Genomic DNA, 57,671 nt, shown 5'->3' with positions numbered 1-57,671 from the left:
TGTGCAACGGCGTCCTGCTCTTCGAGGACACCGGTGAGCTGCTGCCGGACGGCCAGATCATCGCCCCGCACCGACCGCTGGGCACCGATCGGATCATGACGGCCGCCTGACCGCCGGCACGTCCGCACGACGGCACCAAACCGCCGCACGGCACCTGAGCACCACGGAACGACGAGGGGCCGGCCCGGAGAGAACTCTCCGAACCGGCCCCGACGCATGCCCGCTCGATGCGGGCGCCCGCATCAGTCCTCGTACGCATCCAGCGGCGGGCAGGAGCAGACCAGGTTCCGGTCGCCGTACGCCTGGTCGATGCGGCGCACCGGCGGCCAGTACTTGTCCGCGGCGACGACTCCGGCCGGGAAGACGGCCTCCTCGCGGCTGTAGCCGTGCTCCCACTCACCGCTCAGCGCGGCGGCGGTGTGCGGGGCGTTGCGCAGCGGGTTGTCGTCGGCGCCCCATTCGCCCGAGCCGACCTTCTCGATCTCCCGGCGGATGGCGATCATCGCCTCGCAGAACCGGTCGATCTCGTTCAGGTCCTCGCTCTCCGTCGGCTCGATCATCAGGGTGCCGGCGACGGGGAACGACATGGTCGGCGCGTGGAAGCCGTAGTCGATGAGGCGCTTGGCGATGTCGTCGACGCTGACGCCGGTCGCCTTGCTCAGCGGCCGCAGGTCCACGATGCACTCGTGCGCGACGAGGCCCGCGGGACCGGTGTAGAGCACCGGGTAGTGCGGCTCGAGGCGCTTGGCGATGTAGTTGGCGGAGAGCACCGCGACCTGGGTGGCGCGCTTGAGGCCCTCGCCGCCCATGAGGCGGACGTACGACCAGGAGATCGGGAGGATTCCGGCGGAGCCCCACGGCGCCGCGGAGATCGGACCGACGCCGGTCTCGGGGCCCGCGGCGGGCTGCAGCGGGTGGTTGGGCAGGTACGGCGCGAGGTGCTCGCGGACACCGACCGGGCCGACGCCGGGACCGCCGCCGCCGTGCGGGATGCAGAACGTCTTGTGCAGGTTGAGGTGCGAGACGTCGCCGCCGAAGTGGCCCGGCTTGGCGAGGCCCACCAGGGCGTTGAGGTTGGCGCCGTCGACGTACACCTGGCCGCCGGCCTCGTGCACCGACGCGCAGATGTCGGCGACGTGCTCCTCGAAGACGCCGTGCGTCGAGGGGTAGGTGATCATCAGCACGGACAGCTCGTCGCGGTGCTTCTCGATCTTGGCGCGCAGGTCCTCGACGTCGATCTCGCCGTCGTCGGCGGTCTTCACGACGACGACCTTCATGCCCGCCATGACGGCGCTCGCGGCGTTGGTGCCGTGCGCGGAGGACGGGATGAGGCAGACGGTGCGCTGCTCGTCGCCGTTGGCGCGGTGGTACCCGCGTACGGCGAGGAGTCCGGCCAGCTCGCCCTGCGAGCCCGCGTTGGGCTGGAGGGAGACCTTGTCGTACCCGGTGACCTCGGCGAGGCGCTCCTCCAGCTCACGGATGAGTGTGAGGTAGCCCTGGGCCTGCTGGGCGGGGGCGAAGGGGTGCAGCTGGCCGAATTCGGGCCAGGTGACCGGCTCCATCTCCGTGGTCGCGTTGAGCTTCATGGTGCAGGAGCCCAGCGGGATCATGCCGCGGTCGAGCGCGTAGTCGCGGTCGGCGAGCTTGCGCAGGTAGCGCAGCATCGCGGTCTCGGAGCGGTACTGGTGGAAGACGGGGTGCGTCAGGTAGTCGTCGCCGCGCAGCAGGCCTTCGGGCAGCGTGTCCGCGGTGGCGGCGTCCAGCGCCTCGATGTCCGCGTCGACCCCGAACGCGCCCCAGACGGCGGCCAGTTGGGCACGCTTGGTGGTCTCGTCGCAGGACAGGGAGACGTGGTGGGCGTCGACCTGGTGGATGTTCACACCGGCTTCGCGGGCGGCGGAGACGAGCTCCTCGGCCCGGCCCTCGGCGCGCACGGTCAGCGTGTCGAAGTACGACCCGTGGACGACCTCGAAGCCACCGGCGGTGAGCCCGGCCGCGAGGAGCGTCGCGTACCGGTGGGTGCGGCGCGCGATGGACCTCAGGCCCTCGGGCCCGTGGTACACGGCGTACATTCCGGCCATGACGGCGAGCAGCACCTGAGCGGTACAGATGTTGCTGGTGGCCTTCTCACGGCGAATGTGCTGCTCGCGGGTCTGCAGGGCGAGGCGGTAGGCCTTGTTGCCGTCAGCGTCGACGGAGACGCCGACGAGCCGCCCGGGGAGGCTGCGGGCGAACTTCTCGCGGACCGCCATGTAACCGGCGTGCGGGCCGCCGAAGCCCATCGGCACGCCGAAGCGCTGCGTCGTGCCGACGGCGATGTCGGCGCCGAGCTCGCCGGGCGAGGTGAGCAGCGTCAGCGCGAGCAGGTCGGCGGCGACGGTGACGACCGCGCCGAGCTCGTGGGCCTCGTCGATGAGCGGCTTGATGTCCCGTACGACACCGGAGGCGCCCGGGTACTGGACGAGCACGCCCACGACACCGCGCTCGGCGACCTCGGCCGGAATGCCCTGGCTCAGATCGGCGACGACGATCTCCACACCGGTCGGCTCGGCGCGCGTCCGGATCACGGCGATGGTCTGCGGCAGCGCATCGGCGTCGACGACGAAGACGCCGTTCTTGACCTTGCCCATACGCCGCGAGAGCGCCATGGCCTCGGCGGCGGCGGTGCCCTCGTCGAGGAGCGAGGCCCCGGAGGTCGGCAGTCCGGTCAGCTCGGCGACCATCGTCTGGAAGTTGAGGAGCGCCTCGAGACGGCCCTGCGAGATCTCGGGCTGGTACGGCGTGTACGCCGTGTACCAGGCCGGGTTCTCCATCACGTTCCGCAGGATGACCGGCGGGGTGAACGTCCCGTAGTACCCGAGTCCGATCATGGAGTCGAGGACCTGGTTGCGGTCGGCGAGGGAACGCAGCTCGGCCAGCACCTCGGCCTCGGTGCGCGCGCCGGGCAGGTCCAGCGCCTCGGCGTTCTTGATCACATCCGGTACCGCGGCGGCCGTCAGCTCGTCGAGCGAGCCGTACCCGACCTGGGCGAGCATCTTGGCGCGCGCTTCCGCATCGGGCCCTATGTGCCGCTGCTCGAAGGGGATGCCCTGCTCGAGCTCGGAGAGCGGGATGCGATTGGTGGCAGTCATTGCGGAGGCCTCCTGGTCTGCACGACCTGCGAGGGGTACCACGGCGCGGGTACCCGGACGGCCTCCCCCTCTGTCATGTCAACCTGAGAGCTTCACAGGCCCGTCTCTCGACAGATCTGCTTTCACCGTCGGTGAGGAAGGGTTCCGAACGTGCCCGCCCGACGCCCGCCCTGCTTTCCAGAGTGACCTCGTCCGTGCGGTACGGGTGCCTGAGAGATTCCGGGGAGGATTTGCTCCTTCGGCGCCTCCGGACGTGTGATCCGGAGAGCTCTCCCGCACGGGGTCAGCGGCCAGGCGCCAGCCTACCAGCGAGGACCATGACCGATCCCTCGAGTGGCCACCTGCCCCGAAGTGCTCTTTCGTAGTGACTACGAATGATTAAGGATGAGTTACGCCCGTTTTCGACAAGCCGCGACCAGCTGGAGGGCCCGTGCAGACCGATATCGATCCGCGCAACCTGATCGGCCGCAAGGCGTTCGACCGGAACGGGGCGAAGATCGGCACGGTCGACGAGGTCTACCTCGACGACGCCACCGGCGCCCCGGAGTGGGCCGCCATACGCACCGGTCTCTTCGGCCGGGACGCCTTCGTCCCGCTGGAACCCAGCGAACTCGTCGAGGACGGCACCCTGCGCATCCCCTTCGACCGGGACCTGATCAAGGACGCCCCGGACTTCGGAGTGGGGCGCCACCTCTCCCCCGAGCAGGAACTCCAGCTCTACCACCACTACGGCCTGGACACGACACCCCCGCAGCCCCCGCCCTCCTCCATGCCGCCCCCGGACCAGAACTTCGGCCACGTCGCGGGCACGGAGAGCCCCTGACACACCTCAGCCGGGGACGGCCCGCGCGGACGGTGGCGGCGCGGCGACCAGGGGCAGCGGCTCCGCGGGCGCCAGCTCCGGGTCGTCGGTACGGAACGTCCGCACCCGTCCAGGCGCCGAAAGCGGCGTCTCGAAACGCACGGTCACCCGCCCTAGACCACTTCCCTGCACCCACCCGTGCCCGTACTCGGCGTGCCGCACGTCATGCCCGGCGGACCACCGCCGCTCCGTCGGCGCCACCGGCTCCTCGGCCCGCTCCGGCTCCGGCACCGGCACCGGACCCACCGCCTCCCCGGGCCCCGCCTCCTCACCCTTCACCAGCGACACCTTCTCCGCCCCCGTGGACTGCGCCTGCGCCTCCGCCTGGGCCTGTGCGAACAGATCCTCCTGCGTGTAGTCCGCGAGGCCCGTGACGCCCACTCCCAGGAGCCGGACGCCGCCCGTGGTGTCCACGGCCTCCAGGAGCCGCGCCGCGGCCTCCTGGACCACCCCAGGGTCGTCCGTGGGCCCGCGCAGCGTCTCCGAGCGCGTCAGCGTGGAGAAGTCGAACCGCCGCACCTTGAGCACGATGGTCCGCCCCGAGTGCCCCGCCGCCCGCAGCCGCTGCACACACCGCTCGGCGAGCCGCGCGACCTCCGCCCTGACCCGCACCCGGTCGTGGATGTCCACGTCGTACGTGTCCTCGACACTGACCGACTTCGACTCACGCTCCGCCACCACGGGCCGCTCGTCCCGCGCGAGCGCCATCGCGTACAGAGAGCCCCCGTGGGCCTTGCCCAGCAGCCGTACGAGCTCGTCCTCGCCGGCCTCCGCGATCTCGGCGACCGTGAGGATCCCGGCGCGCCGCAGATGGTCCCCCGTCGCGGGCCCCACCCCGGGCAGCGTCCGCACCGACATCGGGCCGAGGAGCGCCCGCTCCGTCCCCGGCGCTATGAGCCTGAGCCCGTCCGGCTTGGCCTCCTCGGAGGCGATCTTGGCCAGCATCTTGGACGCGGCGAGCCCCACCGACCCCGAGAGCCCCGTCACCGCCCTGATGTCCGCCCGCAACCGCTCCCCCACGGCCCTGGCCGACTCGGCGGAATCGGCGACGCCGCCCGCCTCCAGATCCACGAAGGCCTCGTCCAGGCTGAGCGGCTCCACCAGCGGCGACAGCTCCCGCAGCAGCCCCATGACCTGCTCGCTGATCTCGCGGTACAACCCGAAGCGCGGCACGAGGTACGCGGCGTTGGGCGCCAGCCTGCGCGCCTGCCCCATGGGCATCGCCGAGTGCACACCGAACCGCCGCGCCTCGTAGGAAGCGGTGGCCACCACGCCCCGCGGCCCGAGACCGCCCACGACCACGGCTTTTCCACGCAGACTGGGCTTCGCGGCCTGCTCCGCGGACGCGTAGAAGGCATCCATGTCCAGATGCAGAATCGTCGGCGCGCTTCTCACATCTCCGATGCTGCCCTACGCCACTGACAACGCGGCCTCAGACGGCCCTGTTGCGCCGTCTGGCCAGCTCATCGGCGGGGTTGTGCCCGATGAGCGTCTCCCCGGTGTCGATGCGCTCGCCGTGCAGCTGGGACAGGGCGGCCTCGACGTCGCGCCACACGACGCCCACGGCGATCCCGAAGACCCCCTGCCCACCCTGGAGCAGCTCGTGGACCTCGCTGGACGTCGTGCACTCGTACACCGTCGCGCCGTCGCTCATCAGCGTCATCCGCTCCAGGTCACGGAACCCGCGCTCCCGCAGGTGCTGGACGGTGGTGCGGATGTTCTGCAACGACACACCCGTGTCGAGGAACCGCTTCACGATCTTGAGGACGACGACATCGCGGAAGCTGTACAGCCGCTGCGTCCCGGAGCCGCCCGCCGCACGCACACTGGGCTCGACCAAGCCGGTACGGGCCCAGTAGTCGAGCTGCCGGTAGGTGATGCCCGCGGCCGCGCAGGCGGTGGGCCCGCGGTAACCGACGTGCCCGGATTGTTCGCCGCCCTCGGACGTGGCGTCGCCGCTCTCCTGGACCGCCATCGGTCGGTTCGGAGAGTGATCGACCGCACCGCCGTGGAACGGGTACGGACCGCCCATCGCCGTACCGTCGCCGCTGCTTCTCACGCCGACCTCCCTCCTTGACCTGCCTTCTCGACGGTAGGCAGTCGCCAGGGGCTCGTCAACGATCGCCACACTCGGCACGCCGAGTGATAATCACCCTGAGAGTGGTTTCCCGTGTCTCACGGCGGGGAAAGGCTAGCCGAATGGTCCAAAACCGGACTTCTGGCGCCGAATCACTGGCTGTTGGTGCCGAAGTCCTCGGGCGAGATCTGGTCGAGGAACTCGCGGAACTTCTCCACCTCGTCCTCCTGCTCGTCAGGGATGGCGATACCGGCGTCGTCCAGCACGCCGTCGCTCCCGAAGATCGGCGTCCCGGTCCGCAGCGCAAGCGCTATGGCATCGGAAGGACGCGCGCTCACCTCGACACCGCTGGCGAAGACCAGCTCCGCATAGAAGACGCCTTCCCGCAGGTCGGTGATGCGCACTTCCGAGAGCTCCTGGCCGACCGCCTCCAGCACGTCCTTGAAAAGGTCGTGGGTCAGCGGCCGTGCGGGTGCCATGCCCTGCTGCGCGAAGGCGATGGCGGTTGCCTCACCTGGTCCGATCCAGATGGGGAGGTACCGGTCGCCTCCCACTTCACGCAGGAGCACGATCGGCTGGTTGGAGGGCATTTCGACCCGGACACCTACGACGTCGAGCTCGTTCACACAGCAACCCTAGGACGTGGCTGGCAGGTTTGGGTAGTCGGGCACCCGTCGAGTACCGGCCGGGCGCGACCGAGTCAGGGCAATCTGACGCCGAGCGCGGTCTGCACGAGCGCCGAGTGCAGCCTTCCCGTGAGACCCGCCAGCTCTTTGGTACGGGCCTCGGCATGGGCCCTGGTCTGCGGATTGCGGTGCCGGCGCAACGGCGCGACCACTGCGTCGACGAGGCCTGCCTCGCGCTCGGCGGCGGCCTTCATGGCCCGCAGATGACGGGGCTCGATACCGAATCGCCCCAGCTCGACCACGAGGGAGGCGACCGTGACGGCCTCCGCGTCGTACCCGCCGTCCGGCAAGGGCGCGACCAGGCCGTACGACTCCCACTCGTGGAGCTGCCCCTCGTCGATCTCGGCCGCGGCCAGGAGCTCGTCACGGCCCACGCGGGCCGCCGTCGGCCCCTCGGCCTCGTCTTGGCCCGGTCCGTCACCGTCCTCCCGCTGACGCCCCAGGGACGGCAGCGGAGGCCTCTCGCCGCGCTCCAGCGCCTCGAGGTGCTCACGGATGACCTTGAGGGGCAGATAGTGGTCCCGCTGCATCCGCAGGACGTGACCGAGCCGTTCGACGTCCTCCGGGCTGAACTTCCGGTACCCCGACGGCGTGCGCTGCGGCTCGATGAGCCCCTCGGCCTCGAGGAACCGGATCTTCGAGATCGTGACCTCGGGGAATTCGTCACGCAGTTCGTTCAGCACGGTACCGATGCTCATCAGCCGACGGTCCGCGGCGGCGGTGCCGTTCCCGGCACCGCCCCTCGGTGTTTGAAGCATGGGCCTTCCCTGGGGGTCGTACCCCCAGACAGTGCCTGGGGGTGAATCAGAGGCCGACGGCCCGCTGGCTCGCGTAGAAGACCAGTCGGTACTTGCCGATCTGCACCTCGTCGCCGTTCGAGAGCGAGACCGAGTCGATCCGCTCCCGGTTGACGTACGTGCCGTTGAGGCTGCCCACGTCCGCGACCGTGAAGGAACCGTCCTGGACCCGACGGAACTCCACGTGGCGACGCGACACGGTCACGTCGTCGAGGAAGATGTCGCTCTGCGGGTGGCGGCCGGCCGTGGTCAGCTCGCCGTCGAGCAGGAAGCGGCTGCCCGAGTTCGGACCGCGGCGCACCACGAGGAGCGCCGAGCCGAGCGGCAGGGCGTCGACGGCCGCCTGCGCCTCCGGAGAGAGCGCGGGAGACGGATTCTGGCCCGTCGCCTCGGCGTCGTAGGCCTCCAGGCCCGAGATGGAGATCGTCGAGGTGGTCTCGGACGCACGCTCCGGAGTGGCTCCGGCCCGCAGCGGCGCACCGCAGTTGGAGCAGAACCGGCTCGCCTCGGCGTTGCGGTTCCCGCACCTCGTACACACCAGAGCCATGGACGGGTCCTCCTGCCGTGGCTGCCCCGCGGGGGCATTGGATCCGTACGGGCCGGGGGCGAACCCTCCACCCGTACTTGAGGTTGAAGGTTCCCCGAAACCTATGCGGCCGGGACCGGCAGGGTCAACAGACGACGCGCCCTGTCCGCCCGAATTGTCACCACCTGGACCAGCGACCTGATCGCGGAACATCGGGCGCCCTGCGCCCTGCTCCTCACCATCTCCGTGGCGCGGGGCACGGTGCCGGGCAGTGGCCGGATTGCCGCTGTCCTCACGTGCGCTCTTGCCGAACAACTTCGCAAACAACTTCACGGGCGATTCCCCTTGACCGAAACAGACCCGCCCGTGGGGCAGGACGAACCCTGATTGCACACACCGGCATTCGTCGGTGAGCCAGACATCCTCACAACGTCCGTGACCACCAAACAGTTTCCACCACGCACCGTAGTTCCGGTGCGCCGACCCCCCGCAACCTCATGCCCCCGCCCGACGACGCCCATGCGTCCGCCCGTCACTGGGAGGACGACCGAGCGTAGTCAGGCCGCTTCGCAGGTCGCAAGGCGTCCACAACGATCTTCTCCGAGCGTTCCACGGTGACCGTGGCCTGCTCCTTCTCCAGAGTCTGCACCACGCCTCCCGGGATGTTCAGCGCAGGTTCCAGATCCTGCGGCTTGCCGATCACCTTGAAGAGGTACGGCTCGCCGACCTTGCGGCCGTCCACACGGACGCCACCACCGCCGGCGTCCGACAGATACGTGTCGGCGACGACACGCACGTCGTTGATCTGGATCGCCTCCGCGCCCGCGGCGCGCAGCTCCTGAATGGCGTCGAGCAGCATGTCCGCCTCGATCGCCCCCTTCGTGTCCTCGATGGTCAGCTGGATGCCGGGTCCCTGGGCCGCCACCGTGCCTGCCAGGATGCCCAGTTGCCGTTCCCGCTCGACCGTCTGCTTGCGGGCCTCTTCGGCTTGGTCCGAGCTGTTCTCCAGACCGGTCCGCTGCTCCTCGAGGCGCCGCTTCTCCTCTTCCAGACGCTCAGTTCGGTCATCCAGTTCATCGAGGATGCGTACGAGATCTTCTTGCCGTGCGCCGCGCAGGGCGCTGCTGTCGTTGTTGGACCGCACCTGGATGGCCAGGCCGAGGCCGAGCACGAACAGCAGCAGGGCGACGATGAGTTGGGGCCGGGTCACGCGGGGCGGCCACAGGCCCTGAGCCAGCCGCTGACGGCCGGTGAGCTGCGGTTTCCCCGGCGGCTTCGTGGCGCCGTGCTCAGCGGCTCCAGACGGCTCGGAGCCGGGCGTCTCGGGCGCGGGCGTGCCCGGCGGGTTCGGGACCTCCTCGGGGAGTTCCCTGCGCCGGTTGTAGTCGGGGCTCTCGTCGGCGGTCATCGGCGTCACGCCCTGAAGACGTGCCGGCGGATCGCCGCGGCGTTGGAGAAGATCCGGATGCCGAGGACGACCACCACACCGGTGGAGAGCTGGGCGCCCACGCCCAGCTTGTCGCCCAGGAACACGATGAGCGCGGCCACCACGACGTTCGACAGGAACGACACCACGAACACCTTGTCGTCGAAGATGCCGTCGAGCATGGCCCGCAGCCCTCCGAACACGGCGTCGAGAGCCGCGACCACGGCGATCGGCAGGTACGGCTCGACCACCGCCGGAACCTCGGGCCGAACCAACAATCCGGCCACGACTCCCACGACGAGGCCCAGTACGGCGATCACGATGTGCCCTTTCCTGCCTTCGGCTCTGCTGTTCGTACGGTCACGCTCGGTGCTGCCGGAAGACGGAGCTCGTCCGACACGGAGATGCTGGTCCGGATGCCGAAGTTCTCCTGCAGAGCATGCAGGTACTGACCGTCGGGGCTGTCCTGGAACCGGGTGCTCAAGCGTTTGCCGTCTCCCACCGCGAGCACCGTATACGGCGGCACCAGCGGCCGGTTGTCGACCAGTATCGCGTCACCCGCGGCCCTGATCGCCGACAGCGCGGTGAGACGCTGGTCGTTGATGGAAATCGCTTCGGCGCCGGACTGCCACAGACCGTTGACGACACGCTGCATGTCCCGGTCACGCACACGCCCCGTGTCCGAGAACCCGTTGCTTTCGCGCGGTCCGCCACCGCCCTGTTCGGCTTCCTTCTTGTCGTCCACGACAAGCTTCACGCCGGGTCCGTGGACTTCCGTGGCGCCGGAGAGGAGCCCCACCAACTCCCCCTGGCTGCCGCCGTGCTCCTTCAGCGCCGCTTCCTGACGCTCTCCGACGTCGTCGCGGAGTTTGTCCACGTCGTCCTCGAGCGCGTCGGCACCCGCCGTCGCCTCTTCGACCCGGTCGATGAGCTCCTCGCGCTCCTTGGCCAACACAGGTGCCTCTATGCGCGCCTGCGCGGCACCCACGGTGACCACCAGGGCCGCCAGCACCAGACCGGCCGCGAGCCCGAGTTTGGCCCGCAGCGGGCGCGGGACACCACTGTCCCCTCTGGCCTCCTTGCGGGCCGCCGCCTCCGCGTATCCCTCGTCCAGACTGTGGTCCATGACGGTGGTGAGCAGCGACATGGAGGCGTCCGGGCGCCGGGGGCGCGAGGGGGTGCTCCGAACGGGGGGCTGCTGCGGCATGCCGCACATCGTCGCACGTCGCGGGCGTTACCTCCGAATGGCCCCACCGGCGCGCCGGACAGCACCTGTTGCGGCTGCTGCCCGGCGCCCGGGACAGGTCAGCGACCGGCGCTGTCCACCACCGTGGACCACTCGTCGAGCAGCGCCTGCGCGGACGCGTCGTCGGGCCCCTCGGCCCACAGGTGCGTGACGGCCTCGGCCGGGTCGGGCAGCACCAGCACCCAGCGCCCGTCGGCCTCCACGACCCGCACGCCGTCGGTGGTGTCCACGGACCGGTCACCGGCTTCCTCGACCACCCGCCGCATCACGAGCCCCTTGACCGCCCACGGCGTCGCGAGGTCACGCTTCAGCACGTGCGCCCGCGGGATCCGCGCGTCGATCTGACTCAGCGTGAGCTGCGTTCGCGCGACCAGCCCGACGAGCCGCACGAACGCGGCGGTTCCGTCGAAGACGCCACTGAACTCGGGCACGATGAACCCGCCGCGCCCATCGCCGCCGAAGATCGTCGAGTCGCCCCGCCCCACCCTCGTCAGATCGTCGGGCGACGTGGTCGTCCAGTCCACCTGCGTGCCGTGGTACGCGGCGACCTGCTCGGCGATACGCGTCGTGGTCACCGGCAGCGCCACCCGCCCGCTGCGCCGCTCGGCGGCCACCAGGTCGAGCATGACCAGCAGGGCCCTGTCGTCCTCGACGATCCGCCCCTTCTCGTCCACGAGCGAGAGACGCTCGCCGACGGGGTCGAACCGCACGCCGAAGGCGGCCCGCGCGGACGCCACGATCTCCCCGAGCCGTACGAGCCCGGACCTGCGGGCGTCGGCCGTCTCGGTGGGCCGCGACTCGTCGAGACCCGGGTTGATCGTCAGCGCGTCCACCCCGAGCTTCCCGAGGAGGCTCGGCAGTACGAGTCCGGCGCTTCCGTTGGACGCGTCGACGACGACCTTCAGCCCCGACTCGGCGACACCTGTGGTGTCCACGTTCCGCAGCAGCGACCCGGTGTACGAGTCGAAGACGCTGGACGGGAAGTGCAGGTCACCGATCTCACCCGGGAAGGCCCGCCGGTACTCCTGGCGCGCGTAGACCCGGTCGAGCTTGCGCTGGCTCCCCTGCGACAGGTCGGCTCCGTTCCCGTCGAAGAACATGATGTCGACGGAGTCCGGCACACCGGGCGTCGTCCGGATCATGATCCCCCCGGCACTGCCCCTGGCCGTCTGCTGCCGCGCGACCGGCAGCGGCACGTTCTCCAGATCCCGTACGTCGATGGCGCTGGCCTGCAGCGCCGAGATCACCGCACGCTTGAGCGCACGCGCGCCTCGCGAGTGGTCACGCGCGGTGGTGACGGTGGAGCCCTTCTTCAGGGTCGTCGCGTACGCCCCCGCGAGCCGTACGGCGAGCTCCGGCGTGATCTCCACGTTCAGGATTCCGGAGACTCCCCGCGCGCCGAACAGATGCGCCTGGCCGCGGGACTCCCAGATGACCGAGGTGTTGACGAACGCGCCTGCCTCGATCGTCTTGAACGGATACACCCTGACGTTGCCCTGGACGATCGATTCTTCACCGACCAGGCACTCGTCCCCGATGACCGCGCCGTCCTCGATTCTGGCGGCGCGCATGATGTCGGTGTTCTTGCCGACGACACAGCCACGGAGGTTGCTGTGCTGGCCGATGTAGACGTTGTCGTGCACGACGGCCTTGTGCAGGAACGCACCGCTCTTCACCACGACGTTCGAGCCCACGACAGTGTGCTCACGGATTTCGGCGTCCGCTTCGATCTTGGCGTAGTCACCGACGTACAGCGGGCCGCGCAGCACGGCGTCGGGATGCACCTCGGCCCCTTCGGCCACCCACACGCCGGGCGAGATCTCGAAGCCGTCGAGCTCGACGTCGACCTTGCCCTCGAGCACGTCGGCCTGCGCCTTGACGTAGCTCTCGTGCGTGCCGACGTCCTCCCAGTAGCCCTCGGCGACGTAGCCGTACACGGGCTTGCCTTCCTTCATGAGCTGCGGGAAGACGTCTCCGGACCAGTCGACCGGCACGTCGGGGTCGACGTAGTCGAATACCTCGGGCTCCATCACGTAGATGCCCGTGTTCACCGTGTCGGAGAAGACCTGTCCCCAGGTCGGCTTCTCCAGGAAGCGCTCGACCTTGCCCTCTTCGTCGACGATGGTGATGCCGAATTCCAGCGGGTTGGGTACGCGCGTGAGACACACGGTGACGAGCGCGCCCTTTTCCTTGTGGAAGGAAATGAGCTCGCTGAGGTCGAAATCGGTGAGCGCGTCACCGGAGATCACGAGGAAGGCGTCGTCCTTCAGCGCTTCCTCGGCGTTCTTCACGCTGCCCGCGGTCCCGAGCGGCTTTTCCTCGTTGGCATAGGTGAGCTCCATTCCCAGCTCTTCGCCGTCGCCGAAGTAGTTCTTGACGAGCGATGCCAAGAACTGCACTGTCACTACGGTCTCGGTGAGCCCATGCCTCTTCAGCAGGCGCAGCACGTGCTCCATGATCGGCCGGTTGGCCACGGGAAGGAGCGGCTTGGGCATGCTCGAGGTCATGGGGCGAAGGCGGGTGCCCTCACCGCCGGCCATCACGACGGCCTTCATGTCGGAAACGTCCTCCTCATTAGACGACGAACCAGCCGACACAGCTCACCGGGATGGGCTTGCCATCATTGCTCGGATGAGAGCCTTCGAGCCTCTGCAGCTGCCATAACGGCGAGCTCAAGCGGCTGGCTTGTCCACCTTGACAAGTCGGCGGACCTGGACCACATAGAGGATCCCTGCCCACCAGTACAGACTTGTACCCCAACCTGCGAACGCCCATCCGAAAATAGCAGCGAGTGTGGCAAGCGGGCCGCTTCCGTCACTGAGGAGCAGTAGTGGAAAGGCGTACATCAGGTTGAAGGTGGCGGCCTTGCCCAGGAAGTTCACCTGCGGCGGCGGATAGCCATGCCGCCTGAGGACTCCGACCATCACCAGCAGGACCAGCTCACGCAGCAGCAGTGCCGCGGTCAGCCAGAGCGGAAGAATCTCCCGCCAGGTGAGTCCGACCAGGGTGGAGAGGATATAGAGCCGGTCGGCCGCGGGGTCGAGGAGCCGGCCCAGGTTGCTGATCTGGTTCCAGCGACGCGCGAGCTTGCCGTCGAGGTAGTCACTGACTCCGCTCAGCGCCAGGACCAGCAGCGCCCATCCGTCGCTGTTGGGCCCGCCGAACTCGGGCCTGAGGATCAACCACAGGAAGAGGGGTACGCCGGCGAGGCGCGCCATGCTGAGGATGTTCGGGATGGTGAGGACACGGTCCGTCTGGACCCGCGTCTCCTGGACCTCCACCCGGGGGCCTCCTGTGGGAAAAGAGCCAATGATGCCTCCTGACCTTACCCTCAGTGGCCCCTCGGGAGTGCAGGAGGGGGTCCGGGAGTGGGGCCGAGGAGATCCGGAGTGGGCGGCCTTACACCGGGAAAACAAAAAAGAGCTGGTCCCTGAACCGAAGTTCAGGGACCAGCTCTTATCAAAAGGAGTTCGGCGGCGTCCTACTCTCCCACAGGGTCCCCCCTGCAGTACCATCGGCGCTGTGAGGCTTAGCTTCCGGGTTCGGAATGTAACCGGGCGTTTCCCTCACGCTATGACCACCGAAACACTATGAAACTGTCAACCGCACCATGCGTGACCTTGCATGGGGTTGTTCGTGGTTTCAGAACCAACACAGTGGACGCGAGCAACTGAGGACAAGCCCTCGGCCTATTAGTACCAGTCACCTCCACCCGTTACCGGGCTTCCAGATCTGGCCTATCAACCCAGTCGTCTACTGGGAGCCTTAACCCCTCAAAGGGGGTGGGAATACTCATCTCGAAGCAGGCTTCCCGCTTAGATGCTTTCAGCGGTTATCCTTTCCGAACGTAGCCAACCAGCCATGCCCTTGGCAGGACAACTGGCACACCAGAGGTTCGTCCGTCCCGGTCCTCTCGTACTAGGGACAGCCCTTCTCAATATTCCTACGCGCACAGAGGATAGGGACCGAACTGTCTCACGACGTTCTAAACCCAGCTCGCGTACCGCTTTAATGGGCGAACAGCCCAACCCTTGGGACCGACTCCAGCCCCAGGATGCGACGAGCCGACATCGAGGTGCCAAACCATCCCGTCGATATGGACTCTTGGGGAAGATCAGCCTGTTATCCCCGGGGTACCTTTTATCCGTTGAGCGACGGCGCTTCCACAAGCCACCGCCGGATCACTAGTCCCGACTTTCGTCCCTGCTCGACCCGTCGGTCTCACAGTCAAGCTCCCTTGTGCACTTACACTCAACACCTGATTACCAACCAGGCTGAGGGAACCTTTGGGCGCCTCCGTTACTCTTTGGGAGGCAACCGCCCCAGTTAAACTACCCATCAGACACTGTCCCTGATCCGGATCACGGACCGAGGTTAGACATCCAGCACGACCAGAGTGGTATTTCAACGTTGACTCCACGAACACTGGCGTGCCCGCTTCAAAGTCTCCCACCTATCCTACACAAGCCGAACCGAACACCAATATCAAACTGTAGTAAAGGTCCCGGGGTCTTTCCGTCCTTCTGCGCGAAACGAGCATCTTTACTCGTAGTGCAATTTCACCGGGCCTATGGTTGAGACAGTCGAGAAGTCGTTACGCCATTCGTGCAGGTCGGAACTTACCCGACAAGGAATTTCGCTACCTTAGGATGGTTATAGTTACCACCGCCGTTTACTGGCGCTTAAGTTCTCAGCTTCGCACGCCCGAAAGCGCACTAACCGGTCCCCTTAACGTTCCAGCACCGGGCAGGCGTCAGTCCGTATACATCGCCTTACGGCTTCGCACGGACCTGTGTTTTTAGTAAACAGTCGCTTCTCGCTGGTCTCTGCGGCCACCCCCAGCTCAGAGTGCAAGACTCATCACCAGGAATGGCCCCCCTTCTCCCGAAGTTACGGGGGCATTTTGCCGAGTTCCTTAACCATAGTTCACCCGAACGCCTCGGTATTCTCTACCTGACCACCTGAGTCGGTTTAGGGTACGGGCCGCCATGAAACTCGCTAGAGGCTTTTCTCGACAGCATAGGATCATCCACTTCACCACAATCGGCTCGGCATCAGGTCTCACCCTCATGTCATCCGGATTTACCTAGATGACGGGCTACACCCTTACCCCGGGACAACCACCGCCCGGGCTGGACTACCTTCCTGCGTCACCCCATCACTCACCTACTACCACCTTGGGTCAGCGGCTCCACCACTTCCCTTTGCCCGAAGGCTCCAGGACGGCTTCACGGCCTTAGCATTAATGGGCTCGATGTTTGACGCTTCACAGCGGGTACCGGAATATCAACCGGTTATCCATCGACTACGCCTGTCGGCCTCGCCTTAGGTCCCGACTTACCCTGGGCAGATCAGCTTGACCCAGGAACCCTTAGTCAATCGGCGCACACGTTTCTCACGTATGTATCGCTACTCATGCCTGCATTCTCACTCGTGAACCGTCCACCACTGCCTTCCGGCGCAGCTTCACCCGGCACACGACGCTCCCCTACCCATCCCAGCACCCGTTGGGGCTTACTGCTGGAATGACACGACTTCGGCGGTACGCTTGAGCCCCGCTACATTGTCGGCGCGGAATCACTAGACCAGTGAGCTATTACGCACTCTTTCAAGGGTGGCTGCTTCTAAGCCAACCTCCTGGTTGTCTCTGCGACTCCACATCCTTTCCCACTTAGCGTACGCTTAGGGGCCTTAGTCGATGCTCTGGGCTGTTTCCCTCTCGACCATGGAGCTTATCCCCCACAGTCTCACTGCCGTGCTCTCACTTACCGGCATTCGGAGTTTGGCTAAGGTCAGTAACCCGGTAGGGCCCATCGCCTATCCAGTGCTCTACCTCCGGCAAGAAACACACGACGCTGCACCTAAATGCATTTCGGGGAGAACCAGCTATCACGGAGTTTGATTGGCCTTTCACCCCTAACCACAGGTCATCCCCCAGGTTTTCAACCCTGGTGGGTTCGGTCCTCCACGACCTCTTACAGCCGCTTCAACCTGCCCATGGCTAGATCACTCCGCTTCGGGTCTTGAGCGCGCTACTATGTCGCCCTATTCGGACTCGCTTTCGCTACGGCTTCCCCACACGGGTTAACCTCGCAACACACCGCAAACTCGCAGGCTCATTCTTCAAAAGGCACGCAGTCACGAGGATGGAGCAAGCTCCATCCCGACGCTCCCACGGCTTGTAGGCACACGGTTTCAGGTACTATTTCACTCCGCTCCCGCGGTACTTTTCACCATTCCCTCACGGTACTATCCGCTATCGGTCACCAGGGAATATTTAGGCTTAACGGGTGGTCCCGCCAGATTCACACGGGATTTCTCGGGCCCCGTGCTACTTGGGTGTCTCTCAAACGAGCCGCTGACGTTTCGACTACGGGGGTCTTACCCTCTACGCCGGACCTTTCGCATGTCCTTCGTCTACATCAACGGTTTCTGACTCGTCTCACAGCCGGCAGACTGTAAAAGAGAGATCCCACAACCCCGTATGCGCAACCCCTGCCGGGTCTCACACGCATACGGTTTGGCCTCATCCGGTTTCGCTCGCCACTACTCCCGGAATCACGGTTGTTTTCTCTTCCTGCGGGTACTGAGATGTTTCACTTCCCCGCGTTCCCTCCACACTGCCTATGTGTTCAGCAGCGGGTGACAGCCCATGACGACTGCCGGGTTTCCCCATTCGGAAACCCCCGGATCAAAGCCTGGTTGACGACTCCCCGGGGACTATCGTGGCCTCCCACGTCCTTCATCGGTTCCTGGTGCCAAGGCATCCACCGTGCGCCCTTAAAAACTTGGCCACAGATGCTCGCGTCCACTGTGCAGTTCTCAAACAACGACCAACCACCCATCACCCCACTGGAAACCAGTGAGTGCACTGGGGTCGGCACTGAAGGCAGCCGAAAACCGGCCGTACCTTCAGATACCCAACAGCGTGCCCGACACCCTTACCGCTTCCCTCAACGCTCCACGCTCTGACGAGCAGTACTAGAAGGAGAAGACGATCAAGTGTGCCGAGTAGTCAACGTTCCACCCATGAGCAACCACCGTCGAACGTTTGCCGACGTAGTGGCCTCTGAACCAAGCAAGCCTGGCTTAGAAGTGCTCCTTAGAAAGGAGGTGATCCAGCCGCACCTTCCGGTACGGCTACCTTGTTACGACTTCGTCCCAATCGCCAGTCCCACCTTCGACAGCTCCCTCCCACAAGGGGTTGGGCCACCGGCTTCGGGTGTTACCGACTTTCGTGACGTGACGGGCGGTGTGTACAAGGCCCGGGAACGTATTCACCGCAGCAATGCTGATCTGCGATTACTAGCAACTCCAACTTCATGGGGTCGAGTTGCAGACCCCAATCCGAACTGAGACCGACTTTTTGAGATTCGCTCCACCTCACGGTATCGCAGCTCATTGTATCGGCCATTGTAGCACGTGTGCAGCCCAAGACATAAGGGGCATGATGACTTGACGTCGTCCCCACCTTCCTCCGAGTTGACCCCGGCGGTCTCCTGTGAGTCCCCATCACCCCGAAGGGCATGCTGGCAACACAGAACAAGGGTTGCGCTCGTTGCGGGACTTAACCCAACATCTCACGACACGAGCTGACGACAGCCATGCACCACCTGTACACCGACCACAAGGGGGGCACTATCTCTAATGCTTTCCGGTGTATGTCAAGCCTTGGTAAGGTTCTTCGCGTTGCGTCGAATTAAGCCACATGCTCCGCTGCTTGTGCGGGCCCCCGTCAATTCCTTTGAGTTTTAGCCTTGCGGCCGTACTCCCCAGGCGGGGAACTTAATGCGTTAGCTGCGGCACCGACGACGTGGAATGTCGCCAACACCTAGTTCCCACCGTTTACGGCGTGGACTACCAGGGTATCTAATCCTGTTCGCTCCCCACGCTTTCGCTCCTCAGCGTCAGTAATGGCCCAGAGATCCGCCTTCGCCACCGGTGTTCCTCCTGATATCTGCGCATTTCACCGCTACACCAGGAATTCCGATCTCCCCTACCACACTCTAGCTAGCCCGTATCGACTGCAGACTCGGGGTTAAGCCCCGAGCTTTCACAATCGACGTGACAAGCCGCCTACGAGCTCTTTACGCCCAATAATTCCGGACAACGCTTGCGCCCTACGTATTACCGCGGCTGCTGGCACGTAGTTAGCCGGCGCTTCTTCTGCAGGTACCGTCACTTTCGCTTCTTCCCTGCTGAAAGAGGTTTACAACCCGAAGGCCGTCATCCCTCACGCGGCGTCGCTGCATCAGGCTTTCGCCCATTGTGCAATATTCCCCACTGCTGCCTCCCGTAGGAGTCTGGGCCGTGTCTCAGTCCCAGTGTGGCCGGTCGCCCTCTCAGGCCGGCTACCCGTCGTCGCCTTGGTGAGCTTCTACCTCACCAACAAGCTGATAGGCCGCGGGCTCATCCTTCACCGCCGGAGCTTTCAACCTTCCCCCATGCGAGGGAAGGTGTTATCCGGTATTAGACCCCGTTTCCAGGGCTTGTCCCAGAGTGAAGGGCAGATTGCCCACGTGTTACTCACCCGTTCGCCACTAATCCACCCCGAAGGGCTTCATCGTTCGACTTGCATGTGTTAAGCACGCCGCCAGCGTTCGTCCTGAGCCAGGATCAAACTCTCCGTGAATGTGTACCGGTAATCCGGTGCTCACACACGAGAGCGGAACGGTCGGGAGGAATAATCCCGTCCGTTCACAGCGTCCTCGCTGTGTTTTTTCAAAGGAACCTCCAACTCACCGAAGTGAGCCGGGGTTATCAACATATCTGGCGTTGACTTTTGGCACGCTGTTGAGTTCTCAAGGAACGGACGCTTCCTTTGTACTCACCCTTGCGGGCTTTCCTCCGGGCGCTTCCCTTCGGTGTTTCTTTTGTTCTTGCGTTTCCGACTCTATCAGACTCTTTCGTGTCCGATTTCCTCGGTGCCTTTCCGGTTCCCGCTCCGGCCTTTCGGCTTTCGCGTTTCCCTTTCCGGCGGCTCCGACTTTATCAGGTCTTTCTCGACCCTCTGACCACGGTCACCGCAGACATGCGGAACCGGACCCAGGGATAGGATCTGACTTGAAGGATGCCGCCGGGACCGGACGCTTGCTGCGTCCCACGGCCCCAGGCAGGAGTACGACTGTACATCGGGCCCCGGGCAGGCGCAAATCGCTTGTGCCCTGCCTCTACTCCCGCCAACCGGGACCACTCATGCGGAACCGGGACTTCTTATGACTTACGCTTCTGAACAGTGCGTCGTCCCGGACAGGTAGTGACGGCGGCTACGTATCTCCACCCCCTGGGAGGCTTGCCATGACCAGTGTTTCGTCCCCGCTCGCAGGACGTGCCATTGGGCTCTCCGCTGTACCGGATCCCGTGTTCTCAGGCGCCATGGTCGGGCCTGGCACGGCCATCGATCCCGCGCGAGAGCCCTCTGAGGCCGTCTCTCCCGTGGACGGCATCGTCGTCTCTCTTCACCCCCACGCCTTCGTGGTGGTCGACGACCAGGGTCACGGCGTGCTGACGCACCTCGGCATCGACACCGTCCAGCTCAACGGCGAGGGCTTCGAGCTCCTCGTCAACAAGGGCGACACCGTGCAGCGCGGCCAGGCCGTGGTGCGCTGGGACCCGTCGGCCGTCGAGGCCGCCGGCAAGTCCCCGGTGTGCCCCATCGTGGCCCTCGAGGCCACGGCCGAGTCCCTCTCCGACCTCGTCGAGGACGGCGAAGTGAAGGCCGGCGACGCTCTCTTCAGCTGGAAGTGACGTCATCGCCGTCGTTGACGGCACGCAGGACAACCACCGCGGCGGCTGGGCCCGTCGCACTACCGGAGACGGGTGAAATGGAGACAACGCTGCGAGGCGTCGGTGTCAGCCACGGAGTGGCGGTCGGCGAGGTCCGGCACATGGGCACGGCGGTTCTGGAGCCGCCGGCCAAGCAGATTCCGGCGGAGGAGGCCGAGCGCGAACAGGGGCGTGCTCGCCAGGCCGTGGAAGCTGTGGCGGCCGACCTGAATGCGCGCGGCAATCTGGCCGGTGGCGAGGCCCAGGCGGTGCTCGAGGCGCAGGCCATGATCGCTCAGGACCCGGAGCTCATGTCCGACGTCGACCGGCGCATCACCGTCGGCAGCACGGCCGAGCGCGCTGTCTACGACGCCTTCTCCCACTACCGCGAACTGCTCGCCGGTGCCGGTGAGTACATGGCCGGTCGAGTGGCGGACCTCGATGACGTGCGCAACCGCATCGTCGCGCGCCTGCTGGGCGTTCCGATGCCGGGTGTTCCGGACAGCGACCAGCCGTACGTGCTGATCGCGCGTGACCTCGCGCCCGCGGACACCGCGCTCCTCGACCCCGCTCTGGTGCTCGGCTTCGTCACCGAAGAGGGCGGGCCCACCAGCCACAGCGCGATCCTCGCCCGTGCGCTCGGCGTGCCGGCCGTGGTCGCGCTGCCGGGCGCCGGTGAGCTCGTCGAGGGCACGGTCGTGGCCGTGGACGGCAGCACCGGTGAGATCTTCGTGGACCCGAGCGCCGAGAAGCGGGAGCAGCTCGAGGCTGCCGCCGCCGAGCGCAAGGCCGCGCTGGCCGCGTCGACCGGTCCGGGTGCGACCTCCGACGGGCACAAGGTGCCGCTGCTCGCCAACGTCGGCGGTCCCGCCGATGTGCCGGCGGCCGTCGAGGCGGGTGCCGAGGGTGTCGGCCTGTTCCGTACCGAGTTCCTGTTCCTCGACGACAGCACCAAGGCGCCGTCCGAGGAGAAGCAGGTCGAGGCGTACCGCAAGGTGCTCGAGGCCTTCCCCGAGGGCCGGGTCGTCGTGCGTGTGCTGGACGCCGGCGCCGACAAGCCGCTCGACTTCCTGACGCCGGCCGACGAGCCGAACCCGGCGCTCGGCGTGCGCGGGCTGCGGTCGCTGCTCGACCACCCCGAGGTGCTGCGGACGCAGCTGACCGCGCTGGCCAAGGCCGCCGAGGGGCTGCCCGTCTACCTCGAGGTCATGGCGCCGATGGTGGCGGACCGTGCCGATGCCAAGGCGTTCGCCGACGCGTGCCGCGAGGCGGGGCTGCAGGCGAAGTTCGGTGCGATGGTCGAGATTCCGTCGGCCGCCCTGCGGGCGCGCTCGATCCTCCAGGAGGTCGAGTTCCTCTCGCTGGGCACCAACGACCTCGCCCAGTACGCCTTCGCCGCCGACCGGCAGGTGGGCGCGGTGTCCCGGCTCCAGGACCCGTGGCAGCCCGCGCTGCTCGACCTGGTCGCGCTGTCCGCCGAGGCGGCGAGCGCCGAGGGCAAGAGCTGTGGCGTGTGCGGCGAGGCGGCTTCCGACCCGCTGCTCGCGTGTGTGCTGACCGGTCTGGGTGTCACCTCCCTGTCGATGGGTGCGGCGTCCATTCCTTACGTGCGTGCGACGCTCGGCAAGTACACGCTGGCGCAGTGCGAGCGTGCCGCGTCGGCGGCGCGTGCCGCGGACAGTGCGGAAGAGGCTCGCAAGGCCGCACAGGCGGTGCTCTCCGGCGAGTAGCCGACGAGTGTTTGATTTCGAGGGCCGCCCCGCCGTTCGGTGGGGCGGCCCTCGTGTGTTCAGTGGGTATGGCCCCCTTCGGGATCGGCGGCTTCGAGGCTGGGTGCGGCGCAGTAGTCGACGTCGGATTCGGGGGCGACGAGTTCGCCCGTGATGGCATCGGTGCAGTAGGCGTCGAAGACTTCGGCCTCGGTGAGCGGCTGGAGTCGGCCGCCGTTCATGCGCCAGCCCTGGACGCGGTCGCGGGTGCCGTCGGCGCTGGAGCGCAGCACCATGCCGGCGGCGCGGTGGGTGGCGATGCCGACGGCGAGGACCGTCGCGAATTCGAGGGCCTCGGTGTGGTCGAGGAGGGCGTGGCCTTCGGTGTCCACCTCGACGTGGAGTGCGGCGAGGAGGGTTTCGGGGTCGGAGGGCACGCTGCACACGAGGTGGCGGGTGCCGGGATGGGTGGTGTCGAGGGCCTGGGTGATGAGTGCGGAGGCCCGGTTGAAGGCGGCTTGGCCGATGTCCTCGCCGCAGGTCGCGCAGGTGCCTGCGCGGGCGAGCACGACGGTCGCGTACTCCCAGGTGGCTCGGCGGACCGCTTCGTCGACGAGGTCGGGGACGAGGTCGGCGAGGGCCTGTCCCTCGTACGGAACGGTGGGGCCGCCCGATGCCAGTGCGGCGGTGAAGCGGCTGCGGCTGGCGGAGGTGTCCGGGTTCAGGCCGGTCTCCGCGCAGTACTCCTGGTACTCCTCGGGGTCGAAGAGCGCGATGGTGGTGTGCCGGCCCTGGGACGCGAGGGTTCTGAGGAGGCCTTCCACCTGCTGGAGGTAGGTCTCGTGGTCGTCGAAGGTGAAAGTGCGGTAGCGGCGCATGGCCGCGAAGTCCTCCTCGTCGGCCAGCAGGCCGATGGTTCCGGCGACTTCGCGGCGCAGTGCGCGTCGCATCGTGTCGTTTCGGGCGTCCGCCATGATTTCCCCCTGCACTCGGTCGATCAATGCTCACTCACAGTAATGAGAGGCACTGACAATCGCCGCTGAGCTGGGGAAAAGCGTGGTCCTCAGGCTCGCTCGCGGGCCAGGTCCGCGTAGAAGTCGAGGAGTTCGAGGCGGTCGACGGAGCCCGGGTTGACCGCCTTGTCCAGAGGTGTCCCCTGCAGGAGGCGCTTGACCGGGACCTCGATGCGCTTGCCGGTGAGGGTGTGCGGGATGCCGGGGACCTCGATGACCTCGTCGGGGACGTGGCGCGGGGAGAGCTGCTCGCGGATCGTCCGCTTGATCCGGTCGCGGAGCGTGTCGTCGAGGGCGGCGCCTTCGGCGAGGTGGACGAAGAGCGGCATCCAGTAGCCGCCGTCGGGCTGTTCGACGCCGATGACGAGGGATTCGCGGATCTCCGGGAGGCGTTCCACGGCTTCGTAGATGTCGGCGGATCCCATGCGGACGCCCTGGCGGTTGAGCGTGGAGTCGGAGCGGCCGTGGATGACCACCGAGCCTCGTGAGGTGAGGGTGATCCAGTCGCCGTGGCGCCAGACGCCGGGGTAGGTGTCGAAGTAGCTGTCGTGGTAGCGCGTGCCCTCCGGGTCGTTCCAGAAGTGGATGGGCATGGACGGCATGGGGTTGGTGACCACCAGTTCGCCGACCTCGTCGGTGAGCGGTTTGCCGTTGGGGTCCCAGGACTGCAGGTCCGTACCGAGGCAGGGTGCCTGGAGCTCCCCGATGTGCACGGGCAGCGTGGGGACGGCGCCGGCGAAGCAGGAGCAGACGTCGGTGCCGCCGCTGACGGAGGCGGTCCACAGACCGCCCGGGGTGTCGGCGAACTCGTCGTGGAGCCAGCGGAAGCCGTCCGGGGGCAGCGGGGAGCCGGTCGTGGCGACGCAGGTGACGCGGGACAGGTCGAAGTCACGGGCGGGGTGGACGTCGGCCTTGCGGCAAGCCATGACGTACGCGGCCGAGGTGCCGAACAGGGTGGCTCCGGTGCGTTCGGCGATGCGCCACTGGGCCGCGGTGTCCGGGTGGCCGGGGCTGCCGTCGTACAGGACGATCGTGGTGCCCGTGAGGAGGCCGGAGACGAGGAAGTTCCACATCATCCAGCCGGTCGAGGTGTACCAGAAGAAACGGTCGTCGGGGCCGAGGTCGCAGTGCAGGCCGAGCTGCTTGAGGTGTTCGACGAGGATGCCGCCCTGGGACTGGACGATCGCCTTCGGCAGGCCTGTGGTGCCGGACGAGTAGAGCACCCACAGGGGGTGGTCGAAGGGGACGGCTTCATAGGTGGGGGCGGTGTCCCCCGAGGTGAGGGCCGACCATTCCAGGGCGCCTTCGGGGGCCTCGGTGCCGAGCAGTGGGATGTGGACGACCGCGCGGAGGCTGGGCAGTTCGGAGCGGAGTTCGGCGACGGTGTCGCGGCGGTCGTGCTCCTTGCCTCCGTAGCGGTAGCCGTCGACGGTGAACAGGACGACCGGTTCGACCTGCTGGAAGCGGTCGAGGACGCTGCGGGCGCCGAAGTCGGGGGCGCAGGAGGTCCAGACGGCGCCGACGGCGGCGGTGGCCAGGAGCGCGACGACGGCCTGCGGGATGTTGGGCAGGTAGCCGCTGACGCGGTCTCCGGGGCGCACGCCGAGGGTGCGCAGTTCCGCCGTCAGGGAGCCGACTTGGCGGCGCAGCTCGGCCCAGGTGACGGGTTGCGGGTCGTGGCTCTCGTCCACGTGGAGGAGGGCGGGGGTGTCCGCGCGCGTGGGGTCGTCGGCGGCGCGCAGTGCGTGTTCGGCGTAGTTGAGGGTCGCTCCGGGGAACCACTCGGCCCCGGGCATGGTGCGGTCGCCGAGTACGCGCGCGTAGGGGGTGGTGAAACGGACGTCGAACCAGTCGGTGACGGCCTTCCAGAACGTCTCGAGCTCGGTCACCGACCAGCGGTGCAGCGCTTCGTATCCTCCGTCGGCCGGGGCTCCGTAGTGCTCGGCGGCCCAGGCCTGGAACCTGGTGACCTGCGCTTCGGCGATCCTCTCCGGGCTCGGCTGCCAGAGCGGCGCAGGGTTCGCTGAGGACGTCATGGGGCGGCTCCCGGACTGTACGCGTCGTATGCGTGTGGGGTGCGCACGTGCTGGGTGTGCGCGTGAACACGGCTGCAAGGGACGATGCCACGTGATCGACTTCCGCACCAGGGTGTGCCTCACACGGTCGACCCCGCGACTGTGTGGTGTCGGCCCAGGTGAACGGCCAATGAACGGGGCACACATACGGCTTCTTCGGTGGCAGGGTGAGCAGCATGAACGGTCGTGACCTGGTGCGTTCGGTGAAGGTGGTCGGCATGGTCGGCACGGCGCAGGGGTTGCGCACGGTGCGCTCGTCGTGGCGCAGATGGCGGGCCGACGCGGCGGCAGTCGTGCCGCGGGGCACGGAGCGCGCACGGGTGCCGGGGCCCGTGACGGGGATGGAGCAGGAGCCGGGCGGCGGTGTGGTGCGGTTCGCCCGTGCCGAGCTGCGGGTGCGGGTGACCGCGGGCGGAGCGGTGTTCCTGGGGTGGGACGGGGCGGAGCCGGAGCCGTCATACGCGTTGGCGGGCCGGAGCCCGGAGGCGGATCCCCGGGCCGTCCTGGAGCCCGACACGGAGGGCGGCTGGCGGGTGGTCTCGGAGCGCGTGACGGTCGTCGTCTCGCGGTTCGGGGCGGTGGAGCTGCGCACGCCCGGCGGTATGACGTTGCGGCGGGATCTGCCGCCTCGGTGGTGGGAGCGGGCCGATGGTGGCGCGGGGCGCTGGGTGCAGCGGTCCGAGGTGCCCGCGGAGGCGCGCTTCTTCGGTCTCGGCGGCCGATCCTCGGGGCCCCGGCTGCGGAACGGGACGTACCGGCTGTGGAACACGGATCCGGGTGGGTCCTTCGGGCCGGGCGACGATCCGCTGTACATCACCATGCCGGTGCAGATGGTGGTCTCGGACGCCGCCACGCATCTGGTCTTCCACGACAACACCTGGGAGGGCGCTGTCTCTGTCCACGAGGGCGCTGAGGGTGCCGGTTCCGGGCACGACAGGGCCGGTTCGTGCGAGGTGCGGATGAGTGGCGGTCCGCTGCGCTACTGGGCGATGGTCGGCACTCCCGCGCGCGTGCTGCACACCTGGGCGTCGCTCACCGGTCCGCCTGCGCTGCCGCCCTCGTGGGCGCTCGGGCACCATCACGCGCGGTGGGGCTTCGGGAGCGAACAGGAGGTGCGGCGGATCGTCGCCGGCTATAAGGAGCACGGGCTGCCGCTGGATGCGGTGCACCTGGACATCGATCACTACGAAGCGCACCAGGTGTTCACCGTCGACAGGGAGCGGTTCCCCAAGCTGCCGCAGCTTGCGGACGAGTTGCGCAGGGGCGGGATCCGGCTCGTGTCGATCGTCGACCCTGGGGTGAAGGCTGAGCAGGGAGTAGAGGCGTACGACAGTGGGGTGGCCTCCGATGTCTTCGTGCGCGATGCCTCGGGGCGTCCTGTCCGTGGTGTCGTATGGCCCGGGGAGGCGGTGTTTCCCGATTTCACCGACTCACGCGCGCGTGAGTGGTGGGGCACGCTCTACAAGGAGCGTCTCGATCAGGGTTTCTCGGGTTTCTGGCACGACATGAACGAGCCGGTGTCGTTCGCCGCTTTCGGTGAGGCGACGCTGCCGCGGTCTGCGCGGCACTCCTTGGAAGGGCGTGGCGGTGACCATCGTGAGGCCCACAACGTCTACGGCCTTGCGATGGCCCGCGCCGGATACGAGGCGGTGCGTGCCCTGCACCCCGAGGAGCGGCCCTTCTTGTTCTCGCGTTCCGGGTGGGCGGGAATGCAGCGCTACGGAGGGACGTGGTCCGGGGACGTGTCCACGGGCTGGCCGGGGCTTCGGGCGTCGCTGTCGCTGGTGCTGGGGCTCGGGTTGTGCGGTGTGCCGTACTCGGGTCCTGATGTGGGTGGTTTCGACGGCAGTCCGTCGCCGGAGCTGTATCTGCGGTGGTTCCAACTGGGGGCGTATCTGCCGCTGTTCCGCACGCATGCGGCGATCACGGCGGGGCGGCGTGAGCCGTGGGAGTTCGGCGACGAGGTGCTGGGTCACGCGCGTGAGGCACTCGTCGAGCGCAGGCGGTTGTTGCCGTACTTCGTGACACTCGCCCATCTCGCGCGGCGTACCGGCGCTCCCTATGTGCGGCCCTTGTGGTGGGGGAACCCCGAGGACAGGGCCTTGCGGGACTGTGAGGACGCTTTCCTGCTCGGTGACTCCTTGCTGGTGGCGCCCGTGCTGGAGAGCGGTGCGGTGCGGCGGGCGGTGCGGCTGCCGCGGGGGCGCTGGTACGACACGGCGACCGGCCGGGCGTACGAGGGGCCGGGGAAGGTGCTCGTGGACGCTCCGCTGTCGCGCGTTCCCGTGTTCGCGCGCGGGGGCTCGGTGCTGCCGGTGCGCGGGGGCGAGGGGGGCATCGAGTTGGAGGCGTGGGCGCCCGCCCAGGGACGTTCCGGGGGCGGCCTCGTGGTGGCCGACGCGGGCGACGGGTGGGCGGAGGCGGAGCTCGAACGCTTCACGACGCGGTGGAGCGAGGGACGGGTCGTCGTCGAGCGGGAGGGGAGCGAGGACGGGCCCGCACCGGGGCGCCCGGTGCGGGTGCGGGGTCTGGACGGGTGAGGGTCAGCCGCGATGCGGAAGCCTGCCGCGGCTGAGGGATGTGGCGCGGCCCTTGGGGAGCCGGTCACGGTTGCCGGTCAGTAGCGGCCCTCGAACCATGCGCGTGCCGCCAGTGTGTGCAGCGGGAAGGCGAGTTCTTCGGGGCGGCGCAGCAGGTGCCGGCCTTCGGTCTCGTCGGTCGGGGCCGACTGCGGCAGATCCGCGGCGGGGCGAGCGGGCAGGAGACCGAAGAGCAGGAGGTGGCCGTCGGTCGCACTCATGGCGTCGACCAGGCGCACGTCGCGGCTCTCCGCTCCGATGCCGGTCTCTTCCTTCAGTTCGCGCACGGTCGCGTCGCGCCAGTCCTCCCGGTCGTCGATGAACCCGCCGGGCAGCGCGATGCCTCCCCGCGCGGGAGCGATGGTGCGGGTGATGACGACCAGGCCTGTGCCCTGGGTGTCGTAGACGGGCTGGAGCGCGACCGCGACGGGCAGCGGGTTGCGATAGGTCACCGCGCCGCAGTCGGCGCAGGTGCGGGGCCAGCCCTCGGGCTGGTCCTCGTAGGACGTTCCGCAGCTCGAACAGTGGGAGCCCGGAACGGAGTTGGTGGAGTGTGGGGATGCGGACACGCCGCGGACTGTATCCGATCCCTGCCGCGCCGGTCTTTCGCGGGTGGCGGTGGTCCTGATAGACGCTGGGACATGACAGGACTTGTCCCCGCCCTGCGGAATCTCGCCCTCTGTGCCGCCGCTCTGCTCTCCGTGGCCGCCGTCCCCTCCCCCGCGCACGCGCGTGCCGAATCCCCGGCACACGCGCGTGCCGAGCCGAAGGCTCCGAAGGAGTTCGTCGCGCTCCGCGACGTCGACCCGACGATCATTCAGGAGATGCGCTACTTCACGCCGCACAACTTCGTCGGCGAGCACGTGGACGGCTACAGGCAGCCGATGTGCGTCGTCACCGGGCCCGCGGCGAAGGCCTTGCACAAGGCGCAGCGCAAGCTGCTGCGCAAGGGCTACTCCCTGAAGGTGTACGACTGCTACCGGCCGCAGCGGGCCGTCGACCACTTCGTGCGCTGGGCCGAGGACCTCGCCGATGAGCGCATGAAGGCGGAGTTCTATCCCCATGTCGACAAGTCGCGGCTGTTCGACGACGGCTACATCGCGGAGAAGTCCGGGCACAGCCGGGGCTCCACGGTGGATCTGACGGTGGTGCGGCTGCCGGCTCCGCCGACCCGGCCGTACGTCCCCGGAGAGCCGCTCAAGCCCTGCTTCGGTCCACGCGCCGAGCGCTTCCCGGACAACTCCTTGGACATGGGGACGGGATTCGACTGCTTCGACACCCTCTCGCACACGGACGATCCCCGGATCAAGGGCAAGCAGCGCGCCAACCGTGATCTCCTGCGCGACGCGCTCGGCAAGGAGGGCTTCGTCAACCTCCCTGAGGAGTGGTGGCACTACACGTACAAGCCGGAGACGTTCCCCGACACCTACTTCGACTTCCCCGTCTCCCGGAAGTCGCTGTGGGGGAAGTGAGGCCACCGGCACCTCGGGTGCGGTAGGGGGTGTCCGGGACCACCCCCGTCGGCCCCGGACACCCCCTACCGATACTCGGACGCGAAAGGGGGCCATCCGGTTCACCGCGTCTGCCGGTTTTCGCTCCCCCGAAGAAAGTCGGCCACCTCGTGACGGATTCCGGTGCCCCCTGACGAAAGCCGGTTGCCCGTGGCACACTTCTGACGTTCCGTCAGATCCAGTGCCTGGAGGAGCCTTGTCGCGTACGCGCACACCCGTGGTGGCCAACTGGTTCGCCGGGGAGGGTGACGACTTCCGCCTGCTGGGCACGCGCTGCACCGCGTGCGCCTGTGTCTTCTTCCCGCGCGAGGACGGGTTCTGCCGCAATCCCGGCTGTGCGGGCGGCGAGCTGGCCGAGGTGCCGCTTTCGCGGCGCGGACGCGTCTGGTCGTACACCGACGGCCGCTACCGGCCCCCCGCTCCCTACGTCTCCGACCCGGAACTTCCCTGGGAGCCCTACACGTTGATCGCTGTGGAGCTGGAAGCGGAGCGGATGGTGGTGCTCGGGCAGTCGGTGCCCGGGGTCTCCGTGGCCGATCTGGAGGTCGGCATGGAGGTGGAGGTCGTCCAGGGGGTCCTCGACGAGGACAGCGGGACGACATGGACGACATGGCACTGGCGGCCCGTGGCGGTGGGCGCATGACCGCGGAGGTGGCGGTGCTCGGCGCGGGCATGCACCCCTGGGGCAAGTGGGGGCGCGGATTCGTCGAGTACGGAGTGGCGGCGGCACGCGCGGCACTCGTGGACGCCGGTGTCGGCTGGCGGGACGTGGGTTCGATCGTCGGCGCCGACACGGTGCGCGGCGGCTATCCGGGGTATGTCGCGGGGGCCACGTTCGCCAAGGCGCTCGGCTGGCAGGGTGCACGCGTGGCGAGTGTGTACGCGGCCTGCGCGTCGGGAGCCCAGGCGATCAACACGGCGCGGACGCAGATCCTCGCGGGCATGGCCGACGTGGTCCTGGTGGTGGGCGCCGACGCGGCACCGAAGGGGTTCTTCCGTCCGGCGGGCGGGGACCGGCCCGACGACCCCGACTGGCTGCGGTTCCGTGTCCTCGGAGCGACCAATCCGGCCTACTTCGGCCTGTACGCGCGCCGCCGGATGGCCGTGCACGGCGACACTCTGGAGGACTTCGCCCAGGTCAAGGTGAAGAACGCCGCGGCCGGCGCGCTCAACGCGAACGCGCGCTACCGCAAGACGGTCACCGCCGAGGAGGTCGCCGCGTCCGCCGTCGTGGCCGATCCGCTGCGGCTGCTCGACATCTGTGCCACCTCGGACGGCGCCGCGGCCCTCGTACTCTCCAGCATGGAATTCGCCCGCCGCCACGGTGCGGCGGACCCGGTGCGCATCCGCGCGGTATCCACCGTCACCCCCACGTATCCCACGACGGTGCTCGACCTGCCGGACATCGCCACGGACTCGGCGGCGGTCGTGGCCCCCGCCGATGGGACGTTCCGCGCGTCCATCGCGCGGGCGGCGTACGAAGAAGCGGGCATAGGCCCCGAGGACATCTCGCTGGCCGAGGTCTACGACCTGTCGACCGCCCTGGAACTGCAGTGGTACGAGGACCTGGAGCTGTGCGGTGAGGGCGAGGGCGCCAAGCTGCTGCGCGACGGAGTGACGGCGCCCGGCGGACGCGTCCCCGTGAACACCAGTGGGGGCCTCGCTTCCTTCGGGGAGGCGGTGCCCGCGCAGGCCATCGCTCAAGTCTGCGAAGTGACGTGGCAGTTGCGAGGGACGGCAGGGGCGCGTCAGATCGAAGGGGCGCGTGTGGGGGTCACCGCGAACCAGGGACTGTTCGGGCACGGGTCGTCGGTCGTGGCGGTGCGCTGAGCCCTCCACAGGGCCGTGAGGCGGCTCGGCACGGGTGCGAGGCCACCGTGGGCGGTGGAGGGCTCCTGAGGGCTCCTCACGGGGGTCGTGGGGGAAGCTCACGCGCCGGTCAACCGTTGCCGTCCGCGACCTTGACGCTCCATCACCATCGGTGAACACTTCCGGGTGTCAGTCGGCGTCGCCGCACCTCGGCTCCCCGCGCACAGAGGCCTCTGCGCGCGTGCAGGGTCGGCACAAAGGGCCTGTCCAGCCTCTTCGACAGGTCATCCCCCATCGGCGGTCCGACTGTGACGGCACGCTCGCCACGGGCGCCGGGCGGGGCTCGGGAGACCTCGCCTCCGGCTGCGTCAGCCGGGCGTATCCAGGCGGTAGTCGTGGGAACGCACCCTGCACGGAGGACCGGGGCGCACCGCCCCGGGCGAGGGCCTAGGAGCCGCCATGTACTCGAACGGGGACATCTTCGTCGGTGAGGTCATCGGCACCGCGATTCTGATTCTTCTCGGCGCCGGCGTGTGCGCCGCCGTCACACTCAGCCATTCGAAGGCGAAGGCCTCCGGATGGGTCGTCATCGCCTTCGGATGGGGCTTCGGCGTGCTCGCCGGCGCGTACACCGCGGGCCCGCTCTCCGGGGGTCACCTCAACCCGGCCGTGACGCTCGGCATCGCGATCGACACCGGGGAGTGGGACAAGACCTGGATCTACGTCCTCGGGCAGATGGTCGGCGCGATGCTGGGTGCCGTCCTCGCCTACCTCGTGTACCTGGCGCAGTTCAACGCCAACGTCACGCGGGGCGCGAAGGGCGACTCGGAGGGCGTGCACACGCCGACGCCGACACTCGGGATCTTCTCCACCATCCCGGAGATCCGGAACCCGGTCGCCAACATCATCACCGAGGTCATCGCGACCGTCGCCCTGGTGCTGCCCATCCTGGCCTTCGGGCTCACGAAGGGGCTCGGCGAATCCGGCACGCAGACGCTGATCGTGGCCTTCCTCGTCGTCGGTATCGGCCTCTCCCTCGGTGGTCCCACGGGGTACGCCATCAACCCGGCGCGCGACCTCGGTCCGCGCGTCGTGCACACGTTCCTGCCGATCCCCAACAAGGGCACGTCCGACTGGAGCTACGCCTGGGTTCCGGTGGCAGGACCGCTGATCGGCGGGGCGCTCGCGGGCCTCATCTACAACGCAGCCTTCTGAGTCTGCGCAGCCTTCTGAGTCTTCTCACCAAGGTCATCAAGGGGTAGCCATGCCGGACAGCTCCGAGAAATTCGTCGCCGCCATCGACCAGGGCACCACGTCGAGCCGTTGCATCATCTTCAACCAGGACGGCGCGATCGTCGCCGTGGACCAGCGCGAGCACCGCCAGATCTTCCCCAAGCCCGGCTGGGTGGAGCACGACGCCACCGAGATCTGGTCCAAGGTGCAGGCGGTGGTCGCCGGGGCGATCGCCAAGGCCGGGCTCCGCGCCGACCAGCTGAGCGCACTGGGCATCACCAACCAGCGGGAGACCACGGTCCTGTGGGACCGCGCCACCGGCAAGCCCGTGCACAACGCCATCGTCTGGCAGGACACCCGCACCTCGGCGCTCTGCAACGAACTGGGCGGCGCGGACGGCCAGGACCGCTTCCGCGAACAGACCGGCCTGCCCCTGGCGAGCTACTTCTCCGGACCAAAGGCCGCCTGGCTGCTCGACAACGTGCCGGGGCTCAGGGCCCGCGCCGAGCGGGGCGAGATAGCCTTCGGCACCATCGACTCCTGGCTGATCTGGAACCTCACGGGCGGCACCGACGGCGGCAAGCACGTCACCGACGTCACCAACGCGGGCCGCACCATGCTGATGAACCTGGAGACGCTCCAGTGGGACCCGTCGATCCTTTCGGCGATGAACGTCCCCGAAGCGGTCCTGCCGGAGATCAGGTCGTCTTCCGAGGTGTACGGGACGGCGGTGGGCCAGCTCTCCGGAGTGCCCGTCGCCTCCGCCCTTGGCGACCAGCAGGCGGCCGTCTTCGGGCAGGCCTGCTACGACACGGGGACGGCCAAGAACACGTACGGCACGGGGAGTTTCCTCCTGCTCAACACCGGCAACCGCCCTGTCCCCTCCAAGAGCGGCCTGCTCACGACGATGGGCTACAAGATCGGCTCCGAGGCGCCGGTGTACTGCCTGGAGGGGTCGATCGCGATCACCGGCGCCCTGGTGCAGTGGTTCAGGGACCAGCTCGGCATCATCCGCAACGCGGATGAGATCGAGACCCTCGCGGCGAGCGTCGACGACAACGGCGGGGCGTACATCGTGCCCGCGTTCTCCGGCCTGTACGCGCCCTACTGGCGCTCCGACGCGCGCGGTGTCGTCACCGGACTCACCCGGTACGTCACCAAGGCGCATCTCGCGCGTGCCGTCCTGGAGGCGACGAGCTGGCAGACACGCGAGGTCGTGGACGCCATGTACCAGGACTCCGGAGTGCGGATCACCACCCTCAAAGTGGACGGCGGCATGACCAAGAACAACCTCCTGATGCAGCACCAGGCGGACGTCCTGGGTGTACCGGTGATCCGCCCCAAGGTCTCCGAGACGACCTGTCTGGGCGCGGCCTACGCCGCCGGGCTCGCGACCGGCGTGTGGAACGACCTGGACGAGCTGAAGGCGCACTGGCAGCAGGACGTGGAGTGGACGCCGCACATGGACGCCACGTCGCGGGACCGCGAGTTCCACAACTGGCGCAAGGCGGTGGAGCGGAGCTTCGGCTGGCTGGAGGAGGACGAGGGCTGACAGGCCGGCCGAACGGAACCGCGGCCCGTACCCCAGTCGGCGGGGGTACGGGCCGTGGCGGTGAGCGCACGCCGACAGCGCACTACGTAGTGACGGGTTCCCGAGCCGCCGCGGCCGCCGCCATCGCGTGTTCGACGACGTCGATGAGGACTTCCTTGACGCTTTCGCGGTCACGCGCGTCGCACAGCACCACGGGCACGTCGGCGTCGAGGTCCAGGGCCTGGCGTACGACGTCGGCCGGGTAACGGTTGGCGCCGTCGAAACAGTTGACGCCGACGACGAAGGGGATGGAGCGCCGTTCGAAGTAGTCCACCGCGGCGAAGCAGTCCTCGAGGCGCCGCGTGTCGGCGAGGACGACCGCACCCAGCGCGCCGGTCGACAGCTCGTCCCAGAGGAACCAGAACCGGTCCTGTCCGGGCGTGCCGAAGAGGTACAGGACCAGGTCCTCGCGGAGCGTGATGCGGCCGAAGTCCATGGCCACCGTGGTGGTGTGCTTGCCCGCGACACCACTGGTGTCGTCGATGGGCCGGCCTGCCTCGCTGAGGGTCTCCTCGGTGCGCAGCGGCTTGATCTCACTGACCGCGCCGACCAGCGTCGTCTTGCCGACGCCGAAGCCGCCGGCCACGAGGATCTTCAGCGTGACCGGCTCGACGGGGGCCTTGTCGCGCTCAGTGCGCTTGAAGATCATCGTTCACTTCTCCTGCATCGGTGGTGTCGCGCGGGGCCGGTCCGTGTCCGCCGCCGCCAGGGGGTTCGATAACGCGTACGTCGCCGGGTGCGCCGCCATGCCGCTCAGAGCGCCCGGAGGCCGCTGATGACATCGCGCAGGATGCTCTCGTCCGGCAGCTCGGCGGGGGGCACGGGACGCGTCACGTGCACCAGTTCGTCGTCGACGAGGTCCCCTATGAGGACGCGGACCACGCCGATGGGCAGGTCGAGTTCGGCCGCCAGCTCGGCGACCGACTGAGGCGTGTCACGGCACAGCCCGACGATGTCCACATGCTCCGGAGACAGCGTCCGATCGGTCTCCGGGACGTCGTACGCGTGGGCCTCGGTGACGACGACCGCGATCAGGTCGAGCCGGTGCTGTCCGTTGCTCGTGGTGCGGCCGCGCGTCATGGCGTACGGCCGCACCACGGGGCCCGCGTCGTCGTCGAACCAGCGGGGCGACTCCTGCGCCCGCGGTAAATTCCGCGCCGTTGTGGTTCTCTTCGTCCCTCGACCGTCTTCGCTCATGACCTCCCACTACCCCCCGGCGGGCAGATCCGTGCGCGGTGCCGTACCCAGGTGCACGCCTACCCGCTTGACCAGCAGCGTCATTTCGTACGCGACCAGACCGACGTCGGAATCCGCGTCCGCGAGGACGGCGAGGCAGCTGCCGTCGCCCGCGGCCGTGACGAACAGGAAGGCGTCGTCGAGCTCGACCACGGTCTGGCGGACCCTGCCCGCCTCGAAGTGCCGCCCCACGCCCTTGGCGAGGCTGTGGAACCCGGAGGCGACCGCGGCGAGGTGCTCGCTGTCCTCCCTCGTCAGATTCTTCGACACACCGGTCGGCAGGCCGTCTCCGGAGAGCACGAGTGCCTTGCGGATGCTGGCGACGCGCTGCACCAGGTCGTCGAGGAGCCAGTTCAGCTCACCCCGTCCCCCGGTCGTGGTGGTGCGTGCGTCGGCATTCGGTGCGGTCATCGACCGTCCCCCTCGGGTGTCGTTCCTGGTGCTGTGCCGTTCGTGGCGTCGTCGCCCGCGGCGTTCTCGTCGCGGCCGCGCTGCCAGCCCCGCTGGAGCGATGCCATGCGGCTGCGTACCTCTTCGGCGTCCCGCTCCTCGGGCCGGGTCTCGGCGCGCGGGGAACGGTGGTCGGGTCCGTCCTTCAACTGCGGGGCCAGGTTGGCCTGCCGGACACGGCGGGGCAGTCCGCCCACCGTGGTCGTGGTGCTCGGGTCCCCGGCGCGGCCCTCGGCCGGGGCGCGGCGGCCGCGTGACGGCAGGTCGGTCGGCGCGTCGTCGACGGCCGTGACGTCACGGTGCGGAGGCGACAGGTCGGGCCAGGAGGGCTGCTGCCGCGAGCGCTCCGGGGACGGCATCTCGTCCTCGGCGGCCGGGTCCAGGGGCCTGCTCTCCGTAGACCCGTCCTCCGGGAAACGGCGGTCGGTCCAAAAGCGGCTGTCCGACGGAAAACGGTTGTCCGTCCGGGAGCGGTTGTCCTCGGAGAAACGGCTGTCTTCGGAGAGGCGGTTCTCCTGGGCTCTGCCTCCGGAGAGGCGGCTTTCCTGCGACCTGTCGTCGGGGAAGCGGCTGTCCTGTGGCCTGGCGTGCGTCACCGGGCGGCCGTTGGAGCGGACCAGCTTCGGGGTCCTGCGGCGCGGCAGCGGAACAGGGCCTTGGGAGTGGGCGTCCTCGGCGGAGTCGTCGTCGGCGGGTGCGGTGTCCCGGCGGGTCGGCTCGGCGCGGCTCGCCTCGCGGTCGTCGCGGGCCTGCTGGTGCTGTTCTCCGGGTGTGCCCGCCACCCGGCGGCGGGGCCGGAAGAGGCCGCCGCGCTCGCTGTCCTCGTCGTCGAGGGACCCGGGGAAGCCGCCGAGGTCCGCCATGCCGACGGGCGCCTCCAGCTCGACGGGGCCGTCGAGGACGGACGCGGGCAGGCCCGGCAGCTGCACGGGCACCTGCGCGAGGGCCGCGGCACGGTCGACGTTCTGGTCGGCGCCCGGCACGGCTTCCTTGGTCCGTGCCCGGTCGAGCCGGAAGCCCGTCCCGTCGGTCTCCGGCACGTCGTCGGTGAGCAGGGAGTCGGGGATGAACACGACGGCGGTCGTGCCGCCGTACGGCGAGGGCTGCAGCGAGACACGGACACGCTGGCGCTGCGCGAGCCGGCTGACCACGAACAGGCCGAGACGGTCGGTGTCGGAGAGCTCGAACTCGGGGGTCTCCGCGAGGCGCAGGTTGGCGTCCAGGAGGGCGTCGGGAGTCATGCCGAGGCCCCGGTCGTGGATCTCCAGGGTAAAGCCGTTGGCGACGTGCTCTCCGAGTACCTGTACGGCGGTGTGCGGGGGCGAGAACACCGTGGCGTTCTCCAGGAGTTCCGCCATGAGGTGCGTGAGGTCGGCGACCGCGGGTCCGGTGACCGCGATGCGGGGCAGGCGGCGCACCTCGATGCGTTCGTAGTCCTCGACCTCGGCGACGGCCGCGCGGACGACGTCCATGAGCTGGACGGGCTTGCGCCACTGACGTGAAGGAGCGGCGCCGGACAGGATGACGAGGCCCTCGGCGTGCCGCCGCATGCGGGTGGTCAGGTGGTCGAGCCGGAACAGGTCGGCGAGTTCGTCGGTGTCCTCGGTCCTGCGCTCCATGGTGTCCAGGAGCGTGAGCTGCTTGTGCAGCAGGACCTGGCTGCGGCGGGCGAGGTTGACGAAGACCTCGGAGACGCCGCGGCGCAGGTCGGCCTGTTTGACGGTGGCTTCGACGGCGGCGCGCTGCAGGGTGTTGAGGGCCTGGCCGACCTGCCCGATCTCGTCCTTGCCGTACGTCAGGCGGGGCGCCTCGGTCTCCACGTCGACCTGCTCGCCCGCGGCCAGGCGGCGCAGTACGCCGGGCAGCCGGACGCCGGACGCCTCATGGGCCTCGAGTCGCAGGCGTCGCAGGTCCCTGATGAGGCTGCGGCCGATGCGTACGGACAGGAAGAGGGAGACCAGCAGGGCGAGCAGGCCGAGCACGCCGGCCGCGATGACGCGGACGATCACGCGGACGGCCGCGGGCTCGACGCGGTCCTGGAAGCGGTCGGTCGCCTCCATGTTGCTCTCGGAGAGGTGCTTGAGGACGCGGCCTGCGGCCTGGTCCCAGTGGGCCGATGTGACCGCCCGCGGGGTGCCTGCCCCGGACTCGATGATCGCCTGCTCGGCCTTGCGCAGCTGGGTGGCCTCGGTGCCGTTCCAGTAGCGCTCGTAGCGGACGCGTTCGTCCTCTGGGACCTGGGCGAAGTTCACTTCGACGAGGAGTCCGCGCTGCGCCCGGAGCTCGGTGACCTGACGGATCTCGGACTTGGTGATGCGCCCCGCGACGAGCGCCGAGCCGACCATCGCGTCCTCACGGGACAGCAGCTCACGCGCGCGGGTGGCGCCGACGAGCGCACGACCCTGCTGGTCGTACTTCATGTCGTCGAGACCGGAGAAGCCGTTGAGGGTGCTCAACAGGTCGAAGTAGGGGTCGATCAGCTTGGTGTACATCTTCATGGCGCCGGCCCGGGTGACCGTGCCCTCTTCGACACCGCGGCGCAGCGGGGCGATGGTGTCGAAGGCTTCGACGAGCTCGTTGAGCCGCCTGCGCGATTCCCCGCTGACGCCGTCCCGGACGTCCGGGTGCCGGGCGTTGGCCCGGATCTTGTCGATCATGTCGTCGGTCGCCGTGCGGCTGCGGCGCAGCGCGGCCATCGCGTCCGAGGCCCGCGGGTCGGCGAGGTAGACGAGGGTCTGGCGGCGCTCCTGCTGGATCACGCGCGCCGTGTCCTCGACCGGGTAGGCGAGCTTGTCGACCACGTTGACCGAGTCGACGAGGTCCAGCGCCTGGCGGCCGGTGATCACTGTGGTGAAGGCCCAGATCGCCGTGAGGGAGAGCAGCGGCACGAGCAGCAGCGCCACGATCTTCCTGCGGATGGACTTCCCGCGAAAGCGCATGGCCTCCCCCAGATCGGCCCCCTGCGGCCGTTGCACGGGCCAGGGGCACACATGTGCGTCAACAAACGGCGCGAGCCTACTACTGACTCACGGGCAACTCGAAGGCGCATCCGAACGCTTTTCGGCCGTGACGAGAAAGGGGCGTCCGCAGTTGTCCCTCCATTACGGGACTTTGCGTCCCAGCATGCGGCACCACTTCCCGGGGCCCATCCGCCGTTGTACGCACGCCAGTTGGCCGGTTTCCTTCGCTCCACGGAACCGGAACGGGAATCTTTCGGATCTCTCGTTCGTCCTTGAGGAAGAGAGCCGCGGGCCGCGGTCGGGTCGCCGGTACGCCTCGGGTGCGTGACGGGGCGGGCGACATGAAGCGCGGCATAACGGGCAGTCCGGAGGGTGACCCGTGAACGGCCGCGAGCATGGGGGGAAGAGACGGAATGATGGGTACGGCAGAGCGCCACAGGGAGTCCGGGGGCGAGCAGCAGCACCGCGAAATGGCGGATCAGCGGCCGCCGTTGTGGGTCGAGGAGCCGGCGCGCAGACGGCGGCTGCCCGATCCGGTGCGGACGGCGGCGGTGCGGGCGGTGATCATAGTGGCGCTGACGCTCGTGCAGGCCATGGTCGCCTTCCTCGCCGCCCTCGCGGGGTCGTGGCTCTCCTTCCCCATGGTGCTGAGCAGCGTGGCCAGCACGGTCGTCGCCACGTGGGGCGTGCTGGACGTGTGGGTGACGCGCCAGGTCTGGAACCAGCGCAACGGGGTGGTGTCGATGCCGAGCAGCACGGCGCGGCGACTGCGGCGCGAGCGGCGCCGGGCACGCCGTGAGGCGCGGGCCCTGGCGCGCGGGAAGGGACGCATACACGGGCGCAGCGGGCCGGGGCAGCTGTCGCACCCCTGAGCCGGGGCGAAACAGGCCGACGACCGAGCGCCGACCGCGAGCAGCCGACGAACGGGCCGGCGGTTGCTCGTGGCCGGACTCAGACTCCGGCGAGCTCCGCCGCCCGTTCCGCGGCCAGGCCCCTGCGCACCTTCATGAAGGGACGGGCGCGGTCGACCGCGAGAACCGCCGTGGTCCGTCCCGCGCGTTCGTAGACGGCGAGGAACCCCTCTCCGCGCACGCCCGCCGACGGGTCGCCGCCCAGTCCGTCCGGCGAGCCCTCGACGATGCGTACGGAGTCCCCGTCGCTCCTGCGGCCGGCGAACTGGATGCGGGAGCCGTACTGGTCCGACCAGAAGTAGGGCAGAGCGTGCGCCGTGTCGACCGTGTGCCCGGCGAGCAAGTTGCGTACGGCTGCGCGGGGTTGCTCCGTGGCACTCGTCCAGTGCTCGGCGCGGACTCCGCCCACCCTGGCGACGTCGCCGACGGCGACCACCTGGGGCAACGCCGTCACGCAGCCGTCGTCGCACAGGACGCCGTCGTCCACCGCGAGAGGGGAGCCCGCGAGCCAGGCCGTGTTGGGGGTCGCCCCGATACCGACGACGACCACGTCGGCGGGCAGCAGCCGCCCGTCGGTCAGTTCGACGGCTGTGACGGAGCGGCCGGCCCGGACGGCTTCCGAGGTACGCGCACCAGCCGCGCCCGGATCAGACGCACCCGCACCCTCCGCTCCCTCCGCGCCCCGGAGCCCCGCCACGCCCACCCCCGTGAGCAACCTGACCCCACCGCGCGCATGCAGGCCCGCGCACACCGAGGCCATCTCGGGGCCGAGTTGGGCCACGAGGGGCAGCGGCGCGGCCTCGACGACGGTGACGTCATGCCCGAGGGCCACGCACGAGGACGCGGTCTCGGCGCCGATGAAGCCGCCGCCGATCACCACGACCCGACGCGGCCCGCACGTCAGCTCCGCCCGCAGTGCGCGGGCGTCGTCCAGCGTGCGCAGGGTGTGGACGCCCGCGAGCGGAGGCCCGGGAAGACGCCGGGCCGACGCGCCGGTGGCGATGACGAGGCCGTCGCCCGCCACGGTGCGACCGTCATCGAGGACGACCGTGCGGCCGCGCACGTCGAGGGACCTGGCCCGCGCGCCGAGCAGCCACTCGGCGGCGAGTTCGGCCGTCTCCTCCGCGTCCGCGAGGGCGATGTGGCTCTCGTCCGCTGTGCCGGAGCCGGACCCGGTGAGGAAGCCTTTGGACAAGGGAGGTCGGTCGTACGGCGCGTGCGGTTCGGCGCCGATGACGACCAAGCGACCGTCGAACCCCTGGGCGCGCAGCTCCCTGGCCGCGTACAGACCGGCGAGCGAGGCGCCCACCACGATGACGGTCCTCATGCCGCGGACCCCTTCTCGGCGGCGCCCGTGCCGCCATCACCCGTGGCTCCCGCGTCGGAGGCGACGAGCACGTGGATGACGCCGTCCTCCACGTACACCTGGTGGGTGCGGACGGGGCGGCGTGCGGGCAGGCAGGCAGGCTTGCCGGTGCGAAGATCGAAGGAGGCGGCGTGCAGGGGGCATTCGATCAGGCAGCCCTCCAGCCATCCCTCCGACAGGGAGGCATCCTGATGGCTGCACGTGTCGTCGATGGCGTAGAGCTCGCCGTCGGCGTTGAACACCGCGACGGGCGGTGTGATGTCGAGGCGGACGGAGTCGCCCGCGGGAAGGTCTTCGAGGCGGCATACGGGGATCATGGGCCCCCCTTTGGGTGTGATTAGGCCCGGTCCTTGGCCTCTGGCGGGCCAAGACCCTTCGGTAACATGATGTTTCGCATGGCGCACCAGAGAGCGCTATGCGCAACAGAATCCGGGTGGGGTGCCTTTCGCGTCAAGGGCTTCCCGAAGACGCGGCTTCAACAGGCCGCCAGGTGGTGAGAGTTCAGATATGACGGGCGACCGGAAACAGGCTGATCAGGACAGGGCACCCCGCGGTGAGCCGCGGGAGAAACAGCCGAAGGGGGCGGCCGGATCCGTCCAGTCCGTGGACCGCGCGGTGAGCGTCCTGGAGATCCTCGCGCGACACGGCGAGGCCGGAGTCACCGAGATCGCCGACGAGTTGGGCGTCCACAAGTCGACGGCTTTCCGGTTGCTCGGCGTGCTGGAGAACCGGGGCCTGGTCGGGCAGGCGAAGGACCGCGGGAAGTACTTCCTGGGCGCGGGGATACTCCGCCTCGCGGGGGCGGCGGCAGTGCGCATGGACATCTCCCAGGAGGGCGGCCCCGTCTGTCGCGAGCTCGCGGACGAGCTGGGCGAGACGGTCAACATCGCGGTCCTGGACGACGACGCCGCGGTCAACATCATGCAGGCCCGCGGCCCGGCGTCGGTGACGGCGCAGAACTGGCTGGGCCGGCGCACCCCGCTCCATGCCACCTCCAGCGGAAAGGTGCTCCTCGCCCATCTGCCGACCACCCTGCGCGAAGGCCTGCTGGCCCGCACCCTGCCGCGGCTGACCGACCACACGGTGACCGGCACGGTGGCGCTGCGCGGGGAGCTGGAGGCCGTGGTGGAACAGGGCTTCGCCGTGGCCGTCGAGGAGCTGGAGGTGGGCCTCGCCGCCGTCGCGGCGCCGGTGCGCGCGCACGACGGCAAGGTGATCGGCGCCCTCAGCGCATCCGGTCCCGTCTACCGGCTGACCGAGGACCGGCTGACCGAGCTCGGCAAGCGCACCGTCGCCGCCGCCGTCGAGCTCTCCCGGCGGATGGGGTACGGCTTCTGAAATTTGCCGCGCCCCCGCCCGAGCCGCGACAGAGCCGGTGCGCGGGCCGGGCGCGGGGGCCGAGCGCGCGGGCCGCGGACACAGCGTCGCAGCGTACGAACTCATGAGGGCGGAGCCGGGAGTTCACGGCTCCGCCCTCATGCGTGCGTGCGCGCCCCCGTGCGCTCCCGGGAGCGGCGAACGGCTTGGCTCCACCCCCTTGACGGCCTCTTGATGGCATTCCCACTATGTCTCTCATAGCGCAACCGAACGTGCAGGACGCAACAACACCGCCACGCCGTGCGCAACAGCAGAGGAGTCTGGCCGTGCCCCACGAGGTCCGTGCCGTCGTCGCCCAGAAGAAGGGCGCGCCCGTCGAGGTGCAGACGATCGTCGTGCCAGATCCCGGCCCCGGAGAGGTTCTCGTCTCCGTACAGGCCTGCGGGGTCTGCCACACGGATCTGCACTACCGGGAGGGCGCGATCAACGACGACTTCCCGTTCCTGCTCGGCCATGAGGCGGCCGGCACCGTCGAGGCGGTCGGCGCCGACGTCGACGGCCTCGTCCCCGGCGACTGTGTCGTGATCGCCTGGCGCGCCCCCTGCGGGGCCTGCCGCTCCTGTCTCCGCGGCCGCCCCTGGTACTGCTTCGACTCGCGCAACGCGACCCGACCCATGACGCTCCTGGACGGCACACCGCTGAGCCCCGCACTCGGGATCGGCGCCTTCGCCGAGAAGACGCTGGTCGCCGCCGGGCAGGCCGTGAAGGTCGACCCGGCGGCCCGCCCCGAGGCCGTCGCCCTGATCGGCTGCGGTGTGATGGCGGGTTACGGGGCCGCGGTGAACACCGGCGGAGTGGGCCGCGGCGACACCGTCGCCGTCATCGGCTGCGGCGGCGTGGGGAACGCCGCGGTCGCCGGGGCTGCCCTGGCCGGGGCCCGCCGCGTCATCGCCGTCGACATCGACGACGCCAAGCTGGACGGGGCCACGCGGTTCGGCGCGACGCACACCGTCAACTCGCGCGGCACGGACCCCGTCGCGGCGGTCCGGGAGCTGACCGGCGGCCACGGAGTCGACGTCGCCATCGACGCCGTCGGCACTCCGGCGACGTACGGACAGGCCTTCTACATGCGTGATCACGCGGGCGTCCTCGTCCAGGTCGGCGTGCCCGACCCGGAGATGACGATCGACCTGCCGCTGATCGACCTGTTCTCGCGCGGCGGCGCCCTCAAGTCGTCCTGGTACGGCGACTGCCTGCCCACCAGGGACTTTCCGATCCTCGTGGATCAGTACCTCACCCGCCGTCTCGACCTCGGCGGATTCGTCTCCGAGACCATCACGCTCGATCAGGTGGAGGAGGCGTTCGCGAGGATGCAACGGGGCGAAGTGCTGCGGTCGGTGGTGGTCCTGTGAGCCCCGACCGGGCCGCAGGGCCCCGCGTGGTCGTCGTCGGCGCCGGCATCGTCGGCTGTTCGCTCGCCGACGAGCTGACCGCCCGCGGCTGGACCGACGTCACCGTCCTCGACCAGGGGCCGCTGCCCGCGCCCGGCGGCTCCACCTCGCACGCGCCCGGCCTCGTCTTCCGGACGGGGCCCTCGAAGACCCTCACCGCGTTCGCCGCGTACACCGTCGAGAAGTTCAACTCCCTGGAAGTGGACGGCCTCCCGTGCTTCAACGCCGTCGGCGGCCTGGAGCTCGCCACCACACCCGAGCGCTGGGCCGACCTGCACCGCAAGGCCGGTTTCGCCGCGTCCTGGGGCGTGCGGGCCGAGCTCGTCGGCCCGGCGCGCTGCAAGGAGCTGTGGCCGCTCATCGACGAGACCCTGGTGTACGGAGGGCTGTACACGCCCGAGGACGGCCTGGCCCGTGCCGTGCCCGCCTGTCGCGCGCAGATGGAACGGGCACGCGCGCGTGGAGCACGTTTTCTCGAACGGCACACCGTGACGGGCATCGAGAAGGACGGTGGCCGTGTCACCGCCGTCGTCACCGACCGCGGCACCTTTCCCGCCGACCACGTCGTCTCGGCCGCCGGGTTCTGGGGGCCGGTGATCGGCCGGATGGCGGGGGTCGACGTCCCCCTCCTGCCGCTCGCCCACCAGTACGTGAAGACCGCGCCCCTGCCCGAGCTCGCGGGCCGCAACGACCCGCGCACCGAGGCTTCCCTGCCGATCCTGCGCCATCAGGACCGCGACCTGTACTTCCGTGAGCACACCGACCGCATCGGCATCGGCTCGTACGCCCACCGCCCGCTGCCCGTCGACCCGTTCACCGTCCCCGCGTACGACGACGCCGAGGACATGCCGTCCTCGTACCCCTTCACCGAGGAGGACTTCGCATCCAGCTGGGAGGACTGCCGGCAGCTCCTCCCCGCGCTGAAGGCGGCGGAGGTCGCGGAAGGCTTCAACGGCGTCTTCTCGTTCACGCCCGACGGCATGCCCGTGCTTGGCGAGTCCCGCGCGCTGCGCGGCTTCTGGCTGGCCGAGGCCGTGTGGGTGACCCACTCGGCGGGCGTCGCCAAGGCGGTCGCCGAGTGGATGGTCGACGGGCGGCCCTCACTCGACGTCCACGACTGCGAGCTGACGCGCTTCGAGGACGCCCAGCGCTCCCCCGCGTATGTGGCGGAGCGCGGCGCGCAGCAGTTCGTCGAGGTGTACGACGTCCTGCACCCGCTCCAGCCGATGGACCGGCCGCGGCCCCTACGGGTCAGCCCCTTCCAGGTGCGCCAGCAGGAGCTGGGCGCGGTCTTCCTGGAGGGCGGCGGCTGGGAGCGCCCGCACTGGTACGAGGCCAACGCCTCGCTGGCCGAAGGATTCCAGGGGCACGCACGAGACGCCTGGGCAGCCCGTCACTGGTCGCCCGTCGCGGCCGCCGAGGCGCGCACCACCCGCGAGCGTGTCGCCCTCTACGACATGACGCCGCTGCGCCGTCTGGAGGTCAACGGGCCCGGCGCCCTCGCCTTCCTGCAGCGCATGACCTCCAACAACCTGGCCAAGAGGCCCGGTTCTGTCACGTACACCCTCCTCCTCGACGAGGCGGGCGGCATCCGCTCCGACCTGACCGTCGCGCGGCTCGCCCCCGACCGTTTCCAGGTGGGCGCCAACTCTCCCGCCGACCTCGACTGGCTGCTCCGCCACGCCCCCGACGACGTGCACCTCAGGGACATCACCTCGGGGACCTGCTGCATCGGTGTGTGGGGGCCCCTGGCCCGCGCCCTCGTCCAGCCGCTCACCCGCGACGACTTCTCTCACGAGGCGTTCGGCTACTTCAAGGCCAAGGAGACCTACATCGGGCACGTCCCGGTGACGGCGATGCGCCTGTCGTACGTCGGTGAACTGGGCTGGGAGCTGTACACCACCGCCGATCTGGGACTCCGGCTCTGGGACACGCTGTGGGAGGCGGGGCAGACGCACGGCGTGATCGCGGCCGGGCGCTCCGCCTTCAACAGCCTGCGCCTGGAGAAGGGGTACCGGGCCTGGGGTCACGACATGACCACCGAACACAACCCCTACGAGGCGGGGGTCGGCTTCGCGGTCCGCATGAACAAGGGCGACTTCGTGGGGCGCTCGGCGCTCGAAGGCCTGAAGCGGCCCACACGGAAGCTCACCGCCCTGCTGCTCGACGACCCCGCCGCGGTCGTCCTCGGCAAGGAACCCGTGTACGTCGACGGCGTCCCCTCCGGGTACGTCACCAGCGCCTCGTACGGGTACACCCTGGGCCGCTGCGTCGCCTACGCCTGGTTGCCGCTCCTGGAGACCGGCACCGGCGTCCACGTCGAGTACTTCGGCGAGAAGGTTCCCGCGACGGTCGCCGAAGAGCCCCTGTTCGACCCGGAGATGACCCGCATCCGCCGCTAGCCGCCAGGAGGCATCGGTGTCCCCCACCTACGACGTGATCGTGATCGGCCTCGGCGGCATGGGCAGCGCCGCCGCGCACCACCTCGCCGCGCGCGGCTCCCGTGTCCTCGGCCTGGAGAAGTTCGGCCCGGTGCACGCCCGCGGCTCCAGCCACGGCGGTTCGCGCATCACCCGGCAGTCCTACTTCGAGGACCCCGCGTACGTACCGCTGCTGCTGCGCGCGTACGAGCTGTACGACCGCCTCGAACGCGACACGGGCCGCGACATCGCCACCTTGTGCGGCGGCGTGATGCTCGGGCGCCCCGACAGCCGCACGGTCTCCGGCTCACGGCTCTCCGCCGAGCAGTGGGACCTGCCCCACGAGATGCTGGACGCCAAGGAGATCCGCCGCCGCTTCCCGACGCTCACGCCCGATGACGACGAGGTGGCCCTGTACGAGGCGCGGGCAGGCCTCGTCCGCCCCGAGAACACGGTGGCCGCACATCTCCAACTGGCCACGCGGAACGACGCCGACCTGCACTTCGAGGAGCCCATGACCCGGTGGGAGCCCTACCGGGACGGCGTGCGCGTCCACACCGCGGAGGACACCTACACCGCCGGACAGCTGGTGATCTGCCCGGGCGCGTGGGCGCCCGCGCTGCTGACCGATCTGGGCGTGCCCTTCACCATCGAACGGCAGGTCATGTACTGGTTCCAGCCCTCCGGCGGCATCGGCCCCTTCCTCCCCGAGAACCATCCGATCTACATCTGGGAGGACGCGGAGAACGTCCAGGTCTACGGCTTCCCCGCCATCGACGGGCCCGCGCTGGGGGCGAAGGTGGCCTTCTTCCGCAAGGGCACGCCCTGCACTCCGGAGACCATCGAACGCTCGGTCCACGACGACGAGATCGTCGCGATGGCCCAGCAGGTGGGGCGGCTGATCCCGGACCTCCCCGGCGGCTTCGTCAAGGCCGCCACCTGCATGTACTCCAACACGCCCGACGAGCACTTCGTGATCGCCCGCCATCCGGAACACCCCGGTTCGGTGACCGTCGCGGCCGGCTTCTCCGGACACGGCTTCAAGTTCGTGCCCGTGGTCGGCGAGATCCTCGCCGACCTGGCGCTCGACGGCGCCACCGGGCATCCCATCGAGCTCTTCGACCCGAGCCGCCTCGCCGCCACGCCTGCCTGAGAACTGCCGAGAAGCCCCGTTGAGGAGTACGAGAACCGTGACGACGACCCCGTTGCCGCCGAGCCTCACCGCGACCCTCCCCGGCCGCTACTACACCGATCCCGAGATCTTCCGGCAGGAACAGGAGCGCGTCTTCGAAGCGCTCTGGTTCTGCGCCGTGCGCGCCGCCGACCTCGACGAACCGGGCGCCTTCCGCACCGTTCAGGTGGGGCGCGAGAGCGTCCTGGTCACGCGCTCCCGCACCGGCGAGCTGCGCGCCTTCCTGAACGTCTGCCGCCACCGCGGCGCCCGCCTGTGCACCGAGGAGGCCGGGCAGGTGCGGCGCGCCCTCCAATGTCCCTACCACGCCTGGACGTACGACCTGGAGGGACGGCTCGTCGCCGCGCCCAACCTGGTGAAGATGCCGGACGTCGACCGCGCCGCCTACGGCCTGATCAAGGTGGCCCTGCGGGAGTGGCTCGGCTACGCGTGGGTGTGCCTGGCCGACGAACCGCCCTCCTTCGAGGAGACCGTCATGGGCGCGGCGGTCGAACGGCTCGGCGACGCGGCGGCCATCGACCGCTACGGCACCGAGCGTCTCGCGCTCGGCAAGCGCGTCTCCTACGACGTGCGCGCCAACTGGAAGCTGATCGTCGAGAACTTCATGGAGTGCTACCACTGCGCGACGATCCACCCCGAACTCACCGATGTCCTGCCGGAGTTCGCGGACGGTTTCGCCGCCCAGTACTACGTGGGGCACGGCGCGGCGTTCGGGGAGGAGGTCGGCGGGTTCACGGTCGACGGCAGCGCGGGCTTCGGCCGGCTCCCCGAGGTGTCGCAGGACCAGGACCGCCGGTACTACGCGATCACCGTGAAGCCGACCGTGTTCATCAACCTCGTCCCCGACCACGTGATCCTGCACCGGATGTTCCCGCTGGCCGAGGACCGCACGGTCGTCGAGTGCGACTGGCTGTACGCACCCGATGTCGTCGCTTCCGGCGTGGACCTGACGCACTCCGTGGAACTCTTCCACCGCGTCAACACGCAGGACTTCGCGGCCTGCGAGCGCACCCAGCCCGCGATGGCTTCACGCGCCTACCGCGAGGGCGGGGTGCTGGTGCCGACCGAGCACCACATCGGGCTCTTCCATGACTGGCTGACGAAACAGCTCGCTACGTAGTGGTCGCTCGAGCCGGGACGGGCCTCTCCTGGGCAGTGGGTCGCTTGTACATACGCGTCGCGGTGATCTCTCCGTGCACCGTCTCGCCCTCCGGGTCCTGCTGCGGCAGGCCCGGACGCAGGTGCTCCTCGACGCTGATGTACTTCAGGCCCGCGCGCAGGTCCGCGTCGTTTCGCAGGCGGATGACCAGCGGGAACTCGGCCAGCGCGGTCGTGTCGAACAGGCCGGTCGTGTAGAGGAGCTGCACGCCGAGCGCGTCCGAGACGGCCCGCTGGAGCTCCAGGAGGTACGTCGCGTTGGCGCGGCCGATGGGGTTGTCCAGGAAGAGGGTGCCGGCGTGCCGGTGCTTGTCGCGGCCCCGGTCGTTGCTGCGCAGCGCGGCCATCGTGCAGTACAGGGCGATGGCCGCGGTGAGCAGCTGCCCTCCGGAGAACACGTCGCCCATCTGCCCGACGGGGACGCGCTCGGCGCGCAGCACGGCGTCCGGCTTGAGGATCTCGACGGCGACACCGCGCGGTTCCAGGGCTGCCTGGACGCCGCGCAGCAGCAGTGACATGCCGTCGCGCCGCATGTCGGAGTTCTTCTTCACGGCGGCGCGGGTCGCCTCGTCGATGACCTCGCCGAGCCGCTCCACGAGCGTGGCCTGGTCGGGCTCCTCGAAGCGGACGCGCAGGAATTCCTGCCCCGACCACTCCCCCAGGCCCTCGGGCAGGCGGGACAGGCGCTGTGCGGACCTCAGGGTGGCGAGTGCCGACTCCACGAGGCCGCGCAGCCGGTCGACGATGCTGTCGCGGTTGCGCTCCAGCTGCTCCAGCTCGTCGGTGAGGACGCGGAGCCGGGGCGCGAACGCGTCGGCCCACTTCTTGGCGTGCTCGGGCAGCGCGGACGCGGGCAGTTCGCGGATCTGCTGGCGGGCGGGCGTGCGCACCTGCTCGTACCGCGTCGCGTTCGCGTGCCGTACGAGGATGTCACTGGCCTCCCGGACGGCGGACTCGGCCGTCGACAGGTCGGCGGCGCAGCCGCGCAGGGAGCGGCGTGCCTCCGCGGCGGCCTGGCGGGCCTCCTCCAGGGAGCCCGGGTAGCCCTCGGGGGTGTCTTCGGTGTCCTCTTCGTGGTGCTCGCGCAGGAGGTCGCGGAGCAGCGCCGCGGTCTCGTCGAAGCCGCCGGCCGCGTCCTCGGTGACGCGGTGGGTGTGCAGCAGGGCGGCGTGCGCTTCCTTGGCGCGGCTCAGCGCCTCGGTGTGCGCGGCCAGTTCGCCGGTGGCGGTGCGCAGGAGCGTCTGGGCCTGCTCGGCGTCGGCGGGGACCAGCTCTTCGGGGAGCTCGGTGTGGGCGTCGCCGTCCTCGGGCGCGTGCCGTTCGGCCTCGCCGCGCAGCCGGCCGAGCTGCTCGCTCGCGGTGGACGCGCGGGCCTCGATCAGCTGGACCTGTGCCTCCGCGCGGGCGGCGGCGGCCTGCCGGGAGGGGCCGTCGGAACCGTCGGTGCCTTCGAGGAGCAGGGCGGCGCGGGTGCGGACCTTGTTGCTGAGCCGGTCGAGCTCGGCGAGTGCGGCGCTCTCGTCGCTCTCGGCGCGGGCCTGCTCGGCACGGAGGTCGGCGCCGACGCCCACCTTCTCGTAGAGCTGGGACGCCGCGCGGTAGGCCTCGCGCAGCGCGGGCAGCGACGACTTGGGGGCCTCGCTCTCCTCCGGTACGTCCTCGGGGGCGCCGGCGATCTCGGCGCGCTCGGCGCGCAACGCGCGGGCGGTGCGGCGTGCATCGTCCGCGGCGCGCTGGGCGGCACGGCGGTCCTCGTCCGCGGCGCGGGCCCGGTCCAGGCAGGTCTGGGCGCGGGCCTCGGACTCCACGGCGTCGTCGGCCAGTTCGCGGAGCTTGGCCTGCCAGCCCGCCCGCTCACGGAGCCGGAACGCGAGCCCCGCGAGGGCGTCGGCGACGCGCCGGGCGCGCTGGGCGGCCTCCTGGCGTTCGTCACGCACGCGTGCCGCCTCGCTCGCGGCCTCGTCGGCCTCGGCGCGGGCGGTGCGGGCCTCGGCGAGCTCGGCCTCGGCCTCCACGGCGAAGGCGCGCGCCTCCTCGGCGGTGGTGGCCAGTTCGGCGAGACGGCCACTGGGGCAGCCGGTGCGCCAGGACGCGAGGCGGGCGGCGAGCTCGCGGTCCTTGGCGAGACGGACGGCGAGCGCGCGGATCTCCTCGTCCCGCCGCGCGGCCCGTGCGCGCAGCGCCTGCCGCTCCTCGTCGGCGGCGTGCTCGTCGTGCATGGCCGGGTTCGGCGGTACGAGGAAGACGCCGCTGTCCGTGGACTGCTCGCCCGGCGTGGGCGCGAGGAGGGCGGCGGCGGTGCCCACGGCGACGGCGGAACGCGGCAGCAGGGCGGCTTCGGCGAGGGCGTCGCGGGCGCGGGCGTGCGTGTCCGGGTCGGTGATGACGACGCCGTCGACGAGCTCGGGGCGGGCGGCGAGCACGCGCGCGTGGTCGGCGGGGTCGACGGCCTGGGCGAGGTAGCGCCAGCCGGGCAGGGCGGGGATGCCGTGCTCGGCGAGGAACTCGACGGTGGCGAGGACGTCGGGGCCGGGCGGAAGCAGGCCGCCGTCGCCGAGGGCGCCGAGGATGCGGGAGTCGTCGGCTGCGGCGGTGCGCAGGTCGAAGAGCTGGCGCTCGGCGGAGGCGACGCCGTCGTCGAGCAGCGTGCGCAGGTCGTCGGCGGAGCGGTCAAGCTCCTCTACGGAGAGGGCGCTTCCGGAGAGGGCCTCTTCAGAGAGGGCACTTTCGGCGGAGTCGCCTGCCCGGCGGGGCAGCGGCACCCCGTCGCCCCCGCCCGGCAGGCTCAGGAGTTCGGCGAGCCGCTGGTTGCCCGCGATGGACTCGGCGGCGCGGCGCTCCGCGTCGTGCGCGGCCTCGGCGGCGGTCGCGGCGTCGGAGGCGCGGGCGGCGGTCAGCTCGGCGCGGGCCTCCGTGGCGGCCGTCTCCTTGGCGTGGTCGGCGGCGCGTCCCGCGGCCTCGCGCGCGGCGTCCCATGCGGCGACGGTGGTCTTCTCGGCGTCGCTCGCGGCGAGGGCGGCGCGGGCCGGGTCGGCGTCGGGGGCGGTGTCGTCGAGCCAGCCCGCGCGGACGGCCTCTGCGGTCTCCTGCTCGACCTCGGCGAGGCGCTGCTTCAGGTGTCCCGCCTCGCTGCGGGCGCGCTGCGCCTCGGTGGCGGCGACCGTGGCGTCCCGGTGCGCGGCCTCGCCGGTCTCCTGGAGGGCGGCGGACCGCTCCTCCTCTTCGTTGGCGAGGTTCTCCGCGCCCTCGGCGGCGGTGTGCAGGGCGCGGACGAGGTCGGAAGCGGCCTTGGCGCGGGCGGCGAGCGCGGGCGCCGCGTCGCGCTCGGCCTCACGGATGGCGACGGCCACGCGCGCGGAGCGGTCCGCCGCGGCGCGGTGCCTCAGGACGGCCTCCGCGGCCTGCCAGGCGGAGTGCAGGGTGCGGGCGTCGGCGAGCTCGCGGCGCTGGGCGGCGGCGGCCTTCTCGGCGACGGTGAGCGCCAGGGAGGCGTGCCGGTAGGCCAGTTCGGCGGAGATCAGGGCGCTCCTGCCGCGGGCCCGCTCGGCCTCTGTCACGGTGTGGGCGGCGGCGGTGACCTGCTCGGCCAGGTCGGCGACGCGGCCCTGCTCCTCGACGGCGCGGGCGGAGAGCCTGCGCGCCAGGGTCCGGGTGCGGCGCTCGGCGCCCGCGTGCACGTCACGCGCGCGTGAGCGGGTGTCCGCGGCGTCGACGATGCGGTTCAGCAGGTCCACGGAGCCCGCGGTGAAGTCGCGTTCGGCCATCAGCTCGGCGCGACGGCCCAGCTTGTTGCCGAAGCCGTGGACGAGGTCGGCGAGGCCGTCCGTGTCGCGCGTGTCGGTGACGGCGCGCAGCAGCAGGTCGGTGAAGTCGGAGTCCTTCTTGACGGCGAAGAGGCCTGCGGCCTCGCCCTCGTCGGCGTTCATCTCCCGCTGGTAGCGGAAGAGTTCGGGGTCCAGGCCGAGGTCGCCGAGGTGTTCGTTCCAGCGGTCGTGGATCTCTTCCCAGTGCACTTCGAGGTGCGGGTACGCCTTGACCGCCTCGGTCATGGCGTCGCGGAAGCCCTTCATGGTGCGCCGCCGCCCCTGGGCGCCGGACGCGCCCTCCACCGAAGGGCGCACGGCGGTGGACTCGGCGACGGGCAGCGAGTCCAGGCTCAGGCCCGGGCCCGGCCGGAAGGAGTACCAGGCCTCGGCGAACTTCCGCGGGTCGTTGGAGACCTGTCGGCCGCGCCACTCGCTGACCTTGCCGACGACCACGCACTCGCCGGTCAGGGTGTGCTGCCACTCCAGGGCGACGTGCCCGCAGTCGTCGGCGAGCAGGAACTTGCGCAGCACACCGGAGCTGGCGCCGCCGAGCGTGTTCCGGTGGCCGGGCAGCATGACCGAGAAGATCAGCTTGAGCAGGACGGACTTGCCGCCGCCGTTCTCCAGGAAGAGCACGCCGGCGGGGGCGGGGCGGCGCGGCGGGCCCACGGGCTCGTCCTCGAAGAACTCCGCCTGGGTGGGCGCGGGGTCGGGCACCTCCGCGCCGACGCCGCGCAGGTCGAGCACAGTGTCGGCGTAGCGCGCACCGGCCGGCCCGATGGAGTAGAGGCGGATCCGGGACAGCTCGTACATGGCGGCGGACTCTCGTCGTAAGTCGTGGGGACGGCAAGGAAGGTGGGGGCGGGGGGCCGGAGCCCGGCGGCCGGGCGGGGCCGCGTCAGGAGCGGCGCGTCAGGAGTGGAACGGCAGCCCCGCGTCGGCGGCCAGCTCCAGGTCGTCGGTCTCTTCGGGCGGCAGCAGCGTCGCCGAGCCGTCCGTGACCGGGACGACGCCGAGTTCGAGGAGCTCCGCCATGGCCGCGGTGCCCGCCATGTCGCGGACCTGGAGCTGGTAGCGGGCCGTGGTGCGGTACGTGCCTCCGGAGTCGTCACCCGTGCGCTGCAGGAACCCCGAGTCGGTGAGGAAGGCGGCCGCCTTGCCGACGATGCCGGTGGTGGAGCCTGCCAGGCGGCGGGCGTCCTTGGTGGCGCCGGTCGAGCTGCGGCGGGCCCAGATCCGCCAGGCGGCCTCGAGGCCCGGGGCGTCCGTCGCGGGGTCGGTGTTGTCGCCGTGTTCCTCGGCGCGCTCCTCCAGGCGGTGGCAGGCCTGGCGCACGAACGCGTCCACTCCGTTGACGGTGACCCGGCCGATGTAGCCGTCGTCGGCGAGGTCCTCGGGGCGCGGGAACGCCATGGCCGCGATGGCGAGGTGTGCGAGGCCGTGCAGGAAGCGGTCGGTGGAGTCGGTGGCCGCGCGGCGTGCGTAGTCCCCCATGCGGACGGCGAAGACGGAGTCCTCCGCGGCGGTCACGGCCATGCCCGCGCGCGGGGACACCTCAAGGACGACGAGCCCGAGCCCGGTGGCGACGGCGTCGGCGAGCCGGGCGAAGGGCGGGTCCTCGCGGTAGCGGCGGAGCAGTTCGGCGTACTCCTGGTCGCGGGCGGGCTGCAGCTTGGGCTGCAGCCCGAAGGCGACGAGCCGCGCGGCGTCGGCGGCGTCGGCCGGGGTGACGGGCGCGGGGGCGGCGGGCGCCGCCGTGGAGTCCGGCTCGCCCCACGCGGCGTGCTCTGCGGGGTGGTCGGTCACGGCGTGTGCTCCTTGAGGAAGAGGTGGGAGTGGGGGTGGGTCATGGTCACGCCGCCTCCGTCCGGTCGGCCGCCATGCCGACGGCGTCCAGGAGCGCGGTGCCGACGACGAGGTCCGCGCCGCCGAACTCCTCGTCGTCGAGTTCGGTGCCGTCGTCCACGGCGAAGAGGAGCTTCTCCTCGCCCTGGCGGTAGGCGGTGCCGACCGGCGGGCTGGCCGCGTGCACGGCCAGCAGGGCGACCAGGTAGGGCAGTTCGGGGTCGCGGCGCCGGGCGTCGGCAAGAAGGCCGGAGAGCCTGCGCGGCGCGTCGGAGGGCAGATCGAGCAGTTCCATGGCGCTCGCGAGCTGCTCCTCGCTGAAGCGGCTGTCGTCCGGGGTGGCGATGAGGTCGGGCTCGGGCATCTCCGCGCCGAGGTGCTCGCGCTCCATGGGCGGCGTGAGCAGTATGTCGACGAGGTCGCCGACGCGGACGGAGACGGGGGTGCGCAGTCCGGTGCCGCGGGTGAAGTAGGCATCCGTCACGCGGATCGCCTGTTCGGCCGGGAGCGGCAGGAGGGGTGCGACCAGCTGGCCGTACAGGTCGAGGCCCGCGCGTGCGGTGGGAGTGGCGAAGGCCTGCCGGTCCTGTTCGGCGCGGAAGAGGGGGCCGGCCTCCAGGAGGCGGGACTGCAGCTGGGTGTGGCGGCGGATGCAGTCCTTGACGATGTCGACCAGCTCGGCGGCGCGGCGCTTCTGCTCGGGGTCCTCGGACTCGTCGCGGGCCTTGCGGATGTTGGTCAGGATGGCGTTCTCGTGGCGGTACCGGTCCGCTACGTGGTCGAGTGCTTCGGCGATCATGTCGGGGACGGCCTTGAGCCAGTCCACCGCGCGGACGTTGCGCCGGGTCGCGTCGAGGGCCTTGCGCAGGGTTTCCGAGTACTGGACGGTGCGGTAGCGGGCCTGCTCCGCGGCGAGCTGGGCGTCGGCGAGCCTGCCGCGGCTGATCAGCACCTCGAGCTTCACCTCGGCGGCGATCTGCGCGCTGGTGACGTCGGTGTCGAGGGCGCCCACCAGGACGTTGACCGCTTCGTCGGTCGTCCGCAGGTAGACACTGCCGCCGTGGCCGGGGACCTCTTCGAGGAGCTTGAAGTCGTAGTCCCTGCGGACATACGTCCCGTCCGGGGCGAAGGTGCCGTACACGGCGCGAAAGCCGCGGTCGACGCTGCCCACGTTGATCAGGTTCTCCAGGACCCAGCGGGCCACGCGCTCGTGCTCGGCGGCCGGGCGCGCGGGCGCCTGGGCGGCGACGCGCGGGAGGAGCCGGCCGACGATCTGCTCGTGGTCGGCGCCGGTGTCGAAGTCCATGTTGAGCGTGACGAGGTCGATGGCGGACAGGGCCACCTCCGCCATCGCGTACACCGAGTACTCACCCGCGAGGTTGGCCTTGCGCACGTCGAGGTCGTGCAGCGGAGCCGTGCAGGCGAGGGCGCGCAGGCGGCGCGCCAGGCCCTCGTCGGCGGCCGGGCCCAGAGCGGGCCGCGGCCCCGCGCTGAGCTGGGGCGGAGCGGAGTCCGTAACGGCAGGCGAAGTCACGGTGCACAGACTAGATCCTCGGTCTGACAACGGTCGAAACGGCGCAGACCTGACAGCACCCGCTCAGCCGTGGTCGCCCGCCGCCCGCTGTCCGTACGCGTCGACCACCCGCCGACGCGAGTCGTCCAGGTACTCGACGAGCAGCGTCTCCGCGTCGTCGCGCCGGCCTTCCCGGAGCGCCTCCAGGATCTGTCCGTTGCGGGCGATGTAGGGCTCGTGGAGCCGCCGGGGGTCGTCCACCACGTGGAAGGCGAGGCGCAGTTCGGCGAAGACGCTGCGCATCAGCTCGTCGGTGCGCTCGCTCCCCGCGAGAGCGACGAGCTCCCGGTGGAAGTCGATGTTGGCGGTGGACACACCTTTCCAGTCGCCCGCCCGCGCGGCCCGCCGCCCGTCGGATACGGCGTCGGCCAGCCCGTCCACGGCGTACGGCGGTTCCCCGAGCCCGCGTACGACCGCGCACTCGACGAGGGCACGGGTGCGGTAGATGTCCCCCACATCCTCATCGGTCAGCATCCGCACGAACACCCCGCGATTGAGCTGGTGCTCAAGGAGCCGCTCGTGCGTGAGCAGCCGGAACGCCTCCCGGAGCGTGTTGCGGGAGACGCCGAGCGCGCCGCCGATGCTGTCCTCGGAGAGCCGAGTCCCGGGCGGGAAGAAGCCCGCGGCGATGCGGCTCCGCAGGATGTCCGAGACCCGCTCCGCCGTGCTCGTGCGCCCCAGGAGCGCGCGGTCGTCGGCCAGTCCGTTCACGTCACCCATCCCCTCCGCCATGCCCGGATTCAATCGCAGATGCAAGAACGAAACAACAGGGGTATTGAGGGATCGTTCAACGATCCTCTACGTTGTCGGGCACGGCTCACCGCTCCACCCCTCCCCGTCCCCCCACCGCACGACCGCACCACGCCCGCTCCAGCACCCTCCGTCCCTCACCTGTGAGGTGCCCATGAGCACGACCCCACCGCCCGACACGGCCGCACCGGCAGGGCCACCCTCCGAACACGTCGAACCCTTTGACGACAGCGGTGCGTTCGGCTGGCTGCGCGCCCTCGGACCCCGCGGACGCCGCGCCTTCGCCGGCGCCTTCGGGGGCTACGCCCTCGACTCCTACGACTACTTCACGCTGCCACTGAGCATGGTCGCGCTCGCCGCGTACTTCGGCCTCGACAGCGGCCAGACCGGGCTCTTCACCACCGTCACCCTCGTCGTCTCCGCCGTGGGCGGCGCCATCGCGGGGGTGGTCGCCGACCGGATCGGCCGCGTCAAGGCCCTGATGATCACGGTCGTCACGTACGCGGTCTTCACGGTCGCGTGCGGTTTCGCACCCAACTACGAGACGCTGCTCGTTTTCCGTGCCCTCCAGGGGCTCGGATTCGGCGGCGAGTGGGCGGTCGGCGCGATCCTCGTCGCCGAGTACGCCACCGCCAAGAACCGCGGTCGCACCCTGGGCGCGATCCAGAGCTCCTGGGCCGTGGGCTGGGGGCTCGCGGTGATCGTCTACACCCTGGTGTTCCAGTTCCTGGACGACGACGTCGCCTGGCGCGTGATGTTCTGGACCGGTGCGCTGCCCGCACTCCTCGTGATCTACGTACGGCGCAACGTGCACGACGCGCCCGAGGCCGCCGAGGAACGGCGCAAGAGCGCGGACAAGGGATCCTTCACGGCCATCTTCAAGCCGGGCCTGCTGCGCACCACGTTCTTCGCGGTGCTCCTGTCCACCGGCGTGCAGGGTGGCTACTACACACTGGCCACCTGGGTGCCCACGTATCTCAAGAGCGATCGCGGGCTCACGGTCGTCGGCACCGGCGGCTATCTGACCTTCCTGATCTCCGGCGCCTTCATCGGCTATCTGACCGGCGGCTATCTCACCGACAAGCTCGGCAGGAAGCGGAACATCACGCTCTTCGCCTTCCTCTCGGCGGCCAGCATCCTCGCGTACACGAACATCCCGGACGGCGCCAACGGCCTTCTCCTTGTGCTCGGTTTTCCGCT

General features: G+C 69.7%; 40 protein-coding genes, 3 rRNA genes, 1 pseudogene and 1 riboswitch (2 of these 45 only partly in view). Of the genes and pseudogenes, 17 read left to right on the top strand and 27 right to left on the bottom strand.

All coding sequences use genetic code 11. The annotated features are described in order from the left end of the window. Window positions 1-110, top strand: the 3' portion of a protein-coding gene (locus DEJ48_RS33415) for a DUF5999 family protein (RefSeq protein ID WP_150219870.1). It extends 97 nt beyond the left edge of the window; 110 of the gene's 207 nt are visible here — the last part of the coding sequence; its start codon lies off the left edge, out of view; it ends in the stop codon at window positions 108-110. A gap of 132 nt (window positions 111-242) precedes the next feature. Here DEJ48_RS33415 and gcvP read toward each other — a convergent pair whose 3' ends face one another. After that, window positions 243-3,131, bottom strand: a complete 2,889-nt coding sequence (gcvP, locus tag DEJ48_RS33410) for an aminomethyl-transferring glycine dehydrogenase (RefSeq protein ID WP_150219869.1) — start codon at window positions 3,129-3,131, stop codon at window positions 243-245. Between the two features lie 187 nt (window positions 3,132-3,318). Further along, a riboswitch (glycine riboswitch) is annotated at window positions 3,319-3,417 on the bottom strand. Between the two features lie 144 nt (window positions 3,418-3,561). Between gcvP and DEJ48_RS33405 the strand changes: the two genes are divergently transcribed. Further along, window positions 3,562-3,954 carry a PRC-barrel domain-containing protein gene (locus DEJ48_RS33405; protein ID WP_150219868.1) on the top strand — a complete coding sequence of 131 codons (393 nt, stop codon included), beginning with the start codon at window positions 3,562-3,564 and terminating at the stop codon, window positions 3,952-3,954. Here DEJ48_RS33405 and DEJ48_RS33400 read toward each other — a convergent pair. The 13 genes and pseudogenes from DEJ48_RS33400 to DEJ48_RS33340 all read right to left on the bottom strand — a co-directional run bounded on the left by DEJ48_RS33400 (window position 3,858) and on the right by DEJ48_RS33340 (window position 19,383). After that, a pseudogene (locus DEJ48_RS33400) lies at window positions 3,858-5,388 on the bottom strand (DNA polymerase IV). The gene DEJ48_RS33405 and the pseudogene DEJ48_RS33400 sit on opposite strands and share 97 nt — an antisense overlap. Window positions 5,389-5,425: 37 nt before the next feature. Then, window positions 5,426-6,052 (bottom strand): MerR family transcriptional regulator, encoded by a 627-nt coding sequence (locus DEJ48_RS33395; protein WP_150219866.1) that lies wholly within the window; start codon window positions 6,050-6,052, stop codon window positions 5,426-5,428. 170 nt (window positions 6,053-6,222) lie between these two features. Then, entirely contained in the window at window positions 6,223-6,696 is a 474-nt protein-coding gene (locus tag DEJ48_RS33390) for a bifunctional nuclease family protein (protein ID WP_063795355.1), read from the bottom strand. Window positions 6,697-6,770: 74 nt separating this feature from the next. Next, window positions 6,771-7,514 carry a MerR family transcriptional regulator gene (locus DEJ48_RS33385; protein WP_150219865.1) on the bottom strand — a complete coding sequence of 248 codons (744 nt, stop codon included), beginning with the start codon at window positions 7,512-7,514 and terminating at the stop codon, window positions 6,771-6,773. 46 nt (window positions 7,515-7,560) lie between these two features. After that, window positions 7,561-8,529 (bottom strand): FHA domain-containing protein, encoded by a 969-nt coding sequence (locus DEJ48_RS33380; protein WP_150182659.1) that lies wholly within the window; start codon window positions 8,527-8,529, stop codon window positions 7,561-7,563. An 82-nt stretch (window positions 8,530-8,611) separates the two neighbouring features. Next, the gene (locus DEJ48_RS33375; RefSeq protein WP_150219864.1) at window positions 8,612-9,487 is read right to left on the bottom strand and encodes a DUF881 domain-containing protein; all 876 of its coding nucleotides are present in this window, start codon (window positions 9,485-9,487) and stop codon (window positions 8,612-8,614) included. Window positions 9,488-9,492: 5 nt separating this feature from the next. Further along, window positions 9,493-9,825 (bottom strand): small basic family protein, encoded by a 333-nt coding sequence (locus DEJ48_RS33370; protein ID WP_003988855.1) that lies wholly within the window; start codon window positions 9,823-9,825, stop codon window positions 9,493-9,495. Beyond that, the gene (locus tag DEJ48_RS33365) at window positions 9,822-10,721 is read right to left on the bottom strand and encodes a DUF881 domain-containing protein (protein ID WP_150219863.1); all 900 of its coding nucleotides are present in this window, start codon (window positions 10,719-10,721) and stop codon (window positions 9,822-9,824) included. The genes DEJ48_RS33370 and DEJ48_RS33365 overlap by 4 nt, the downstream gene beginning before the upstream one ends. Window positions 10,722-10,810: 89 nt before the next feature. After that, complete coding sequence (locus DEJ48_RS33360; RefSeq protein ID WP_150219862.1) at window positions 10,811-13,306, bottom strand: mannose-1-phosphate guanyltransferase; 2,496 nt, start codon at window positions 13,304-13,306, stop codon at window positions 10,811-10,813. Window positions 13,307-13,423: 117 nt separating this feature from the next. Continuing rightward, complete coding sequence (locus tag DEJ48_RS33355; RefSeq protein WP_150219861.1) at window positions 13,424-14,032, bottom strand: CDP-alcohol phosphatidyltransferase family protein; 609 nt, start codon at window positions 14,030-14,032, stop codon at window positions 13,424-13,426. Window positions 14,033-14,219: 187 nt separating this feature from the next. Further along, window positions 14,220-14,336: ribosomal RNA gene (gene rrf, locus DEJ48_RS33350) — 5S ribosomal RNA — on the bottom strand. An 87-nt stretch (window positions 14,337-14,423) separates the two neighbouring features. Continuing rightward, window positions 14,424-17,545: ribosomal RNA gene (locus DEJ48_RS33345) — 23S ribosomal RNA — on the bottom strand. Window positions 17,546-17,857: 312 nt separating this feature from the next. Beyond that, a 16S ribosomal RNA gene (locus tag DEJ48_RS33340) occupies window positions 17,858-19,383 on the bottom strand. Together the 16S, 23S and 5S rRNA genes form the textbook arrangement of a ribosomal RNA operon. 665 nt (window positions 19,384-20,048) lie before the next feature. Here DEJ48_RS33340 and DEJ48_RS33330 point away from each other — a divergent pair. Beyond that, the gene (locus DEJ48_RS33330) at window positions 20,049-20,498 is read left to right on the top strand and encodes a PTS glucose transporter subunit IIA (RefSeq protein ID WP_150182667.1); all 450 of its coding nucleotides are present in this window, start codon (window positions 20,049-20,051) and stop codon (window positions 20,496-20,498) included. A gap of 77 nt (window positions 20,499-20,575) precedes the next feature. Beyond that, window positions 20,576-22,246 (top strand): phosphoenolpyruvate--protein phosphotransferase, encoded by a 1,671-nt coding sequence (ptsP, locus tag DEJ48_RS33325; RefSeq protein ID WP_150219860.1) that lies wholly within the window; start codon window positions 20,576-20,578, stop codon window positions 22,244-22,246. A gap of 59 nt (window positions 22,247-22,305) precedes the next feature. Here ptsP and DEJ48_RS33320 read toward each other — a convergent pair whose 3' ends face one another. Next, window positions 22,306-23,199 (bottom strand): hypothetical protein, encoded by an 894-nt coding sequence (locus tag DEJ48_RS33320; protein ID WP_150219859.1) that lies wholly within the window; start codon window positions 23,197-23,199, stop codon window positions 22,306-22,308. Window positions 23,200-23,288: 89 nt separating this feature from the next. Further along, on the bottom strand, window positions 23,289-25,274 hold the full coding sequence (locus DEJ48_RS33315; protein ID WP_150219858.1) for an acetoacetate--CoA ligase: 1,986 nt from the start codon (window positions 25,272-25,274) through the stop codon (window positions 23,289-23,291). A gap of 215 nt (window positions 25,275-25,489) precedes the next feature. Here DEJ48_RS33315 and DEJ48_RS33310 point away from each other — a divergent pair, with 215 nt between their 5' ends. Continuing rightward, window positions 25,490-27,853, top strand: coding sequence for a glycoside hydrolase family 31 protein (locus DEJ48_RS33310; protein ID WP_150219857.1), 2,364 nt, complete (start codon window positions 25,490-25,492; stop codon window positions 27,851-27,853). Between the two features lie 77 nt (window positions 27,854-27,930). On the opposite strand, the gene DEJ48_RS33305 is transcribed toward DEJ48_RS33310, so the two are convergent. Next, the gene (locus tag DEJ48_RS33305; protein WP_150219856.1) at window positions 27,931-28,461 is read right to left on the bottom strand and encodes an NUDIX domain-containing protein; all 531 of its coding nucleotides are present in this window, start codon (window positions 28,459-28,461) and stop codon (window positions 27,931-27,933) included. A 72-nt stretch (window positions 28,462-28,533) separates the two neighbouring features. Here DEJ48_RS33305 and DEJ48_RS33300 point away from each other — a divergent pair, with 72 nt between their 5' ends. The 5 genes from DEJ48_RS33300 (at window position 28,534) to glpK (ending at window position 33,997) form a co-directional block, all read left to right on the top strand. Then, window positions 28,534-29,364, top strand: a complete 831-nt coding sequence (locus tag DEJ48_RS33300; protein WP_150219855.1) for a M15 family metallopeptidase — start codon at window positions 28,534-28,536, stop codon at window positions 29,362-29,364. A gap of 256 nt (window positions 29,365-29,620) precedes the next feature. Then, a complete protein-coding gene (locus DEJ48_RS33295) occupies window positions 29,621-30,046 on the top strand; it encodes a Zn-ribbon domain-containing OB-fold protein (protein WP_150221544.1) in 426 nt (141 codons plus the stop codon). Beyond that, window positions 30,043-31,233 (top strand): lipid-transfer protein, encoded by a 1,191-nt coding sequence (locus DEJ48_RS33290; protein ID WP_150221543.1) that lies wholly within the window; start codon window positions 30,043-30,045, stop codon window positions 31,231-31,233. Before DEJ48_RS33295 ends, DEJ48_RS33290 begins: the two co-directional genes overlap by 4 nt. A gap of 438 nt (window positions 31,234-31,671) precedes the next feature. Further along, entirely contained in the window at window positions 31,672-32,427 is a 756-nt protein-coding gene (locus DEJ48_RS33285) for an MIP/aquaporin family protein (protein ID WP_150219854.1), read from the top strand. Between the two features lie 49 nt (window positions 32,428-32,476). Continuing rightward, window positions 32,477-33,997, top strand: a complete 1,521-nt coding sequence (glpK, locus tag DEJ48_RS33280) for a glycerol kinase GlpK (protein ID WP_150219853.1) — start codon at window positions 32,477-32,479, stop codon at window positions 33,995-33,997. An 82-nt stretch (window positions 33,998-34,079) separates the two neighbouring features. On the opposite strand, the gene DEJ48_RS33275 is transcribed toward glpK, so the two are convergent. The 4 genes from DEJ48_RS33275 to DEJ48_RS33260 form a co-directional block, all read right to left on the bottom strand. Beyond that, window positions 34,080-34,685, bottom strand: coding sequence for a GTP-binding protein (locus DEJ48_RS33275; RefSeq protein ID WP_150219852.1), 606 nt, complete (start codon window positions 34,683-34,685; stop codon window positions 34,080-34,082). A 104-nt stretch (window positions 34,686-34,789) separates the two neighbouring features. Further along, complete coding sequence (locus DEJ48_RS33270) at window positions 34,790-35,233, bottom strand: DUF742 domain-containing protein (protein WP_150219851.1); 444 nt, start codon at window positions 35,231-35,233, stop codon at window positions 34,790-34,792. 9 nt (window positions 35,234-35,242) lie between these two features. Further along, window positions 35,243-35,683 (bottom strand): roadblock/LC7 domain-containing protein, encoded by a 441-nt coding sequence (locus DEJ48_RS33265; protein ID WP_150165449.1) that lies wholly within the window; start codon window positions 35,681-35,683, stop codon window positions 35,243-35,245. Continuing rightward, window positions 35,680-38,661, bottom strand: coding sequence for a nitrate- and nitrite sensing domain-containing protein (locus DEJ48_RS33260; protein ID WP_150219850.1), 2,982 nt, complete (start codon window positions 38,659-38,661; stop codon window positions 35,680-35,682). Before DEJ48_RS33260 ends, DEJ48_RS33265 begins: the two co-directional genes overlap by 4 nt. 437 nt (window positions 38,662-39,098) lie before the next feature. On the opposite strand from DEJ48_RS33260, the gene DEJ48_RS33255 reads away from it, so the two are divergent. Further along, window positions 39,099-39,554, top strand: coding sequence for a hypothetical protein (locus DEJ48_RS33255; protein ID WP_411757558.1), 456 nt, complete (start codon window positions 39,099-39,101; stop codon window positions 39,552-39,554). 79 nt (window positions 39,555-39,633) lie between these two features. Here DEJ48_RS33255 and DEJ48_RS33250 read toward each other — a convergent pair whose 3' ends face one another. Beyond that, window positions 39,634-40,920, bottom strand: a complete 1,287-nt coding sequence (locus DEJ48_RS33250; protein ID WP_150219849.1) for an NAD(P)/FAD-dependent oxidoreductase — start codon at window positions 40,918-40,920, stop codon at window positions 39,634-39,636. Further along, window positions 40,917-41,276, bottom strand: a complete 360-nt coding sequence (locus DEJ48_RS33245) for a bifunctional 3-phenylpropionate/cinnamic acid dioxygenase ferredoxin subunit (protein WP_150219848.1) — start codon at window positions 41,274-41,276, stop codon at window positions 40,917-40,919. Before DEJ48_RS33245 ends, DEJ48_RS33250 begins: the two co-directional genes overlap by 4 nt. 190 nt (window positions 41,277-41,466) lie before the next feature. On the opposite strand from DEJ48_RS33245, the gene DEJ48_RS33240 reads away from it, so the two are divergent. The 5 genes from DEJ48_RS33240 to DEJ48_RS33220 all read left to right on the top strand — a co-directional run bounded on the left by DEJ48_RS33240 (window position 41,467) and on the right by DEJ48_RS33220 (window position 48,459). Beyond that, on the top strand, window positions 41,467-42,297 hold the full coding sequence (locus DEJ48_RS33240) for an IclR family transcriptional regulator (protein WP_223832278.1): 831 nt from the start codon (window positions 41,467-41,469) through the stop codon (window positions 42,295-42,297). A gap of 305 nt (window positions 42,298-42,602) precedes the next feature. After that, a complete protein-coding gene (locus tag DEJ48_RS33235; protein WP_150219847.1) occupies window positions 42,603-43,688 on the top strand; it encodes an S-(hydroxymethyl)mycothiol dehydrogenase in 1,086 nt (361 codons plus the stop codon). Then, entirely contained in the window at window positions 43,685-46,129 is a 2,445-nt protein-coding gene (locus DEJ48_RS33230) for an FAD-dependent oxidoreductase (RefSeq protein WP_150219846.1), read from the top strand. The genes DEJ48_RS33235 and DEJ48_RS33230 overlap by 4 nt, the downstream gene beginning before the upstream one ends. Window positions 46,130-46,145: 16 nt before the next feature. Then, entirely contained in the window at window positions 46,146-47,300 is a 1,155-nt protein-coding gene (gene solA, locus DEJ48_RS33225; protein WP_150219845.1) for an N-methyl-L-tryptophan oxidase, read from the top strand. A 37-nt stretch (window positions 47,301-47,337) separates the two neighbouring features. Continuing rightward, complete coding sequence (locus DEJ48_RS33220) at window positions 47,338-48,459, top strand: aromatic ring-hydroxylating oxygenase subunit alpha (RefSeq protein ID WP_150219844.1); 1,122 nt, start codon at window positions 47,338-47,340, stop codon at window positions 48,457-48,459. Here DEJ48_RS33220 and DEJ48_RS33215 read toward each other — a convergent pair. The 4 genes from DEJ48_RS33215 to DEJ48_RS33200 all read right to left on the bottom strand — a co-directional run bounded on the left by DEJ48_RS33215 (window position 48,452) and on the right by DEJ48_RS33200 (window position 56,453). Then, complete coding sequence (locus DEJ48_RS33215) at window positions 48,452-53,116, bottom strand: hypothetical protein (protein ID WP_150219843.1); 4,665 nt, start codon at window positions 53,114-53,116, stop codon at window positions 48,452-48,454. The two genes, DEJ48_RS33220 and DEJ48_RS33215, sit on opposite strands and share 8 nt — an antisense overlap. A 99-nt stretch (window positions 53,117-53,215) precedes the next feature. Next, window positions 53,216-54,109 (bottom strand): hypothetical protein, encoded by an 894-nt coding sequence (locus DEJ48_RS33210; RefSeq protein WP_150219842.1) that lies wholly within the window; start codon window positions 54,107-54,109, stop codon window positions 53,216-53,218. Window positions 54,110-54,155: 46 nt separating this feature from the next. Further along, the gene (locus DEJ48_RS33205) at window positions 54,156-55,682 is read right to left on the bottom strand and encodes a hypothetical protein (protein ID WP_150219841.1); all 1,527 of its coding nucleotides are present in this window, start codon (window positions 55,680-55,682) and stop codon (window positions 54,156-54,158) included. Between the two features lie 63 nt (window positions 55,683-55,745). Continuing rightward, window positions 55,746-56,453, bottom strand: coding sequence for a GntR family transcriptional regulator (locus DEJ48_RS33200; RefSeq protein WP_150219840.1), 708 nt, complete (start codon window positions 56,451-56,453; stop codon window positions 55,746-55,748). Between the two features lie 172 nt (window positions 56,454-56,625). Between DEJ48_RS33200 and DEJ48_RS33195 the strand changes: the two genes are divergently transcribed. Further along, a protein-coding gene (locus DEJ48_RS33195) for an MFS transporter (RefSeq protein WP_150219839.1) crosses the window boundary here: on the top strand, window positions 56,626-57,671 show its 5' portion. Its footprint extends 259 nt past the window's final position; only the first 1,046 of its 1,305 coding nucleotides appear in the window; it begins with the start codon at window positions 56,626-56,628; its stop codon lies beyond the right edge, outside the window.

Source organism: Streptomyces venezuelae (assembly GCF_008642315.1).
GTDB classification, from domain to species: Bacteria; Actinomycetota; Actinomycetes; order Streptomycetales; family Streptomycetaceae; genus Streptomyces; species Streptomyces venezuelae_D.
Note: the sequence above shows the minus strand (reverse complement) of the source record. Positions and strands in the feature narration are given on the sequence as shown.

Bases quoted from the DNA above. Each gene is read 5' to 3' on its own strand.
- DEJ48_RS33375 (WP_150219864.1), bottom strand. From the start codon at position 9,487: ATGACCGCCGACGAGAGCCCCGACTACAACCGGCGCAGGGAACTCCCC.
- DEJ48_RS33285 (WP_150219854.1), top strand. From the start codon at position 31,672: ATGTACTCGAACGGGGACATCTTCGTCGGTGAGGTCATCGGCACCGCG.
- DEJ48_RS33260 (WP_150219850.1), bottom strand. From the start codon at position 38,661: ATGCGCTTTCGCGGGAAGTCCATCCGCAGGAAGATCGTGGCGCTGCTG.
- DEJ48_RS33310 (WP_150219857.1), top strand. From the start codon at position 25,490: ATGAACGGTCGTGACCTGGTGCGTTCGGTGAAGGTGGTCGGCATGGTC.
- DEJ48_RS33250 (WP_150219849.1), bottom strand. From the start codon at position 40,920: ATGAGGACCGTCATCGTGGTGGGCGCCTCGCTCGCCGGTCTGTACGCG.
- DEJ48_RS33270 (WP_150219851.1), bottom strand. From the start codon at position 35,233: ATGAGCGAAGACGGTCGAGGGACGAAGAGAACCACAACGGCGCGGAAT.
- DEJ48_RS33275 (WP_150219852.1), bottom strand. From the start codon at position 34,685: ATGATCTTCAAGCGCACTGAGCGCGACAAGGCCCCCGTCGAGCCGGTC.
- DEJ48_RS33290 (WP_150221543.1), top strand. From the start codon at position 30,043: ATGACCGCGGAGGTGGCGGTGCTCGGCGCGGGCATGCACCCCTGGGGC.
- glpK (WP_150219853.1), top strand. From the start codon at position 32,477: ATGCCGGACAGCTCCGAGAAATTCGTCGCCGCCATCGACCAGGGCACC.
- DEJ48_RS33265 (WP_150165449.1), bottom strand. From the start codon at position 35,683: ATGACCGCACCGAATGCCGACGCACGCACCACCACGACCGGGGGACGG.
- DEJ48_RS33245 (WP_150219848.1), bottom strand. From the start codon at position 41,276: ATGATCCCCGTATGCCGCCTCGAAGACCTTCCCGCGGGCGACTCCGTC.
- DEJ48_RS33330 (WP_150182667.1), top strand. From the start codon at position 20,049: ATGACCAGTGTTTCGTCCCCGCTCGCAGGACGTGCCATTGGGCTCTCC.
- DEJ48_RS33215 (WP_150219843.1), bottom strand. From the start codon at position 53,116: ATGTACGAGCTGTCCCGGATCCGCCTCTACTCCATCGGGCCGGCCGGT.
- ptsP (WP_150219860.1), top strand. From the start codon at position 20,576: ATGGAGACAACGCTGCGAGGCGTCGGTGTCAGCCACGGAGTGGCGGTC.
- DEJ48_RS33360 (WP_150219862.1), bottom strand. From the start codon at position 13,306: ATGAAGGCCGTCGTGATGGCCGGCGGTGAGGGCACCCGCCTTCGCCCC.
- DEJ48_RS33365 (WP_150219863.1), bottom strand. From the start codon at position 10,721: ATGTGCGGCATGCCGCAGCAGCCCCCCGTTCGGAGCACCCCCTCGCGC.
- DEJ48_RS33320 (WP_150219859.1), bottom strand. From the start codon at position 23,199: ATGGCGGACGCCCGAAACGACACGATGCGACGCGCACTGCGCCGCGAA.
- gcvP (WP_150219869.1), bottom strand. From the start codon at position 3,131: ATGACTGCCACCAATCGCATCCCGCTCTCCGAGCTCGAGCAGGGCATC.
- DEJ48_RS33385 (WP_150219865.1), bottom strand. From the start codon at position 7,514: ATGCTTCAAACACCGAGGGGCGGTGCCGGGAACGGCACCGCCGCCGCG.
- DEJ48_RS33240 (WP_223832278.1), top strand. From the start codon at position 41,467: ATGACGGGCGACCGGAAACAGGCTGATCAGGACAGGGCACCCCGCGGT.
- DEJ48_RS33300 (WP_150219855.1), top strand. From the start codon at position 28,534: ATGACAGGACTTGTCCCCGCCCTGCGGAATCTCGCCCTCTGTGCCGCC.
- DEJ48_RS33315 (WP_150219858.1), bottom strand. From the start codon at position 25,274: ATGACGTCCTCAGCGAACCCTGCGCCGCTCTGGCAGCCGAGCCCGGAG.
- DEJ48_RS33200 (WP_150219840.1), bottom strand. From the start codon at position 56,453: ATGGCGGAGGGGATGGGTGACGTGAACGGACTGGCCGACGACCGCGCG.
- DEJ48_RS33255 (WP_411757558.1), top strand. From the start codon at position 39,099: ATGGGTACGGCAGAGCGCCACAGGGAGTCCGGGGGCGAGCAGCAGCAC.